Raw genomic sequence first — 47,097 nt, 5'->3', positions numbered from 1 at the left:
CCCCGCCCCGGCGTCCCCCGCCTCAGCGCCTCCCGCGCCCGCGCCCGCGCCTCCTGTGTCCCCCGCCCCCGAGGCCGCCGGGGGCCTGTCGTGACCCGCGTCGACATCGCCGAGCTCGTCGGCATCCGCACCCGGCACCCCGAGGCCGTCGCCGAGGCCGCCGCCCGCCGCCGCAGAAGGTCCCGGCTCGTCGGCGAGAGCGGACGGCTGATGATCGTCGCCGCCGATCACCCCGCCCGTGGCGCGCTCTCCGTCGGTCAGAGCCCGCTCGCCATGGCCAACCGGCTCGACCTGCTGGAACGGCTCTGCCTCGCGCTCTCCCGCCCCGGGGTCGACGGCGTCCTCGCCACCGCCGACATCCTTGATGACCTGCTGCTGCTCGGCGCGCTCGACGACAAGATCGTCATGGGGTCGATGAACCGAGGCGGCCTCGCGGGCGCCTCCTTCGAGCTGGACGACCGCTTCACCGGGCACCGCGCCCAGGATCTGGACCGGCTCGGCTTCGACGCGGGCAAACTGCTGCTCCGCATCGACTACCAGGACCCCGGCTCCGTGGACACCCTGCACACCACCGCCCGCGTGGTGGACGAGATGGCCGAACGCCGGCTGCCCGTCTTCATCGAGCCGTTCATCTGCCACCGGACCGACGGCCGCCTCCGCACCGATCTCAGCGCCGAAGCGGTCACCCGGTCGATCGCCATCGCCTCCGGACTGGCCGGGACCTCCGCGTACACCTGGCTGAAGGTCCCCGTCACCGAGAACCCCGACGACATGGCGGCGGTGATGGAGACCTCCACCCTCCCCGCGGTCATCCTCGGCGGTGAGATCGGCCGCGACCAGGACGGGGCGTACGAGAAGTGGCGCACCGCGCTGCGGCTGCCGACCGTGCAGGGCCTGGCGGTGGGGCGCTCGCTGCTCTACCCGGTGGACGGCGATGTGGCGGGCGCGGTCGACACGGCCGTAGGGCTGCTCTGACGAGCACGGTTGAACGGATACAGCCGGATACAGCGGTACCAGGGAGCACCGCGGGTATCACGGGTAATACGGGTATACGGGTATCACGGGGTATACGGAGAGGTCATGAGCACCGACGAAGCGCGCGAACCGGCCGGGCGCGACCGGTATGTACCGGCGGGCAGCGCGGCCCAGGGCCCGTACGCCCTCCGGATCGACCCCGAGCGGGCCGGCTGGGCCCACTCCGCCCTGCGGATACTGGAACTGACGCCCGGCCAGTCGCACACACTGGACACCGGGGAGAGCGAGTGGATCGTGCTGCCGCTCAGCGGCGGCTGCACCGTGACGACGGAGGGCGCGTCCTTCGAACTCCTGGGCAGAGCGAGTGTATTCGGCGGGGTCACGGACTTCGCCTATCTGCCGCGCGATGCCCGGGCCCAGATCACCTCCGGCGCGGGAGGCCGCTTCGCCCTGGCAGGAGCGAAGTGCGAGCGACGACTCCCCGCTCGCTACGGCCCCGCGCCGGAGGTACCGGTCGAGCTGCGCGGCGCGGGCGGCTGCTCGCGCCAGGTCAACAACTTCGCCGCGGCCGGCGTCTTCGAGTGCGACCGGCTGATCGCGGTCGAAGTGCTCACCCCCGGCGGCAACTGGTCCTCCTATCCGCCGCACAAACACGACGAACACCGGCCGGGCGTCGAATCCGAGCTGGAGGAGATCTACTACTTCGAGATCGACCAGGGCGGCCTCGGCTACCACCGGGTCTCCCCGTCCCGCCCGGGCGGCACCGACGTCCTCGCCGAGGTGCGCACCGGGGACGCGGTGCTCATCCCGGACGGCTGGCACGGCCCGTCCATCGCCTCCCCCGGCCGCGCCATGTACTACCTCAATGTGATGGCGGGACCGGGCCCGGACCGTGAGTGGCTGATCTGCGATCACCCGGACCACGGCTGGGTCCGTGACACCTGGTCCGCCCAGCCCGTCGACCCGCGGCTGCCGCTGTACCCGGCGGCAGAGGAAGGTGCCTGATGACCACGCCGACTCCGCCGACTCCGCCGACTCCGCAGGCCACGCCGACTCCGCAGGCCACGCGGACCACGCGCCGGCTCACCGTCGCCCAGGCCCTCGTCACCTTCCTCAGCCGCCAGTACAGCGAGCGCGACGGCCGCCGGCACCGGCTGATCGGCGCGACCTGGGGCATCTTCGGCCACGGCAATGTGGCCGGGATCGGCCAGGCGCTGCTGGAGTCCGGGACCGGCCCCGACGCCCCGATGCCGTACTACCAGGGCCGTAACGAACAGGCCATGGTGCACGCCGCCGTGGGGTACGCCCGGCAGTCCCGCAGGCTCTCCGCGCACGCGGTCACCACCTCCATCGGCCCCGGCGCGACCAATCTGGTCACCGGCGCGGCGCTCGCCACCGTCAACCGGCTGCCGGTGCTGCTGCTGCCCGGGGACGTGTTCGCCACCCGGCCCGCCGATCCCGTGCTCCAGCAGCTCGAAGTGTTCGGCGCGGGAGACGTCTCGGTCAACGACGCCCTGCGGCCGGTCTCCCGCTACTTCGACCGGATCACCCGCCCCGAGGCGCTGATCCCGGCGGCGCTCCAGGCGATGCGGGTGCTCTCCGACCCCGCCGAGACGGGCGCGGTGACCCTGGCGCTGCCGCAGGACGTGCAGGCCGAGGCGTATGACTGGCCGGAGGAGTTCTTCGCCGAGCGGGTCTGGCGGGTGGCCCGCCCCCGGCCGGACGCCGACGCGCTCGCCGAGGCCCGGCGGGCGCTGGCGGCGGCGTGCCGTCCGCTGATCGTGGCGGGCGGCGGCGTCCACCACAGCGAGGCCGAGGACGCGCTGCGCGCCTTCGCCGACGCGACCGGTATCCCGGTCGCCGCCACCCAGGCGGGCAAGGGCTCGCTGCCCCATGACCACCCCTGCGATGTGGGCGCGATCGGTCACACGGGCACCGCGACCGCCGATGAACTGGCCCGCACCGCGGATCTGGTGCTCGGCGTGGGCACCCGCTGGACGGATTTCACCACGGCGTCGTCGACGCTCTTCCAGAATCCGGCCGTCCGCTTCCTGAACGTCAACATCGCGTCGTTCGACGCCCACAAGATGGCCGGGCTCGCTCTGGTCGCCGATGCCCGCGCGGCTCTCGGCGAGCTCGGCGGGGACCCCGGCGGACCGGCCGGGGGCTTTTGTGTGGAGTCGTCGTACCAGGCGGAGTACCGCGCGGCGAAGGAGCGCTGGGAGAGCCGGGTGACCGCCGCCTACGCGGCGGACGACCCCTCCGCCCGCCCCACCCAGACCCAGGTCCTCGGCGCTCTGGACGCCCTGGTCACCGGCGACGACATCCTGATCAACGCGGCGGGCTCCCTCCCCGGGGACCTCCATAAGCTCTGGCGGGCCCGCTCGGCCGATCAGTACCACGTCGAGTACGGATACTCCTGTATGGGATACGAGATCCCCGCGGCCATCGGCGTCGGGATGGCGGCCCCGGACCGCCCCGTATGGGCGCTCGTCGGCGACGGCACCTATCTGATGAACCCCACCGAGATCGTCACCGCCGTCCAGGAGAACATCCCCGTGAAGGTGGTGATCCTCCAGAACCACGGCTACGCCTCGATCGGCGGCCTCTCCGAGTCGGTCGGCTCGGAGCGGTTCGGCACGGCCTACCGTCACCGCGCCCCGGACGGCACCTACACCGGCGATCCGCTGCCCGTGGACCTGGCCGCCAACGCCGCCTCGCTCGGACTGCGGGTCATCCGCGCGAAGACCATCGGTGACCTGCGGGAAGCCCTCGCCGAGGCGCGCGCGGCCACGGTCCCGACAGGTGTCTATGTGGAGACCGAAACGGCAGACACTGTGTCGGGCCCGCCCCCCGCACAGGCGTGGTGGGATGTTCCGGTGGCCGAGACCGCGACCCGCGCGTCCGCGGCCCGGGCCCGGCGGGAGTACGAGCGGCACATCGCAGCCCGGCGCCGCCATCTGTGAGCACACTGGGCCTATGGCATCTGTGAAGGAGCCTTCCGTCATGACGAAGACCGTCAACCACTGGATCGGCGGAAAGACCGCCGAGGGCGCGTCCGGCAACTGGGGCCCGGTCACCGACCCCGCGACCGGTGCGGTCACCACCCGGGTCGCGCTGGCCTCGGCCGACGAGGTCGCCTCCGCCGTCGCCGCCGCGAAGGAGGCGTACGTCTCCTGGGGCCAGTCCTCGCTGGCCCAGCGCACCGCCGTCCTCTTCCGCTACCGCGCCCTGCTGGACGCCCGCCGGGACGACATCGCGGCGCTGATCACCGCCGAGCACGGCAAGGTGCACTCCGACGCGCTCGGCGAGGTCGCGCGCGGTCTGGAGATCGTGGAGCTGGCCTGCGGGATCACCAGCCAGCTCAAGGGCGAGCTCTCCACCCAGGTCTCCAGCCGGGTCGACGTCGCCTCGATCCGCCAGCCGCTCGGGGTGGTCGCGGGCATCACCCCGTTCAACTTCCCGGCGCTGGTGCCGATGTGGATGTTCCCGCTGGCGATCGCCTGTGGGAACACCTTCGTCCTCAAGCCCAGCGAGAAGGACCCCTCGGCGGCGAATCTCCTCGCCGAGCTGGCCGCCGAGGCGGGGCTGCCCGACGGTGTGCTCAATGTGGTCCACGGCGACAAGGTCGCGGTGGACGCGCTGCTGGCGCACCCGGACGTGGCGGCGGTCTCCTTCGTCGGCTCGACCCCCATCGCCCGCTATATCCACACCACCGCCACCGCCCACGGCAAGCGGGTCCAGGCGCTCGGCGGGGCCAAGAACCATATGCTCGTCCTCCCCGACGCGGACCTGGACGCGGCGGCGGACGCCGCGGTCTCGGCCGCGTACGGCTCGGCGGGCGAGCGCTGTATGGCGATCTCCGCGGTCGTGGCGCTGGACTCCATCGCCGACGAGCTGGTGGCGAAGATCCGCGAGCGCGCCGAGAAGATCAGGATCGGCCCCGGCGACGACCCGTCCTCCGAGATGGGCCCGCTGATCACCAGGGCGCACCGGGACAAGGTGGCCTCCTATGTGACGGGAGCGGCGGCCCAGGGCGCTCAGGTGGTGCTCGACGGCACCGGCTATACGGTCGAGGGGTACGAGGAAGGCCACTGGATCGGCCTCTCGCTGCTCGACCGGGTGTCCACCGACTCCGACGCCTACCGCGACGAGATCTTCGGCCCGGTGCTCTGTGTGCTGCGGGCGGCGACCTACGAGGAGGGCCTGGCGCTGATCAACGCCTCGCCGTTCGGCAACGGCACCGCCGTCTTCACCCGCGACGGCGGCGCGGCGCGGCGCTTCCAGCTGGAGGTCGAGGCGGGCATGGTCGGGGTGAACGTCCCGATCCCGGTCCCGGTCGGCTACCACTCCTTCGGCGGCTGGAAGGACTCGCTCTTCGGCGACCACCACGTCTACGGCAACGACGGGGTGCACTTCTACACCCGCGGCAAGGTCGTCACCACCCGCTGGCCGGACCCCTCCGAGCCCCACACGGGCGTGGACCTGGGCTTCCCCCGCAACCACTAGAACGGAAGCTCCCGGGGCCCCGGGGGCGACTGCTGCCAGGGCCCGAGCACGGGACGATCACGACCGGCCGGACGCCACGGCCGGGGAGCCGGGCGGAAAAACGATTGGCCCGGACTCCCCGGCGGCGCGCACCCTGGAGCGCATGGACGAACCCCTGCGCCGTATCCGTGCGCTCCACACCGACACGACCATCACCGTCTACCAGGCGTACAGCCCCGCGATCGGCGTCCCGGCGGCGCGGGACGGGCGGTTTCCCGCGGTCTGGAAGCGGGACCGGATGACCTGGATCAAGCCGTCGTTCCTGTGGATGATGTACCGCTGCGGCTGGGGGCTGAAGCAGGATCAGGAGACCGTACTGGCCGTCGAGATCAGCCGCGAGGGCTTCGACTGGGCGCTGCGCAACTCCTGCCTCTCCCACTACTCCGGCGAGCTCCACGGCGACCGGGCCTCCTGGAAGCGCGAGCTGCGGCGCTCGCCCGCGCGGGTGCAGTGGGATCCCGAGCGCGATATCCGGCTGCTGCCGCTGCCCCATCGCTCGCTTCAGCTGGGGCTCGCGGGGGAGGCGTCCCGGCGGTACGCGGACGAGTGGACGGTCTCGGTCACCGATGTGACGCCGCTGGCGCACCGGATCCACGCGTTGGTGCGGGAGGGCGAGATCGAACGGGCCACGGCGATGCTCCCCGACGAGCGGCCCTACAGCCCCGAGGACACCCCCGCGGACACCCTCGCGGAGACGGGAAAGACCCCCGGACGCGGCGGTGCCGGCCACGTCCGGGGGCATTCGGAGGCTGATCGTCCGTTCGGATCGGAAGCCCGATCGGAAGTCGGTTCGGACTTCCGATCAGAAGTCGGATCAGAAGTCGGATCAGAAGATCGAGTGGAGCAGCTTGTTCGGTGAACCGGTGCGCGGGTCGGTGACCTTGTTGTTGGTCGCGTTGTTCACGATCGCGTCCCGGATCTGGGCCGGGGTCGCGGCCGGGTTCGCCGCCAGATGGAGGGCGGCGACGCCCGCCACATGCGGGGCGGCCATCGAGGTGCCCGAGATGGTGTTGGTGGCGGTGTTGTTGGTGCCCCAGGCGGAGGTGATGCTCACCCCGGGGGCGAAGAGGTCCAGGCAGGTGCCGAAGTTCGAGAAGGAGGCCCTGCGGTCGGTACGGTCCGTCGCGCCCACGGTGATCGCCTGGGGGACCCGGGCGGGGGAGTAGTTGCAGGCGTTCTGCGGGGTGCCGAAGATGTCTCCGTTGCCCGCGGCGACGGCGTAGCTGATACCGGCGGCGATGGAGCGCTGCACGGCGCTGTCCAGGGTGGCGTTCGCGCCGCCGCCCAGGCTCATATTCGCCACGGCGGGCTTGCGGGCGTTGGCGGTCACCCAGTCGACGCCCGCGATCACGCCCGCGTTCGTACCGGAGCCCTGGCAGTTCAGCACCCGTACGGCGATCAGATTGACGTTCTTGGCCACACCCCAGGTGGTTCCGCCGACCGTGCCGGCGACATGGGTGCCGTGGCCGTTGCAGTCCTGGCCGTTCTGGCCGCCGCCCACCGTGTCGGTGCCGACGCTCGCACGTCCGCCGAGGTCGGTGTGGGCGGTGCGGATGCCGGTGTCGATGATGTACGCGTTCACGCCCGCGCCGGTCGCGTTATAGGTGTACGTCGTCGACAGCGGCAGATCGCGCTGGTCGATGCGGTCGATGCCCCAGGTCGCGTTCGTCTGGGTGGCGCTGAGGCTGACCCTGGAGTCCTGCTCGACGTAGGAGACGCGCGGGTCGGCTGCGAGCTTCGCGGCCTTCGCGGCGGACATCTTCGCGGAGAAGCCCTTGAGGGCGCTGCGGTAGGTGTACTTCGGCGTGACGCCCAGGTCGGCGGCGCGCGTCGAGCCGTCCTTGAGGACGACGATCCAGCTGTCGGGTAGGGCGGTTGCCGTGGGGGCGAGACGCAGATCGCCGCCGGGCGCGGTGGTGCTGTGCGCGCTGGGCGATACGGCGAACTGGAGACCGGCGGCGAGGACTACCGCGGGGAGCAGTGTGCCTAACCGGAGGGCCGTGGTTCTCATCTCGTGCACCTGACCTTTCGTTGACCGGATCACGGGCAAGTACGGGTGTGCTGGGTGCCTGGAGGTGCGGACGTGCCGGGATAGCTTGTCGTGTCATGTGACATGACACAAGAGCCTTGTCGCGGGATTCCCTCGCCGGATTGGGCGGGCCGGCGGGCGCGCTCGGGCGCAGGGCCCGCGCCATGGAACAGGCCCCCGCACGCCCGGCACCCCTTGAGGCGCAGGCCCCCCGCATGCGTTGGCGTACCGCGTTGGCGTACCGCGTTGGCGTGGGGCAGGGCCGTACCGCGTTCGCCGTACGGCCCTGCCCCGGTCTACTCCTCAGGGAGGCCCCCATCTCCCCCTGACGGCAGCCGATCCTCACAGCCGCGCCGTTTAAGGTTTCCAGCATGCAGATCCGACTCCCCCGGCCACGCCGGCGCGGCCGATGGCTCGCCGGCGCCGCCGCCCTCGCGGTCCTCGCCGGCGCGGGCACCTGGACCGCGGTCGCCGATGACAGCGCCCCGCCCGTGCACCGCGAGGACCGGGTGCGGAGCATGCCGGGGGCGGAGATCGACACGTCGTACTTCACCGCGGGCGAAGCGGACCGCCGCCGGCCGGCGGTCCTGCTCGGCCATGGCTTCGGCGGCAGCAAGGACGATGTACGCGCCCAGGCCGAGCGGCTGGCCCGCGACGGCTACGCGGTGCTGACCTGGTCCGCCCGCGGCTTCGGCGCCTCCACCGGACAGATCGGCCTCAACGATCCCGACGCCGAGGTCAAGGACGTCTCCCGGCTGATCGACTGGCTGGCCGAGCGCCCCGAGGTCCAGCTCGACTCCGCGGGCGACCCCCGCGTCGGCGTCGCCGGATCCTCCTACGGCGGCGCGGTCTCCCTGCTGGCGGCCGGATACGACCAGCGCGTGGACGCCATCGCCCCCGCCCTCACCTACTGGAACCTCGACGACGCCCTGTTCCCCGAAGGCGTCTTCAAAAAGCTGTGGGCGGGCGTCTTCTTCACCACCGGCGCGACCACCGCGCCCGGCAGCGTCCCCTCCCGCGACGCCCCCTCCCGCGACGCCCCCGCCCAGAACCGCCCGGACGGCCCGCCGTCCCGTGGCGCCGAAGGCCGGGCCGCGGCGGGCCCCGCCAACCCGCAGGGGTGCGGACGGTTCCAGCCCGAGCTCTGCGCCATGTACGAACGCGTCGCCGTCGCCGGGCGGCCCGACGCCGCGGCCCGCGACCTCCTCGAAAGCCGCAGCCCCTCCGCCGTGGGCGACCGCATCAAGGTCCCCGCCCTGATCATCCAGGGCCAGTCCGACTCGCTCTTCCCGCTCTCGCACGCCGACGCCATGGCCGAGCGGATCGCCGCCAACGGGGCGCCCGTCGCCGTCGACTGGATCTCCGGCGGCCACGACGGCGGCGACCTGGAGGCCGGCCGCGTCGAGAGCCGGGTCACGGCCTGGTTCGACCGGTACCTCAAGCAGGACGAGGGCGCGGAGACCGGCCCCGCCTTCCGGGTCAGCCGCACCGGCGGAGTCGACTCCACCGACGGCCAGGCCACCCTGCGCGGCGCCCACGGCAGCCGCTACCCGGGCCTGCGGGGCGAGAGCCGGAACATCCCCCTCACCGTCGGCGAGCAGAGCTTCGCCAACCCGGCCGGAGCCGCCCCGCCCGCCATCTCCGCCGTCCCCGGCCTCAGTGGCGGGCTCGGACAGTTCTCCTCCCTCGGCGTCGGCCTCTCCCTCGACTTCCCCGGCCAGCACGCCCGCTTCGAATCCCGCCCGCTGGAACGCCCGTTGCGGATCACCGGCTCGCCGACCGTCCGCCTCAAGGTCGCCTCCACCACCGGAGCGGCGGTCCTCTTCGGCAAGGTGTACGACGTGGGCCCCGACGGCCGCCGGCAGGTGCTGCCCTCCCAGCTCGTCGCCCCCATCCGGGTCGACGACGCCCGCCAGGGCAAGGAGGTCACCCTCACCCTGCCCGCCGTGGACTACGAGGTCGTCGCCGGGCACCGGCTGCGGCTGGTGCTCTCCGCGACCGACCTCGGCTACGCCTCACCGGCCGCCCCCGCCCGCTACACCGTCGCCGTCACCGGCTCCGGCGAGCTCACCGTGCCCACCGCGCCCGGGGTGCGGACCCAGGCCGCCGGACTGCCCTGGTGGACCTGGGCGCTCCCGGTCGCGGGCGCGGCCGTCGCCGCCCTGCTGCTGGTGACCGCCCGCAGAAGGACCAAGGCCCCCGCCCCCGATCCGGCGCTCGCGGACGTCCCCCTGGAGATCACCGGCCTCACCAAGCGGTACGCCGGGTCCGCCGACCGCTACGCCGTCCAGCAGCTCTCCTTCCGCGTCGACAAGGGCCAGGTCCTCGGACTGCTCGGCCCCAACGGCGCGGGCAAGACCACCACCCTGCGGATGCTGATGGGCCTGATCCGGCCCGACGAGGGCGAGATCCGCGTCTTCGGCCATGCGATCCGCCCCGGCACGCCCGTGCTCTCCCGGGTCGGCGCGTTCGTCGAGGGCGCCGGATTCCTGCCCCATCTCTCGGGCCGCGACAATCTGGAGCTGTACTGGCGGGCCACCGGACGCCCCGCCGCCGACGCCCATATCGACGAGGCCCTGGAGATCGCCGGACTCGGCGACGCCCTCGCCCGCGCGGTGCGCACGTACTCGCAGGGCATGCGCCAGCGGCTCGCCATCGCCCAGGCCATGCTCGGCATGCCGGATCTGCTGATCCTCGATGAGCCGACCAACGGCCTCGACCCGCCGCAGATCCGCGAGATGCGGGACGTGATGATCCGGTACGCGGCCGGCGGCCGTACCGTCATCGTCTCCAGCCACCTCCTCTCCGAGGTCGAGCAGTCCTGCACCCATCTGGTGGTCATGGACCGGGGCCGGCTGGTGCAGGCAGGCCCGGTCGCGGAGATCACCGGCGGGAGCGACACCCTGCTCGTCACCACCGCCGCCGAGCTCTCCGATCCGCTGGTGGAGAAGATCGCCGCACTGCCGGGGATCGGATCGGCCGTACGGACGGAGGAAGGGCTGCTGGTACGGCTCGACGGGGCGAGCTCCACCGAGCTGATCGGCGAACTCGTCCGGCTGGACGTGCCGCTGACCGGGGCCGGACCGCACCGCCGCCTCGAAGACGCCTTCCTCACCCTGATCGGAGGGTCCGCGTGAGCACGCTGACCGACTCGGCCCCCGGCTACCGCGCCCGGCGCACCCTGCCGCTGCGCGTGGAGGCCGTACGGCAGCTGAAGCGCCGCCGGACCATGGTGATGGCCGGAATCCTGGCGGCGCTGCCCCTGGTGCTGCTGGTCGCCTTCGCCATCGGCGGCTCCCCCGGCGGCGACGGGCCGGACGACCGCATCACCCTGATGGACACGGCCACTGCCTCGGGCGTCAACTTCGCCGCCACCTGTCTGTTCGCCTCGGCGGGCTTTCTGCTGGTGATCCCGGTGGCCCTGTTCCACGGGGACACGGTCGCCTCGGAGGCCAGCTGGTCCTCGCTGCGCTATCTGCTGGCGGCGCCCGTCCCGCGCGCCCGGCTGCTCTGGTCCAAGCTGGCGGTGGCGCTCGGCTTCAGCGCGGCGGCGATGGCGCTGCTGCCGCTGATCGCTCTGGCGGTGGGCACGGCCGCCTACGGCTGGGGGCCGCTGGAGCTGCCCACGGGCGGCTCCCTCGCCGCCGGCCGGACGCTGGCGAGGCTGGCGCTGGCGGCGGCTTTCATCTTCGTCTCCCAACTGGTCACCGCGGGGCTGGCGTTCTGGCTCTCCACCAAGACCGACGCACCGCTGGGCGCGGTCGGCGGGGCGGTCGGACTGACGATCGTGGGCAATGTGCTGGACGCGGTCACCGCCCTCGGCGGCTGGCGCGAGGCGCTCCCCGCCCACTGGCAGTTCGCCTGGATCGACGCGCTCCAGCCGCAGCTGGAGTGGGGCGGCATGATCAAGGGCGCGGCGGTCTCCGTCACCTATGCGCTGGTGCTCTTCGCACTCGCCTTCAGGAACTTCGCCCGCAAGGACATCGTGTCCTGAGGGATCCTGAGGCGGCGAGCAGCTCGCAGACCCGGTGGCTGTGGGTACGCGCGGACATGCCGGGCTCGGCGACGATGATGCGGAACCGCGGTCAGGCGGTGATGCCGAGTTCGGTGCGGGTGCGGTGGATGAAGTCGCGGGCGGCCGGCTCACGTCGCCAGGGGACCAGGGCGGCGTTGAACTCGCGTACGTAGTCCTTGGCCCGGGAGGACTGGACGCGGGCGAGGATGTCGACGGACCGGTTTCCGAAGTCGAGGCCCTGGTCGAGGTCGCGGGCCTGGAGATGGGCGGTTCCCACGATCGCCAGCCGCATGCCGACCGATCGGGTGAACAACCCCGGGGGCATCGCGACGGCCTGCTGGTTCCAGGCCAGGGCTGCCTTGGGCTTCTTCAGATCCCGGAAGACCTCGGCGGCGTCCGCGGACAGGCGGGCATGGTGATAGAAGTCGATCCAGGCGGGCTCCAGGCCGCTGTCGGCGTCGGCCTGGCCGAGGAGATCTTCGGAGGCGGCCAGGGCTCGTGAGGCGGCCTTCGCGTCCCGCTCACGGGCGTGCGCGCGGGCCTCGATCAGCTTGGTGAAGGCCAGCACTCTCGGGGCGGCCTGCCCCTTGGCCCGCTCGAAGGCGGCCTGGGCCATGTCGACGGCCTCGGAGGAGAAGCCCCGCAGGAGCGACTGCATCGCCATCGTGGTCAGCACATAGCAGCCCAGCTGGACATCCCCGCCGGCCCGGGCGAGGCGGAGGGCCTGGATGAAGTGCCGTTGGGCGACGTCGTGCTGGCCGACGTCGAACGCGGTCCACCCCGCCAGTCGCGACAGCTCGGAGGTCACGGAGAACAGGTCACGGCCGACCGCGTCGGTGAAGGATCCCCGCAGCAGCGGGGCGGCCCTCTCCTGGAGACAGACGGTGACGGAGTTGGCCTTCCAGCTCCCGCCGCCGTATTTGGAGTCCCAGCGGCGGGCGTCGTCGGCCGCGTCGCGGAGTTCGTCCAGATCGCTCCGGCCGACCTGTTTGCCGCCCCGGTGGTCGGCGGCCTCGTCGGCGGGGGTGACCAGCCAGCGGGTCACGGGGGTGGTGAACGCGGATGCGGCGAAGCCGGATCCGGTCAGGAAGTCGCGGCGGTTCACGAAACTCCAGAATGAAGTGGCCACTCGGACCGCGTCACCACGGTCCCGCGGGAAATCCAACCCCACATCCGCGTCCGGTGTCTGCGCGTCGCCCATTCCGATGTCGGCGAGCGTCAACGGCCGTCCCAGCCGTTCTCCGATCGCCTGCACGAGGAACGTCGGCACCGGCCATTTGGGAATCATGCCCCGCCGGCACCAGTTCGCGATGGAGGTATGCGAGTAGTCCGTTTCGACCCCGGCCTGCTGGGCGAGCTGGTTGACCCGCAGGGCCAGAGACTTGTGGCTCGCTCCGCAGGCCTCGATGAGACGGGCCAGGGCCGCGTTGGGCGGACGCTTCCGACGACTGGTCGACGCCATCCGAACCCCCTCTTCCACCAGGCCGGCAACCGGGGGCCGCCGATGAGGAACCGCCGCGGGGCCGGTCCGCGTCGGCTGGGTGCTTTCAGCCGCCCGCGTTCCGGCTGGGCACGGAGAGCCGCACGCCTCCCCGCGTCTTCAGCCACCGAGGGTATTGCCCCGCAGGCCCCGGCGAACCCGTTTCGCGAGTGGTGAGCCCCCCTGCGAGCCCTCCCGGGCACCGGGCGCCGGCCGGTCTGATGGGCTCACAGGCCGTCGCCGGGACGCCCATGGGCTCCGGCGGTGGCCACCGCCAAGGCTCCACGACTTCACGCTCGGGGGTGAACCAGATGTGCGGAATCGCAGGACTGGCCGGAGGCGACGCCGTCCGGCACCAGAAGACCGTCGCGGCGATGGGCGACTCGCAGCACTACCGCGGCCCGGACGGCACCATGCACATCACCGGCCGGGACGGGCGGGCGGTGCTGGCCATGAACACCCTGCTGATCGTCGACCCGCAGGCCGTGACCGGCCCTTACCTGGACCGGGACACGGGGCTGCTGCTGGCCTTCAACGGCGAGATCTACAACTGGCGGTCCCAGGCGAGGGCCTGGGGCATCGAGATCGGCGAACGGGAGTCGGACGCCCACTTCGTGCTGCGGGCCTGGGCCAGGATCGGTCCGTCCTGCCTGGACGGGCTGGACGGCATGTTCGCCCTGGCCGTCTATGACCCGCGGGCCGCCACACTGTTCCTCGCCCGGGACCGGCTCGGGGAGAAGCCGCTCTACTGGCGGCTGGACGGCGGCCGGCTCGCGTTCGCCTCCGAGGTCAGCACGCTGACCGGCTACGGGTCCGCGCCGCTGGTCCTGCGGCCGGAGGTCACCGCGATCGAGACCCCGGCCGGGGTGGACACCCCGTTCCAGGGCATCCAGCTGCTGGCCCCGGCCACCCTGCTGTCCTTCGATGTCACCACCGGCTCGATCGACCAGATGACCTGGTGGCACCTGGAGGACCGGGCGCCGTTCACCGGCGCCTACACCGAAGCCCTCGCCGGGTTCTCCACGATCCTGGCCGAGCAGATCCCGCTTCGGGCGCCGTCCTGCGACTTCGCCCTCCTCCTCTCCGGCGGGCTGGACTCGGCGGTGCTGGCCTACCTGATGCGCCCGCCGGTCTGCGTCACCGTCCGCTACCGGGGTCAGGATCGCCTGGACGAGTCCTCCACCGCAGCTGTGATCGCCAGGGACATCAAGTCCGAGCTGGTCGTGGTCGAGCCGGACCATGCCGACTTCACCACGGCCCTGCCGCACATGATGCGAGCCCTGGACTACCCCATGGGCAACGCGTCCACGTTCTCCGAGCACATGGCCTACCGGAAGATCTCCGACCTCGGTCTCCGCGTTGTGGTCGGTGGGCTCGGCCCGGACGAGTTCCTGATGGGATACGTCCGCCAGGCCCTGGTCCTCTTCGGCCCCGACGCCGTCCTGAACGCGGGGCTGGAGGCCTACCGGCCGCTGGCCGTCAAACTCCTGCACACCGCAGGCGAGACCCTTGACCCTGCCGAGGCGGTCACCCGGCTGATCCTGCGCGGCCCCGACCCCGACGGCCGCGTCCGTGACCTGGTCGCCGACGCGATGGCCAGGGCCGGCGGGGACCTTGCCCGTGGTCTGACGCTGGCGGACCTGGCGACGGCCTGGAGGCCGCTGGTGATGACGAGCGACAAGCTCGCCTCCGCCTACGCCCTCGAACGCCGGTCCCCCTACCTCGCCCGGGATCTGGTCGAGTTCTCCTACCGGCTCCCCGTCGAGCACAAGATCACCGACCCCGCTCAGGGCAAACGGGTCCTTCGGGACGCCGCGAAGGCCCTCGGCCTGCCCCGGGAGATCTGGGCCGGCCGGGACAAGCTCGGCTTCGCGTCGCCGGTCCCCGCCTGGCTCAACGGCCGGCTCGCGGCCTGGACGGATGCCCAGATCAATACCGCCCTCGCCGACGCCCCGGCCTCCTTCCGGCCCCTCCTCGAAGGGGGTCTGGCCCGCGGCGGGCGGTTCGACCGCACTCGCATGCAGGCCCTCATGGCAGCCGCCTGGCTTTCGGGCCAGGCGGTCAGGGTCGCCGCATGATCCTCAGCTCCCCTCCCAGCGTGTCGGAACGCATCCCGACACCACCGCAAGCCCGGGGCCGTCCGCCGCCCGGGGAGCCGTCGTGATCAAGCTCCAGCTCTTCGCGCCCGAGCACCTCGACATTCTCACGATCCCGCCGTTCATCCGGCACGGAATCGACCGCCATCTGGCCGCCGGGCCCTCCTGATCACCCCGCCCTTCGCCGGGCGGGGCACGGGTGGGGCCGCCGACGGCGGCCCCACCCGAAGGGACACCCCGCTCATGAAGATGACCGTCATCGGTTGCGGCTACCTCGGTGCCACCCATGCAGCCTGCATGGCCGAACTCGGCCACGAGGTCCTCGGCATGGACGTGGACATCGACAAGGTCCACACCCTGAACACCGGCAAGGCCCCGTTCTTCGAGCGGGACCTGGACGGACTCCTCGCCAAGCACACCGCGTCGGGCCGGCTGAAGTTCACCGCCTCCTACCAGGAGGCCGCCGACTTCGCCGACCTGCACTTCATGGGAGTCGGCACCCCGCAGCAGCCCGGCACCGACGCCTATGACCTCAGCCACCTGTTCGACGCCGTCACCAAGCTGGCCCCCGGCCTGAACCGCCCAGCCGTGATCGCGGTCAAATCGACCGTCCCCGTCGGCACCGCCCCCCGCGTCGCCGAACTCCTCCACGGCATCGCCCCGGCGGGGAGCCTCGTCGAGGTCGCCTGGAACCCCGAGTTCCTCCGCGAGTCGTTCGCCATCGAGGACACCCTCCGTCCCGACCGGCTCGTTCTCGGCTTCCAGACGGAACACTCCTGGGCCGAGGCCCTGCTGCGGCAGGCGTTCGGAAAGATCATCGAATCGGGGACCCCGACGATCGTCACCGACTGGGCCACCGCCGAGCTCGCCAAGGGCGCCGCGAACTCCTTCCTCGCCGCCAAGATCTCCTTCATCAACGCGATGGCCGAGGTCTGCGAGAAGTCCGGCGCGAACGTCGCCGAGCTCGCCGACATCCTCGGCCACGACATCCGCATCGGCCGCCGCGGGATGCGGCCCGGCCTCGGGTTCGGCGGCGGCTGCCTGCCCAAGGACCTCCGCGGCTTCATCACCCGCGCCGATGAGCTCGATGCCGGGGACGCCGTCGGCATCCTCCGCGAAGCCGGCACCGTCAACACCCGCCGTCGCCAGCGCGTCGTCGACCTCGCCCGCGAGGAACTCGGCACCGACCTGCGGGGCAAGCGCATCACCGTCTGGGGCGCCGCCTTCAAGCCCGAGACCGACGATATCCGCGACTCACCCGCGCTGGCCGTCGCCCAGACCCTTCACCACCTCGGCGCGATCATCACCGTCACCGACCCCAAGGCCCTCGACAACGCCCGCAAACTGCACCCCGAACTCGACTATGTCGAGGACCCGATCGCCGCTGTCGAGGACTGCGACCTTCTGATTCACCTCACCGAATGGCCCCAGTTCACCCGCATCGACCCCGAATGCCTCGCCACTCGCGCCCGCGCTCCCAAGGTCATCGACGCCCGCGGCACCCTCAACGCCGACCAGTGGCGCCATGCCGGCTGGATGGTCCGAGTTCTCGGGCGCCGCTGATCCGAACCACCCGCCGTCCACAGGGACGGTAAGGGACAGTGCCTCAGGGGATCAGGGGATCAGGGGATCAGGGGATCAAGGGATCAGCGGTCGGACCTCGTCGGCCGCGAAGCGGATGAATCCCTCCGGGTCGGGTTCATCGGCCGTGGGCTGGAGGACCACGGTGTCCGCTCCCGCCTCCGTGAGCCGCTGGACGGCCCGGGCGACGGCTTTCGCGTCGCCGGCGATGCCCGGACGGGGGGAAGCCGGGTCACGGGGGCCGAGTTCGGCGCTGAGGCGGGCGGCTGCGTCGGGGCCGGTCGCGGTGTGGAGGTAGACGACCATCCGGTGCGGGCCGTCCGGTGCGCGGCCCGCCTCCGCGCGGCCCTCCGCGATGAGCAGCCGGGCCGCGCGCACATCGTCGGGGGTCGCCCGCGCGTCCAGGATCGTGCCGTCGGCGGCCTCCCCGGTGAGCCGGAGCGAGCGGGGGCCGATCGCCCCGGCGAGGACCTCGGGCGCGGTGGCGGGCGGCCAGTCGAGGGCGACGCCGTCGAGCGTCACACAGCGGCCCGCCATGGTGACCCGCTCCCCGCGCAGCAGCGCCCGCACCGCCGTCAGATGCTCGCGCAGCAGGGTGACCGGCGAGGCCGCGCGCGCCCCGACCTGGCCCATCCAGTCCTGCACTCCATGGCCCAGCCCGAGCACGAACCGCCCCGGGAAGAGCCGTTCCAGGGTCGCGGCCTCCATGGCGGTCAGCGCCGCGTTCCGCAGCGGCACCGGCAGCAGCCCGATGCCGACCCGCAGCCGCTCGGTCCAGGCGAGGGCGGCCGAGGCGCTCGCGATACCGCTCTCCAGGAAGCAGTCCTCCCAGAGCCACAGCTCTTCGAGCCCCGAAGCGTCGGCGGCACGGGCCATCGCGCGGAGCCGCTCGGGGGGCAATTGGGGGCGGAACACCACGCCGAGAGCAGTCATGGGCCCTTCCTACCCGTACTTCCCCCACGAGAACAACGGACTTACGGCCCCCGCCGGGGGCAGCCCCAGGCGAATACCCCCCGGCCCGTACCACGGTGTGCGCACCCACCGCGCATATGTGACTACCCTGAGTGCTTCGATCGGTGAGGGGCGGCCCGGAACGGGGGAGCGGTGCGGAGTACGGGGAGGGACCCGGGGCGGCATGTCCGGGTGGCGGTCGTCGGCGCGGGGTTCAGCGGGCTCGGGGCCGCCGTCCGGCTCGGTCGCGCGGGGCTGCGGGACTTCGTCGTCCTGGAGCGGGCCCCGGGCGTCGGCGGGACCTGGCGGGACAACACCTATCCGGGCTGCGCCTGCGATGTGCCGTCGCTGCTCTACTCGTACTCCTTCGCGCCGCACGCGGGCCGCTGGCCGAGGACGTTCTCCGGACAGCGGGACATCCGCGCCTATCTGGAGGCGGTGGCCGACGCCGAGGGGATCGGGCCCCATCTCCGCTTCGGCTGTGAGGTCCTGGAGATGCGATGGGACTCCGCCCGGCTCCACTGGGAGATCACCACCTCCCGCGAGAGGTGGACGGCGGATGTGGCGGTGTGCGCCGCCGGACCGCTGTCGGAGCCCGTCATCCCGCCGGTCGCGGGCCTGGACTCCTTCCCCGGGCCGGTGTTCCACTCCGCGCGCTGGGACCATACGGCCGAGCTGCGCGGCAAGCGGGTGGCGGTGATCGGGACCGGGGCGTCCGCCGTGCAGCTCGTACCGGCCCTGGCGGCGACGGCCGCCGGGGTGCGGCTCTTCCAGCGCACCCCGCCCTGGGTGCTGCCGCGCCCGGACCGCCGCGTACCGGCCGCCGAACGGCTGCTGTACGAACGCCTCCCGGCCACGGCCGCCGCGCGGCGGGCTCTGCTGTGGGGCGTACGGGAGCTGGTCACCCGGGCGTTCACCCGGCTGCCGAACGCCCTGGCCGGGTACGAGGCCCTGGCGCGGGCGCATCTGCGGTGGGCGGTCAGGGACCCCGGGCTGCGTTCGCGGCTGACCCCGGACTACCGCATCGGCTGCAAACGGATCCTGCTCTCCAGCGCCTACTACCCGGCGCTCGTCCAGCCCCATGTGGAGACGATCGCCGCGTCGCTGGCCGAGGTGCGCGGACGGCGGCTCATCGCCGGGGACGGCACCACGACCGAGGCCGACGTGATCGTCTTCGCGACCGGCTTCCGTGCGACGGAACCGCCGATCGCCCACCGGGTGACGGGTTCCGACGGGCTGACCCTCGCCGAGACCTGGCGGGACGGCGGCATGCGGGCCCTGCGCGGGACCTCGGTCGCCGGGTTCCCGAATCTGCTGATGCTGTTGGGCCCGAACACCGGACTCGGCAACACCTCGCTGGTGCTGATGATCGAGTCCCAGCTCGACTATCTCCTGGACTATCTGCGGCTGCTGGAGGAGTACGGGGCGGCGGGGAGCGTCGCGCTCACCCCGCGTCCCGCCGCCGTACGGTCCTGGAACGCCCGGCTGGACGCCCGGCTCGGGCGCACCGTGTGGAACACCGGCGGATGCGACAGCTGGTACCGGGACGCCGAGGGGCGCAATACGACCCTGTGGCCGGGATCGACCCGGGAGTTCCGCCGCGCGGTGCGCCGGGTGGACCCGGGGGAGTACGCGCGGCTCACCCCGGCGGAGGCGGACGGCGGTCCGGACCCGGTGGCCCCGCCCGTGTGAACGGCCCGGCGGGCGGTGGAGCGGGCGCCCTCGCTCACAGGTGCCCAAGGCTCCTTCGCTCACAGGCGGATCGGACGCCCCCGCTCACAGCAGCCCCGCCGCCCGCCACAGCCCACGGCTCCGGCGGTCGAAGGCCCCGACCTCTTCGAGGAAGCCGGTGAGCCGGCCGGCCCCGGTGCGCAGCACCTCCCGGCGGTGCTCGCTGGCCCGGGTCTGCCGCAGGGCGGTGTGCCGGTCGAGCCCCGAGTCCGGGTACACCATCGGGTTGACGAAGGAGCGGACGAAGAGACGGCCGAGCTCCCCGGTGACGGCCCGGGTCAGCCCCAGCTCCAGCCGGCCGGCGCCCGCCAGCTGCCGGCGCAGCTCCTCCTTCGCGTACCGCACATGGCGGGCCTCCTCGATGACATGGATACGGGTGACCCCGCGCACCAGGGTCTGGACGCGGTCATCGGGGAAGGTCAGCCGCTGCATCCAGTCGATCACTTCCTCGCAGAGCAGGGTGAAGATCAGTGAACAGGCGGTGTTGGAAGTGGATTTGAACAGCCGGGTGAGATTGTGGGTGAAGGGTGAGACGGGGTAGACCGGGGTCCCCGACTTGGCGAGAAAGCGGGCGAACATCATCGAGTGCCGGCACTCGTCCGCCACCTCGGTCAGGGCGTAGCGCACATGGTTGCTGGCGACGGGCTTGTCATAGATATGGCGCAGCAGCAGTTGCATCACCACGATCTCGAACCAGATGCCGATCGAGGCGAGTGCCGCGCTCTCGATCCGGGCGAGCCGGTGGCGCTGCTCCTCGCTCATCCTCCGCCACAGGGGTGTGTCGTAGAGGGAGACCAGCTCCGGCGGCCAGAACCATTTGCCCGGCTCGAAGGGGGCGTCCCAGTCCAGTTCCCGGTCCGGGTCGTACGAGTGCCTGGCGCTGGCCCGCAGCAGTCGCTCGGCCACTTTCTCGCGGTCCTTGAGTGACGCGTGTCCAGTCGTGGATTCCGGTGTCTTCACAGTTTCAACGGTCCTTCGATTAAGTCATACAAACCGACCTGATGACGGGCGGATGGGGGTGAACCGCCATCGGGCAACGGTCTTTATATCGTCGTTGGAAGACCGTTTCGCTCGCTCCGTCCCACGGCCGGGTGTTCTCTCGGGGATAACGCCCCCTCATCACCCGCATGAGCGATACCTTCGGCGGTGACCAGGACACTCCAAGATCGTTGAGAGGGCCGTGTTCACCCCCGCCGACACCCCAGCCTATGCCCGTGCCGACATCGCGACCGGCGTCGCCGACCCAGCGCCGCCCGCCCGCCGTGAACTGAGCGCCGTACTGTTCAAGGACGGCCCCGCCGACGCCCATGGGCGCTGGCGGAAAATTGTTTCGACAGAGCCCTTCCGTTTCCGTCCTGAATTGCGGACCGAAGACCGCTGGGAGTTGTCCTATGCGCGCCTGCGTGTGTTCAATGAGGAAATCGAATCACCTGAAGATCTGGCTCACGACCCTCGTGCGCTCGCCGCTATGCACGAATGGGCGGCGGTCGTCGACGGAGCGCTCGCCACGGTCGCCGGGATTCATTACAACCTCTTTCTCGGCAGCCTGGTCGATGACGATTCAACGGAGCGGGACCTCCGATCCTTTGTCACACTCGTACGAACAGGAACGTTCCTCTGCACCGAGCGCGGGCATGGAAACGACGCCGCGGCCCTGGAGACGACGGCGACATACGACCGCCGCGCGAATGCCTTCGTCCTCCACACCCCGCATGAGGGCGCGCAGAAATACATGCCCAACACCAGTGCGGCCGGCGGCCCCAAGTCGGCCGTGGTCGCGGCCCGGCTCCTCGTGGACGGACGGGACCTGGGCGTCTTTCTCTTTCTTACCCCCCTGACCGATGAGCACGGCCCGCTCCCCGGGATCACCGTCGAGCGGCTCCCGGAGCGGATCGGCAGCCCGGTCGACCACTGTGTGACCGCCTTCGACCGGGTGCGGCTGCCGCGTAACGCGCTGGTCCAGGGGCCGCACGGCCGGCTGCTGCCCGACGGCGTCCTGCGCAGCGCGGTCGGCAGCCCGCGTAAACGTTTCCTGCGGGCCATCGGCCGGGTCACCGCGGGCAAGCTCTGTATGAGCGCCAGCACGCTCGGCGGCTGCCGGGCGGCGCTCGCCATCGCCGTCCGCTACGCCCACACCCGGCGGATCTCCGGCCCCACGGCGGGCAGCCGGGTCCCGCTGGCCGCCCACCGCAGCCATCACGCACGGCTGCTGAAGTCCCTGGCGACCGCGTACGCCATGACCTTTCTGCACCGTGCCGTCACCGACGCCTGGATCCGCCACGATCCGGCGGAACGCGACCGGGCCGAACGGCTGGTGGCCGTCGCCAAGGGCTGGATCACCTGGCGGGCCCGGGAGATCACCATCGAGGCGCGCGAACGGTGCGGCGCGCGGGCCCTGTTCCCCGTCAACGGCCTGGCCGAATACCCCGCCAACGCCGATGGGGCCATCACCGCCGAGGGCGACAACCTCGCCATCTGGTGCAAGGCGGGGGCCGAAATGATCTTCGGTCATACGCCCAGTGAGCCATCCGGCCACCCGGCCGCCGGCGGGGCGGAGGACCCGTCCGCCCTGCGCGACCCCGCCTTCCTGCGGGATCTGCTCGCCGTCGTGGAGCGACGCTGGCACCACCGGGCCCGGCTCAACCTCAGATCGGGGCCCTCGGGGGACTCGCTCGGCCGCTGGAACAACGCGTCCGGGGCAGCCCTCGAACTCGTCGCCGCACACGCCGCCCTCCAGGCCGCCGACGCCTTCATCGCCGCCATCGCCACGGTCCCGCACCCCGCGACCCGCGCCGTGCTCAGCGATCTCTGCGCCCTGTTCCTGCTGGACGCCGTCGCCCCCCGCGCCGGGGAGCTGCTCGCCGACGGATATCTCTCCGCCGCGCAGGTGCGCGCCCTGCCGGACGAGACCGAGGGGCTGACGGCCCGGCTCGCACCGCATCTCGCGGTGCTCGCCGACGCCTTCGCGGTACCGGAGGAGCATCTCGGGGATCTGCCGATGCTGACCGCTCCCTGACGCTCCCCGGCAGTTTCCCGGCCGTTCCCGGATCGTTCCCCGACCGGTCCCTGACCGCCGGGGAACGATCCGGTCCCGCGGGCCCGTGCCGGCCTTCGCGCCGTTCGGGCCCGCTGCCACGGTCTGCCCCTGGTCCACCGTGTGCTCCCGAAGCCCTGCCCTTGAACCACCGCATGGCCCCGAAGCCCTGCCTCTGATCCACTGAGTGTGCGCAGCCCGATTCCGTATCAAGGAGGAAACCTTATGAAGGCCGTCCAGTTCCGGGCCCATGGCCGGGGACCCGAGCTCGTCACCCTCCCCGACCCCGTGCCGGGGCCGGGTCAGGTGCTGCTCAAGGTCACCGCGGCGGGCATCTGCCACTCCGATCTGTCCCTCATGGCGGCGGAGCCGGGAACCCTGTCCTTCGCACCGCCCGTCACCCTCGGGCACGAGGCGGCCGGGGTCGTCGAAGAGCTCGGACCCGGGGCCGCCGGGGTCGCGGTGGGCGACGCGGTCGCCGTCTACGGGCCCTGGGGCTGCGGGGTCTGCCGGGCCTGCGCGGCGGGCCGGGAGAACTACTGCCCGCACGCCGCGGCCCTCGGCATCCGCCCGCCCGGCCTCGGCAGCCCCGGAGCGCTGGCCGAGTATCTGATCGTCGACCGCCCCCGGCATCTGGCGCCCCTCGACGGACTCGACCCCGTCCAGGCCGTGCCCCTCACCGACGCGGGACTCACCCCGTACCACGCCGTCGCGGAGAGCAGGCACCGGCTGCCGCCCGGCAGCACGGCGGTCGTCATCGGCGTCGGGGGCCTCGGGCATCTGGCGGTCCAGATCCTGCGCGCGCTGACCCCGGCCAGGGTCATCGCCCTCGACGTCACCGAGGAGCGGCTCTCGCTCGCCCGCTCCTCCGGCGCTCATGAAGCCCTGCTGAGCGACGACGCCGCCCCCGCCGCGCTGAGCGGCCTCACCGGCGGCATGGGCGCCGCCGCCGTCTACGACTTCGTCGCCTCGCCGGCCACCACGGCGCTGGCCGCCGGAGCGGTCGCGGCGGACGGCCATCTCGCCGTCCTCGGCATCGGCCGGGGGAGCGTGCCCGTCGCCTTCGGCTCCCTGCGCCCGGGGGTGACCGTGACGGTCCCCTACTGGGGCACCCGGCAGGATCTGCTGGACGTGCTCGCCCTGGCGCGCGCCGGACGGCTCAGCACCCGTACGGAGACCTTCTCGCTGGACCAGGCGCCGGAGGCGTACCGGCGGCTCAGCGAGGGCGGCATCGTGGGGCGGGCGGTGGTGGTGCCCTGACACCGCACCGCCCTGACACCGCCCCGACGCCGCCCGGTCAGGGCTTGCGGGCCACCGCCCCGTACATCGACCCGCCGAGGCCGTAGTCGTACACCCGTGCGGAGTGGGCGCGGCCGGTGTCGATCCGGCCCACTCCGCCCCTGTCGTGCCCCATGCCGCAGCTCCCTTTCACCACATGTGAGTCGGGAGTCCGGGCTCACTCCGCCGCGGCGGCGTCCGAGGTCCAGGTGCCCAGGGACATCTCGGCGGTGATGCCGGGTCCGAAGCCGGCCATCATGCCGCGGTGGCCGTCGAGGGCCGACGCCTCGTCGAACAGCCGGGCAAGGGCGTCGAGCACCACCGCGCTGGCTATGTTGCCGTACTCGGTGAGCGTGGCCCGGCTGAAGCGGAACGCCTCGGGCGGCACGTCGAGAAATCGGCTCAGGTCGTCCAGGATGCGCGGACCGCCCGCGTGGATGATGTAGAAGTCCAGCTTGCTGGCGTTCCACTGGTGCGCTTCCGCGAGATCGCTCAGGGCCGGAGCGAGGGGCTCCATGGTCCCGGGCACCCGCTTGTCGAGCTGGAAGTGGAAGCCGGTGGAACGGACCGCGTAGGAGATCCAGTCCTCGGTCTCCGGGATGATGTACGAGCTGTTGCGCTCCAGGCGCATTCCGGTGCCGCCGTCGCCCCGCATCACGGCGGCGGCTATCCCGTCGCCGAACAGGCCGTTGGAGAGCAGGGACCCCACGCCGAGATCGGTGGGCTGGTAGCACAGCGAGCAGAACTCGCAGGCGACGACCAGCACATTGGCGTCGGGGTACGCCGTGCAGAAGTCATGGGCCCGGTTCACCGCCGCGCCTCCCGCGGCACAGCCGAGCTGGGCGATCGGCATCTGCCGTGTCTCCGGCCGGAAGCCCATCGCGCCGATCAGCCACGCGGTCGGGGGAGGCATCATGAAGCCGGTGCAGGAGACATAGACGATCAGGTCTATCTGACGCGGTTCGATCTCCGCCTGGTCGAGCGCCTGGCGTACGACGGCCGGCACCCGGTCCTTGGTCTGCTCCTCGTAGACGACACTGCGGGCGTCGAATCCCGGGTGTCGCAGCACCTGGTCGATGGGCTGGATCAGATGTCGTTTCAGTACTCCGGTGTGTTCGATCAGCCGAAGAATCAGTTCGAGTTGCGGATGGTCGCCGTGCAACTGCTCTGCGAGTGCGAGGGTTTCCTCGTTGGTGATGACGTACTCGGGAACAGCGATCGCCGGTTTGCAGAGAACCGCCATGAATGGATCTCCTCCTGCGGATATGCTCCGCACGGCCGCGCTCCGACCGGATACGGGGCGTACCCCGGCTGACGGCGGCCACCGAGGCGCCGTCCGCGCGAGGTCGCGCGGAGGCAGCCGGTGGACCGCGGCGCCGGATTTCGCCGCCCCTGGACTGGGCCCCGGACGGGCCGACCGTCGAAGACTGAGGTCGCGCCGTACAGCGGATGATTCTCCGCTTACAACGTGGTTGGCCCTCGCTCATCACGCTACGACAGCCATTTGGGTGACGCATGTCGTGCGGCGGGCGGGCGGGGCCCCGGCTGCTCCGGGTTGCCGGACCCCGGGGGCGGACGCATCATCGGTCTGAGGTCCGAGCGCTGTCTCAGAGGCTTCCGCTCATACCGTTCATAGGGCCGTCCGTCACCAGGTGACGGGCAGCGCGAGCGGATAGCGCCAGATCGACGTCTTGTTCCACTGCACCTCTTCGGGCGGCTGCGCGAGCTTCAGATCGGGGAATCGCTTCAGGAGGGTTCCGAGCGCGACTTCCAGCTCCGTGGCGGCGAGCGGGGCGCCGAGACAGTGGTGGCCGCCCCAGCCGAAGGTCATATGGGACGGACCCGTGCGTTCCAGATCCAGCTCGTCGGGGCGGTCGAATTTCCGGCCGTCCCGGTTGGCCGTCAGATAGGAGACATGCACGATGTCCCCCGCCTGGATTCTCACCCCGCTCAGCTCCGTGTCCTCGGTGGCGACCCGGGGGATGCCGACGCCCTTGCGGAAGGGGATGAAGCGCAGCAGCTCCTCGATGGCCTGCGGGAGCATCTCGGGGCGCTCGCGCAGCATGGCCAGCTCCCGGGGCCGGGTGAGCAGGGTGTAGGAGATGTTCCCGATCTGATACGTGGTGGTGTCCTGGCCGGTGATCATCAGGACCATGGCCATCACGGCGAGCTCCTGGTCGTTGAGGAGCTCGTCCCCGTCGCGGGCGGCGGCCAGCGCGCTGATCAGGTCGTCGCCCGGATGCGCGCGCCGCTCGGCCGTCAGGGTCGCGAAGTAGGCGCGCATATCGGCCTTGGCCCGTACCGCGTTCTCCCGGTTGGCGACGGTGGTGTCCATCATGGTCCGGGCGTAGGAGCGCAACCGGACGCGGTCGTCCTCCGGGATGTCGAGGACCTCGCAGATGGTGGTCAGGGGCAGCGGCGCCGCCAGATGCTCGAAGAGGTCGGCGGGGGAGCCGTGCTCCGCCATCCGGTCCAGCAGCTCGTCCACGACGAGCTGGGTGCGGACGCGCATGCGTTCGATATGGCGCGGCGCGAACCCTTTGGAGATCAGGCTGCGCAGCCGGCTGCTGCCCGGCGGGTCCATGACATTGATCGCCTCGTCCTGAACGATCGGCTCAGGGGTCATCCGCGGGAAGTTCTTGCCGATGATGGCCCTGCGGCTGAAACGCCGGTCGGTGGTCACCGTGCGCACATCGTCGTAGCCGGTGACGAGCCAGGCGGCCCCCTCGCCGTGGGGCAGCCGGATGCGGGAGACCGGCGCCTCGGTCTGGAGCTGTCTGAGCAGCGGGTCGAATTCGAGCGCTTCGGCATAGTCGAATGGGCAGTCCTTCGGGGTGGGTTCCATGGGGAGCTCCGAGCCATTCAGAAACCAGTGGGATGGACGGGGCATGGGTACCCGATCGCCCGGGGGGAAATGCCCCGCTCCCGGGCAATTGGTCCATCCGAGGGGGCGGCGTACCGGCCCATGACGGGCGGACGACGCTCCTTCGAAGACCCTGGCTAGCCGAGCGGCACCACGTCGGTGGCGTCCACCGCGCGGCGCAGGGTCCGGGCGAGCTCGACGGCGTCTCCCACGGCCCAGAAGTGGACGAAGAACAGCCGGGGGCTCTCCGTCAGATGGTGGTGGTGCAGTTCGACGAGCTCGATACCGCCGCTCCGCAGGGCTTTCAGGACGTGCTGGACCTCCTGGGCGGTCATGGCGCAGTCGCCGTTGAGCGCGGCCCGGCCGCCGCCGGTCGGCTGGAAGATGAAGGCGCTGGTCGAGCCCAGGCCGGGGGGCAGCACCAGATGGCCGTCGGCGATGGTCTCGCGACGGACGAAGAGGCACTTGAAGACGCTTTCCTCGGTGGAGCCCCGCACGCCCAGCGCGGCCTCGATCCCGGCCGTGTCCAGATCGAGGGGGACCTCCGGGGGCGGGGGCTTCGGGGGCGGGGTCGCGGTGCGGTCGAGTCCGGCGCGCAGACCGCGGGCCATGGCCGCCGCGTCATGGCCGTGTGCGTGGACATGGGTCCACCAGATGGCGGGGTACTGGGAGAGCAGATGCTTGTGCAGCGCGGTCTGCTCGATGCCGTGCTCGTGCCAGGCGTCGCTCACCTGCTGAAGCTCGTCCTCGGTGACCACCACATCGCCCATGAGCATCGTGCTGCCGTCGGCGTAACGGACGAAGGCCACATGCGTGCCGAGCGAGAGCCCCGGGGTGACGACGACGCCGTCGGAGACGACATGCAGATCCCGGCGGGGGAAACCCGTGTGGTAGGTCGATTCGCGCAGCATGTTGCCGCCGCGGCCCAGCGCGTCCGCCACGTCCGCCCAGTCCGATTCGCTGGTGGCGGCCGGCCTGATCAGGTGGCCCGCCGTCCCGGCGGGGTCGGCTGCCCCGGCGGCGTGGGCCGGCTCGTCGGAGTGGGCCGGCTCAGCGGCGCCGGTCGGCTCGGCGGGACCGTTCTCCCCGGCGGGCAGGGTACGAGCGGCGGCCGGCGCCGCTCCGGCCAGCAGCGGCACCATGGCGGCTGCGGCCAGCACGCGCCTCCGCGACGCGGCCCCCGACGCGTATCCGTCCTGCGGTCGGTCTTCAGCCATCATCTGATCGCCTCCAGGGCGAGATGCCAACCATGAGGGTCTGAAGAAGGTTGGACATTTCGCAATGAAGGTAAACCTTATTGAGCAAATGTGACGCTACCGGCCCATCTCCCAGAGCGGTTGCCGGAACGGCGGCCCCACCGGTCTCCGCCGCGCCTCAGCCGCGCTCAGCCGGCCTGGCGCGGCCGTACCCGCAGCCGGGGGGAGTGCAGGGCCGGATGGCCCGCGGGGGTGGTGGTCACCGGCCGGGAGCCGCGGGCGCCGGGGGCCGCCGGGGGAGCGGCGGGCGGAAGGGACGCCCGGCCCGTGGCGGTCGGACCGGCGGGGGCCGCCGGACCGCCGGACGGGCTCAACGCGTCCGGCGCCGCGAAGGAGGCCGGCGGGGACTGGGCCAGGCTCAGCGCCGGGGCCTGCGACAGGATCGCGTACTCCAGCTGCTGGAGGTCGCGGGTCGGGTCGATGCCCAGCTCCTCCGAGAGATGGCGGCGGGTGCGCTGATAGACCGCCAGCGCGTCGGCCTGCCGGCCCGCGCGGTAGAGCGCCGTCATCAGCTGCGCGCAGACGCTCTCGCGCAGCGGGTCGCTCTGATGGGTGTCCTGGAGTTCGCCCAGGATCGCCAGATGTCGGCCCTGCCGCAGTTCGGCGTCGAAGAGATACTCCACGGCCTGCTTGCGGTACTCCTCGTAACGGGTCGCGGCACAGGCGCACTTGGGGCCGCCGGGCAGCCCCCCGAAGGCCGGCCCGCGCCAGAGGTCCAGCGCCTTGCGGAGGGAGGCCGCCGCCAACTCGGGTGAGTGGTCCCGCAGTTCCGCCGCCTCCGTCACCCGGGCGACGAAGTCCTTGGCGTCCAGGAGCGCTCCGTCCAGCAGCAGCTGATAGCCGTGGGGGTGGCTGACCAGACGCGGTTCCGGGCGGTCCGGCTCGATCGCCCGCAGCCATTTGCGCAATCTGCTCACATGGGCCTGGAGCGCGTTGACCACCCCGTTCGGAAGGTGCTCGCCCCACAGCTCCTCCATCAGCAGCTCGGTGGGCGCGACGCGTTCCTCGGCAATGAGCAGCGACTGGAGCAGGACCCGCTGGAACTGGCCCCGGACAGCGTGCTCGCCGTCCGGCGACAGCACCCGTAGCCCGCCGAGGATCTCGAATGCGATCACTGTGCCCTCCCCCGTTGGAGATATCTGCGTGGTTGCAGAACCTTTCAGCGTGCAGACGGACATGACGGTCCTCCTGTGGGCCAGTCTGGGGCCGGGCGGGACATCCGACCTCACCGCCGCGATCACTTCGTCACCTTCCCGCGCGCCCCGGTCCCGGCGGTCCGCGGAAATCCGCACCGCCGTCGCGGTTCTGGCTGGTGTGGCGGGTGCTGTGCCCCTTGGGGGGAGAAGGTGTGAATAGTCGTACGTGACAAACTCGCGGCGAACCTGGTGCTCCCGGGTGCTCGGCCTGCCTACCGTCTGGCGGCTGCCCACGTGGGCCGATGTGCCTTACGCGTCATGCGTGCCTCACACGATCGGAGCGCCGACAGATGAGCGTCGTGAACGAGAAACCCGTCGTGCCGGATCCGGTGTCGCCCCCCGTGCCCGGCCTTGCGCCGCCGGCCACCGGGTATGGACCCGCGTCCGCCACGATGAACGCCGGAGCGAGCACGATCGCACCGGCCCTGCCCGGGGGCACGGCCCTCACCGCCCCGCCGGGGACCGCGCCCGGCCGCCTGATACCAGGTTTCGTCCCGGCCCGGACACCCGTGCCGGACCCGGCCGCCGCCCCGCCCGACGCCCCCGCGACCGCCCCGGCCGCGGGGGCGTCGCGCACCTCCCCCGCCGCCGCCCCGCCGCCCCGGCCCCCCGGGACCCGGTCCCGCGCCGAGGAGCTGGCGGCGATCCGGGAACGGGCCCGCCAGGGGCCCAGCCCCGACGCCACCGAGCGCCAGCACGCCCGGGGCAAGCTGACCGCCCGGGAGCGTATCGAACTGCTCCTCGACGAAGGGTCGTTCAGCGAGATCGAACCGCTGCGCAGACATCGGGCCGACGGCTTCGGAATGGCCAGACGCCGCCCGTACTCCGATGGCGTGCTCACCGGCTGGGGCGCCGTGGACGGCCGGACCGTCTTCGTCTACGCCCATGACTTCCGGATCTTCGGAGGCTCGCTCGGCGAGGCCCACGCCGCCAAGATCCACAAGGTGATGGATCTGGCCGAGGCCGCCGGAGCCCCGCTGGTCAGCCTCAACGACGGCGCGGGCGCGCGGATCCAGGAAGGCGTCACCGCCCTCGCCGGATACGGCGGGATCTTCCGCCGCAACGCCCGCGCGTCCGGAGTCATCCCCCAGATCAGCGTGATGCTGGGACCCTGCGCGGGCGGCGCGGCCTACTCTCCCGCGCTCACCGACTTCGTCTTCATGGTCCAGGACATCGCCCAGATGTTCATCACCGGACCCGATGTGGTCCAGGCGGTCACCGGCGAGTCGATCGGCATCGACGCCCTCGGCGGCGCCCGGGTGCACAGCACGACCTCGGGGGTGGCCGGATTCAGCTATCCGGACGAGGAGTCCTGCCTCGCCGATGTGCGCTATCTGCTCTCGCTGCTGCCGTCGAACAACCGTGAGCTCCCGCCGTCCCAGCCCTGCGAGGACCCCGCGGACCGGCGCTGCGAGGCCCTCTTCGACCTGGTGCCCGAGGACCCGAGCCGCCCCTACGACATGCTCTCGGTGATCAGTGAGATCGTGGACGACGGCGAGGTGTTCGAGGTCCACGCCACCTGGGCCCGCAGCGTCATCTGCGCCTTCGCCAGGCTCGGCGGCGACGTCGTCGGCATCGTCGCCAATCAGCCCCTGTCCCAGGCCGGGGTGCTGGACATCCAGTCCTCGGAGAAGGCCGCCCGGTTCGTCTCCGGATGCGACGCCTTCAACATCCCGCTGCTCACCCTGGTGGACGTGCCCGGATTCCTGCCGGGCGTCGCCCAGGAGCACGACGGCATCATCCGGCACGGCGCGAAGCTGCTCTACTCCTACTGCAACGCCACCGTGCCGAGGGTGCAGCTGATCCTGCGCAAGGCGTACGGCGGCGCGTACATCGTCATGGACTCCCGGTCCATCGGCGCGGATCTCTCCTACGCCTGGCCGACGAACGAGATCGCGGTGATGGGCGCGGAGGGCGCGGCCAATGTGATCTTCCGCCGGGAGATCGCCTCCGCCGACGATCCGGAGGAGGCCCGCCGCCGCCATGTCGAGGAGTACCGCTCGGAGCTGATGCATCCGTACTACGCCGCCGAACGCGGCCTGGTCGACGATGTGATCGACCCCGCCGCCACCCGCGAGACGCTGATCCGCGCCTTCCGGATGCTCCGCTCCAAGCACGCGGATCTCCCGTCCCGCAAGCACGGCAACCCGCCCGCCTGATCAAGCACGGCAACCCGCCGCCTGATCCGGACGCGGCCCAGGCCCCCGCCGCCGTCAGCGATCGGTCAGCGGGCGGCGGCATCGTACAACCCACGGAAGCCGGAACCGGAAGCCGGCGACCGGAGCCGACGGCGGGTACGGCCGCTCCCCGCGAGGGGAGGGCCGCACCCGCCGACGGCGCCAGGAGAGGTACCCGAAGCGGCCCAACGGGGTCCGGGCACCTGTGGTCCGGCCGGGGCGCTCTTCGAGCGGCCCGCGCAGGTTCGAATCCTGCCCTCTCCGCAAGGGAGTGTCGTCGAAGTCCCGCCAGGCAGTCGGGGCTTCGGCGACACGCCCCGGAGCCGGTTCCCGCTCACCGCCGCACACGGTGACGGGAACCGGCCCTGACGGCGTTCTGCCCGGGTCCAACGGCTTCCGTGGACTCCCGCGGCCCGGCAGAGCCGGCTCCGGCGGGCCCCCGCGGCTCACGTCACCGACCGACCGGCGTCCGCCAGGTCCCCGTGGCCGTGGCGCGCCCCCACCTCTGGAGTGCCGATACCGTGATCTCAGACGCCAGCACACCGTCGCCGCGCCGCATTCTGGTCATCACCAACCCCGCGTCCGGCAGTTACAGCCCCCGGCTGATCGAGGAGATCGCCGAAGCCTGTGCCGGAGACGGCCGTGAGGTGACCGTCCACCGCACCACCGCCCCCGGGGACGCCACCACCGCGGTCCGCCGGGCGGTACGGGGGCCGTTCACCGGGCCCGGCGCGGCCGGGCCGCCCGATCTGGTGCTCGCGGTCGGCGGCGACGGCACCGCCCGGGAGGCGGTCCAGGGACTGAGCGCCTCGGGCGAAGGCCCGGTGGAGCCGGGAGCGGGCTCCACTCCGCTGCTGGTGCTCCCGGGCGGCACCGGCAACTCCGGCTACCGCATGATCTGGGGCGACCGCCCGTGGCGTGCCGCGCTGGACGCCGTGCTCTCCCCGGACGGTTACGCGGCTCCGCGCCGGCTCGATCTGGCGCTGTTCGAGGAGACCGGCCGGCTGGTCTTCCTGGGGGCGTGCACCGGGGTGATCGCGCAGGCGCTGGTCACCGCGCGCACCACGCCCGGACAGGGACGGCCCCGGTACGCCCGCGCCTTCGCCGACACCGCCGCGGTCTTCGAGCCGTATCCGGGCCGGGTGACCGTCGACGGGCGGGTGGTGCACGAGGGCCCGACCGTGCTGGCCAATGTCGGCGGGGGCCGCTACCGCGGCGGGCAGTATCTGCTGCTGCCGTACTCGGAGCCGGACGACGGGTTCCTCGACGTGTGCGCCATCGGCGGGGACGTGGCCCCCGCCGAGGTGCCGGATCTGACGCTGGGCTCCAACCGGGCGCTGGATCTGCCCGGGTGCGGCTACGGCCGTGGCCGCAGGATCACCCTGGAGCGCACCGACGGCCGCCCGCTGGTGATCGAGCACGATGGGGAGTACCAGGAGTACGAGGCGAGTTCGGCGACTCTGAGCGTGCTGCCGGGCGCGCTGACGCTCTGGGGGCCGACCGCTCTGGCGCGGCGGCGGCCGGGGGCGGCCATGGCGTCCGCCGCGGAGTCCTCCGACGCGGCCTGAGCCGCCCGCCTCCGTCCCCGTACCGTCTCCGTCCCCGTACCGTCCCCGTACCGCCTCCGCACCGCCCCCGTACCGCCTCCGGTCCGCCGCAAGCGCCACGCGGCGGACCGGAGACGTGTTCCGCGCCTGCGGTCCGGGCCCCCGGCCCCGGGCACGCCGAAGGGGCGTATCGCGAGTCCCCTTCGCGATACGCCCCTTCACCGTGCCCGTCGGTCAGGACCCCGGAACCAGGTCCAGGAAGCCGTAGACGCCCTTCAGCCGGCCGTCGTCGTCGGTGACGGCCACATCGAAGCCGATGGCGACGGGCTCGCCGCCGCTCTCGGGGACCAGGCCCCAGCGGAAGCGGGCGACGTTGTGGTGCGAGTCCGGATCACCGAGCAGCTTGAAGCGGAAGCCGGGGAACTGGTCCCTGGCCGCGCTGATCACCGCGGCGACCCCGTCGTGTCCCTCGACGGCGGCCAGCGGGTCGATGTACGGCGCGTCGGCCGCCCACAGCTCCTCGATCTCCGCGCGGCGCTTCTCCGCGTCCGGCTCGTTCCATGTGGCGAGGTAGCGGGTGACGAGTTCATTGATATCGCTCACGGCGACTCCTGTAAGGGTCCATTGGGTGTCGACCTACCGAGTGTTTCTCCGCCGCTCACGCCCCGGCAACGCGAGCGCCGCGACTCCGTCAGTGCGATGCCCCCCGGACCGCCAATCACCGTCCCGACCTGACGTAGTGCGGGGCGGGTCCGTGCCGTGCCGCCCCCGGCTCTCGTACGGTGGTCGGGTGCTCCACCATCGGACGTCCGTCCGGTGCCGGCGGCACGGGCAGGGCACCAGCGGACCGGCGGCGTCGGAGGGACAGGGGCCATGGGGAACGACCAGAGCACCGTCCACACCGGCCGTCCGGTGTTCCAGGTGGACCGGGGCAGCCCCGGCCCCGCCGAGCTGGCCGCCCTGACGGTGGCCCTGATGGCGTTCTTCCGGGACCCCGGGGAGCCGGACGGCGGCGCCCGTCCTGAGTCGGCGGGCTGGCGGCTGCCCGGCGCGGCACGGGGCGATCCGGGCCGGTCCTGGCGGACCGGCGGCCGGGGCGGCGGCTGGCGGGACTGACCGCCGCCGGGCCCGGGAGGAAGGCCCGGCCCGGCGGGGCGCAGTCAACGGCGTCCGGTCAGCCGGCGCTCGCCCGGGAGGCACGGCGCTGAGCGCCGTGGTGATCGGGGGCCGGCGGCTCGGGCTCCTGGTCGGCGCCCGGGAATCCGGCGCCGAGCAGCGCCAGCAGGGGGGCGGCTTTGACGACCGTCTCGGCGAACTCCTCCTGCGGGTCCGACAGTGCCACGATCGCTCCGCCCGTCCCGTACCGGATCCGGCCGGGAGTGACGACGACGGTGCGGATGACGATGCTCAGATCGGCCGCGCCGGAGAGGGAGAAGTAGCCGATCGCGCCCGAGTAGACACCGCGCGCCTCGCCTTCGAGGCGGTCGATGATCTGCATGGTGCGTATCTTCGGGGCCCCGGTCATGGAGCCGCCCGGGAAGGCGGCGCGCACACAGTCCACCGCGGACGCGTCCGGGCGCAGCCGTGCCCGTACCGTGCTCACCAGCTGGTGGACGGTGGCGTACGACTCGACGCGGAAGAGGTCGTCCACGGTGACCGAGCCCAGTTCGGCGCAGCGGCCCAGATCGTTGCGGACCAGGTCGACGATCATCAGATTCTCGCTGCGGTCCTTCTCGTCCTTCAGCAGCTCGTCCCTCAGCGCCCGGTCCTCCTCGGGGGTTCCGCCGCGCGGGCGGGTGCCCTTGATGGGGCGGGACTCGGCCCAGCGGTCCGCGCCGACGCGCAGAAAGCGTTCGGGGGACGTGCTGAGCACGGTCTGCCGGCCGAACTGGAGCAGGGCGCCGAAGGGCACCGGGCTGCGCCGCCGCAGAAAGCGGTACGCCTGCCAGGAGTCGAGTTCACCGGCGGCGGTCAGCGCGTTGGTCAGACAGACCTCGTATGTCTCGCCCGCGGATATCTCCTCCTGGCACTCCCGTACGGCGCTCAGATATGTCTCCCGCTCGTCGCGGGGGCGCAGCCGCCAGGTGCCCGGGCTCGCGGGGCGCACGGGAGCGGAGGCGGTGTCCGCGAGCCGGGAGAGCCGGCCGGCGGTGGCGCCGAGCCAGTCGAGGGCGGCCGTCTCGTCCGCGCCGGGGGGCGCGTCGCGGTCCGACAGGGCCAGCAGATGGGTGCGGCCCTCCAGATGGTCGAAGACGACCGCCCGGTCGGCGAAGACGAGTTCGGCGTCCGGCTCGGTGGTGCGATGAGCCGCGTCGCCGCCGGTCTGGGCCTTGAGCTCGTAGCCGAGATAGCCGACCCAGCCGAGCGCGAAGTCGCCGGGCAGCTCGGGCAGCTGGACGTCCAGGGAGCGCAGATCGCGGTCGAGCCACTCCAGGAACGGGATCGTCTCGGCGGCGTCGTCCAGGGCGGCGGGGTTCCCGCCGCCCTCGGGGCTGACGGTGACGGTGCCCGTGTGCACATCGGCGCGGGCGACCCGGGCCAGGGGGCCGGTCGCGTCGCCCATCACCGAGAACCGTCCGGTGCCCGGTCCCCGGCCGCTGCTGTCCAGCCAGTAGGCGTACGGCCGGTCCCGGAAGAGCTGGTCGAAGACGGACTCGTCCGCCCAGCGGGTGGTCAGCGCCCTGGTGTGCACCCGCAGCCGGCGTGGTGCGCGAGCGGGCGAAAGCGCCCGGTCCGCCGTTCCGTCGGTCGACCGGGGTCCCTGGGGCGTGGACGGCTGAGGGGTGTCCACGCCGGGGGTGCGGTGGGCGGTGGGACGGCCGCCGCCCACCGGCGCCGGCAGGACGGCGCGGGTCGCGCGGCGGGCGCGGTCGTGTCCGGCCGCCATATCGACGAAGTTCGCCAGCAGCTCCCGGCCGTACTCCGTGCAGATCGACTCGGGGTGGAACTGCATGCCCCACTGCGGCCGTCGGCGGTGCCGCAGCCCCATGAGCACTCCGTCCGGGGTCCAGGCGGTGGGCTCCAGCTCGGCGGGGAGGGAGGTCGCCGTCAGCGAGTGGTACCGCACGGCCTGGAACGGCGAGGGCAGCCCGGCGAAGAGTCCGGTCCCGTCGTGTTCGACGGGGGAGAGCCGCCCATGGCGGGGCTCGGGGGCCCGCTCCACGGTTCCGCCGTGCCACAGCGCGAGTCCCTGATGGCCGAGGCAGATGCCCAGCAGCGGCAGCGAGGAGTTCTCCACCAGTGAGCGGCAGAGCCCGACGTCGCTCTCCCGGGCGGGAGTTCCGGGCCCGGGGGAGAGCACCACGGCGTCGAATCCGGCGGTGGGGTCCGCCGGGAGCCTGTCGTCGTTGCGGACCACCACCGGTTCCGTGCCCGCCACATCGGCGAGCAGATGGAACAGGTTGTAGGTGAACGAGTCGTAATTGTCGACCAGGAGAATACGCATGGGAACCTCGCGGCGTTCGTCGAAACACTGACAACGGGGCGGGGGGCTGAGGTGCATAGCCGGGCAAATAGGGCCCCATGTAGCGGGGTGTGACCGGGTGCCCGGCGAAGAAGGGGGAGGGCCGGCGGGGGGACCGGCGGACGTGCGCGTGCGGTGTTGCGGAGTGCGGATGTGCGCGTGCTGCGTGCTGTGTGCGGAGCCGTCAGTCGCCGACGGCGGTGATCTCGATCAGCTGGTGCTCGATGTCCAGCGTCCGCTCGGGGACGCGGATCCGCCGGACGACCCGCAGCCTGCTGCCGGTCTCCTCGGCGATACGGTGCAGCGCGTCCAGATCGCCGCGGCTGCTGAAGTGGAGCAGGGCCCTGCCGCCGGGCGCGAGCCGCCGCGGGGCCTCGGCGATATAGCGGCGGTGGACGGCGTAGCCCGCGTCCACATACGCCCGCTCGTGCATGGTGCGGTAGCGGAAGCCCACGGGCGCCTGCACATAGTTGGAGCTGAAGAAGATCTGGCCGAAGCGCTTCCCGGGGGGCAGCGCGGTGAAGAGATCGCTCTGCATCACATGCACCCGGTCCTCGACATCGGCGTGCACGGCGTTGCGCCAGGTGTTCTCCACCGCCGCGGGGTTGATGTCACAGGAGTACACCTGACCGGCTCCGGAGAGCGCGGCGAGCACCGAGATCACCCCGGCGCCGCAGCCCATCTCCAGGAACGGGCCCGTGCAGGGCGGCTGCCAGTCGGCCCCGATCCCGAGCAGCTCAAGGGCCACGCCCGTCGAGGGGGAGTCGGTGGGGGCGAAGACATCCGCCATCAGCTCCCAGCGACGGCCGCGGAAGGAGAAGTCACTGGGCCGGTCGGCGCAGGTGCGCGACTTGGCGGCGCGCTCCAGCGAACGCCGGTAGTCCCGGGCCTCGTGCGCGGCGGTGGGGCACGGGGGCGCCCCGGCCACGGCGGTTCGTCTGCGGGCGGCGACATGCGGTGCGATGGTGAGTGTGTCGGTGCTGGTCTCCTTGATCATGGCTGTTCCCATCGAAGTCGAGACGAGGCGGACTCGTCTGGCGGGCGTGCTGATCGTGCCGTGGAGCGGGCGCAGTACCGGTGGGGACCGGTGCAGTTCCGGTGGGGACCGGGCAGGCTTCGGCGACCACACCGCCGGGGCCGCGGAAGGAGCGGATTTTCCGGCGTTGCTTCCGTGCCGTTGCGCTTGAGTCCTACCTTGTCCTCCCCACCCGCCCCCATCACAGGTAATCGCACAACCGAAGCTGAGCGCGTTACGGTGACTTGGTCACACAACGGCGGGAGCGCTCACATCCGTCTCATCGAAGCCTCGCTCCTTGCCGTGAGGCTGACCTGGCGCACTAACAAGGGGGTTGTTGTTGCCCAGACGTGAGAGAACCGGCCATTCCTCTGTCAGCGCAGACACCCGGCTCGACGGTGCCAGTGCTCCGGGCGGCGTCCTGCCGCCGGACACCCGGCCCGGCTACCCGGGTGATCCGCTGGCCGAAGCGCTCTCGCTCCTCGCGGGCGGCGCCCAGGGACCGGCCGTCGACGAACTGATACGCACCGTCTCCGGCGCCGGGAACCTCACCGAGGTCCAGGCGCGGGCGCTGGAGCACGCCCGGGCGCTCGCCCGTACGCACTACGAGGGAGCGAGCCGCCGCAAACAGCGGGAGGCGGGCCTCGCCGCCCTGGTGGACACCGCCCGGGACCTGACACTCTCCGACGACCTCGACGAACTGCTGGCGGTGATAGCCCGGCGTGCCCGATTACTCCTCAACGTCGACATGTCCTACATCAACTTCTACGACCATCCTTCCGGCGAGGCGTATGTCAGGGTCGCCGACGGCCACGCGACAGCGCTCACCGTCGGATTCCGGGTCCCCGCCGAGCACGGCCTCGGCGGCGACGCCTGGGTCAGCAAGGCTCCCTTCGCCACCTCGGACTATCTGACGGACTCCCGGATACGCCACCACCCGATCATCGACGAGGTGGTGCGCGAGGAGGGGCTGCGCGGTGTCATGGCGATACCGCTCGCCCACGCGGACACGTTCTTCGGCGTGCTGTACGTCGCCGACCGCGGGATACGCCACTTCGAACCGGAGGAGACCGCGCTGATGCGCTCGCTCGCGGACCTCGCGACCGTCGCCATCGAGAAGGCCGATCTGCTCCGCCAGGCCCGCGATCAGATAGCCGAACTGGAGAACGACCAGAGCCACGCCAGAACCGATCTCCTGGCCCAGCTGGGTCTGAGCGACTCCCACAGCCGCATGATGGAAGCGGTGCTCGCAGGGCGGGATCTCGACGCGCTGACCTCGCTCGCCGCCGAGCTGCTCGGCGGTCCGGTGCTGATCATGAGCCCGGCCAACCGGCCGCTCGCGGCCCATGGCGACATCCCCGGTCTGGATGAGACCGCCGTCGTCAGGGCGTCCCTGGACGCCCACGCCACCCGCGAACCGCTGCTGCTGGACTGCGGCGCGCGGGTGCTGGCCCTGTCCCAGGGGCAGGAGCACCTCGGCACCGTGGTGGTGGGCGGCGACGGTGCCGGCGAACCGGAGCTCCGGCTGATGCGGCTGATCTCCCAGACCCTCTCCATGGCCCTGGTGCTGCGCAGACAGACCGCGGTCGCCGAGAGCCAGGTCCGCGAGGAGTTCTTCGGGGATCTGCTCACCGACGTACAGCGTCCGCCCGGCCAGCTGCGGGAGAAGGCCCGCAGACTCGCGCTGGACCTGGATCAGCCGCATGTCGTGGTGGTCGCCAGACCCAGCGGGGGATCCACCAACCGGGTCGCCGTCTGGGCGTCGTCGTACGCCTACCGGATGAACGGGCTCAAGAGCCTTCAGGGCGACTCCATCGCCCTGCTGCTGCCCGGCACCGACCCCAGCCGGATCGCACGGGACACCCTGGCCGAACTCGTGCCGATACTGGGCCATCCCGTCACGGTCGGCGGAGCGGGACCCATCACCCGCCCCGAGGGGATCGCGCGCGCTCACCGGGAGGCCGTCCGCTGTGTGCGCGCCCTGATGGCACTGGGGCATACGGGAGCCAGTGCCTGCGTCTCCGATCTGGGCTTCCTCGGCATGCTGCTCGCCGACGACCAGGACGCCGAGGATTTCATCCAACGCACCCTGGGGCCCGTGCTGGAGTACGACCGCCAGCGCTCCGCGGATCTGATCCGCACCCTGGAGGCGTACTTCGCCTCCGGCGGCAGCCCCACATACGCCGCCGAGACCCTGCATGTCCACCCCAACACGGTCTCCCGCAGGCTGGAGCGCATCACCGAGCTCATCGGCGCCGAATGGCAGAAACCGGGCCGGGCGCTCGACCTCCAGCTGGCGCTGCGGCTCCAGCGGATCAGCCGCACGCTGGAGCGTGACCCGGACGGCTTCTGAGCCCCGGCCGGCCGTGCGTTCCGTCGATGGGCGGGACGGCGTGCGGCCACAGGGCAATCCGGGCGGCGGGCGGTGGTTGGGGGCAGCCGCCCCGGCGGGGCGGCCGCCGGGGGCGCCGGCTCCTCGGGTTCGCACACCGATGGGCCGGGCATCTGCGGGGCGGTGGAACGGGGCATCGAAGTCCGCGCCCTACGATCCGTACGCCGAGGTGAAATCCTGGGAGAGCAGTCCATGGGTCTCGGTGAGCCGCGCGGTGTGCGCGACCGACGCCAGCGTCGTATGGCGGTGCCAGCCCTGGAACGAGCGGCCCTCGAAGTCGCGGATGCCCACCCGGTCGCTGATGGCCGCGAATCCGTGGTCGACCTGCCGCACCAGCTTGGTCATCCGCAGCAGCGCGGGGGCGTGCAGCCCCACCAGATCCGTGATCCAGCAGGCCGCGGGGCCAGGACGGTCCGCGGGCCACTCGGCCAGCAGCGTGGCGGGACGCGCCGCGGCCCGGTGACCCGTCCCCGAGGGGCGGGGCGGCAGGGAGAGCACCGGCACGGCGGCGACCAGGCTGGTGCGGACGATGCCGCTCGCCGGGTCGAACCAGTCCACCGGGCGCTGTAGGGTACGGGCCGCCTCCGCCACCCGGCGGGCCGACGCCGGTCCGTCGGCGTACCCGGTCAGCAGCGCGCTCTCGGCGATCACCGGCATATCGCCGCGGATCCTGGCCAGGGCGGGCAGCCCCGCCGCCTGGACCCTGCGGTACGCCTCGCCGGTGCCCGGCTCGCCCAGATCGAGGACGACGGGGCGGCGGCGCAGCCCCGGGAAGCGCGCCAGGTCCGCCACCGCGTCGCCGGCGCACTGCTCGGGGGTGGTCGCGGTCAGCCCCTCGGGGATGTCCGCGCGCCGCCGCCGCTCCCCGTCCTCCAGCCAGCGGGCGGAGATCTGGAGCCGCCAGGCGGCCGGGCTGCTGGCGTCGGGGGCCGCGAGCCACACCCCGTACGCCTGCTGGCTGTTGACGAGCTGCCCCAGCCGGGGCACATAGCGCGGCTCCACCCCCACCGAGTGCCGGCCCGCCTTGGGGATCGTCATGGGGCGCACCACCCAGGCCACCGGGCGGATGAGCTGTTCCAGATGCCGGGCGTGCGCGGCGCGCACCGGGGCCCACTCCCAGGTGGAGCAGCTGATGAAGTGCTGGAGGCTCTGTTCGGCGTTGCGGTCGCCGGTCCGGGCGGCGATGTTCCGCATCGATTTGCGGCCCGGCGCGCAGAGCAGTCCGCGGAGATAGACCTCGGCCTTGCGCCGCTGGTCCCGCCGGGTCAGGGAGTCGAAGACGCTGTCGCACAGCTCACGGACGGTCGAGTCCCGGATACCCGCGCCGCGGCCGGCCGGCCAGGACTGCACGGGCCGCGCGGCGGGTGCGCCGTGGGGGCGGTTCAGGGTCGGGTACCGGGGCGTCGTCGTCATCGGCCCTCCAATTCGTCGGCCGGCTCTCCCCGTTGCGCATTCGGGCGCGGCGGGACCACTGCCTCATGGAGGCGATTTCCGGCGGTGATCCCACGATGCCTCTGCGGCGTACCCCCCGGGGAGGTGGTCCGGCCACACACTCCCCTGTCGACCGCGCTGCCCGGACCACCACCACCTGCGCCTTTCCGGAAACGGGGTCGGTGGGGCGGGTGGGGAGGCGGTGGTGGGACCACCATGGGGGCGTTCTGGCGGGGGGTATACCCGGGCGTCGCGGTGCCCTGTGGGGAAAGGCCGTGGCCAGAGCGGCTCTCCGTAAACACGTTCTGTTCTGTCCGGGGCGGGGGCCGGGAGAGGCGAGCCGATGCGACCGGGGGCGCGGCGTGAGCGCCGCCGCCCCCGGTCGCAGCCCCGGAACGGCGCGCGCCCGCCTCCTCGCGGAGACGGGCGCGCGCTGTGCCGGGCGGGGAGGTCATCCGGCGGTGGGCTGTAGCCCCACATACCGGCCCATGGCGTCGGCCGCGTGGTCGCAGAACGCCACGGGGTCGTCGCCGAAGGCCGCGATATGGCCGAATACCGAGAAGCTGACCATGCCGAAGAGCTGGGTCCAGGCGATCAGCGTGCGGGCGATCACATCGTCGGGCAGCCCGGCCATCATGCCCTCGGACAGCCCGCGCACGGCCGTCTGCACCGGGGCGGGCGGCGGAGCGTCGTCGGGCCGGGAGACCAGCGCGCCCTCCGACTGCGCCTGGTGGAGCACGGAGAGCAGGGCGACGGCGGTACGGGCCCCGGCGATCATGGTCTCGGGGGGCGCGTCGTAACCGGGGATGGTGGTGCCGTAGATCAGCTCGTACTGATGGGGGTTGGCCACGCTCCAGCCGCGGACGCCGCGGGCCACCGCGATCCAGCGCTGAAGCGGTTCCAGACCGCTCTCCACGGCCTCGGCGAGCGCGCGTTCGGCGCTGTCGCCCATGGCGTCGTACGCCTCGACGATCAGCGCGGTCAGCAGGTCGTGGCGGCCGGGGAAGAGCCGGTCCAGCTCGGCCGGGTCCACGGCGAGCGCGTCGGCGACGCCCGTCTGGTCGAGGCCGAGCGCCCCCCGCTCCACGAGCTGTCGCCGGCCCTCGGCGAGCGCGCGGGCGCGCAGCTCTTCGGACACCGGGGCGTCGGCGGTCCGGTCGGTCATGTGATGCCTCTCTGTCGGTCGTGCGGCGCGGTCGCCGGGTGCGGCGCGGCCGGTCGTACGGCTCGGTCGGGCCGTCGGGTGGGCTCCGGGCGTCCGGGGCACGGGCTCCGGTGAGTACTGATCAGTAGTGGTCCAGAGCTCTGCCCGTGGTGCGGTCGCCCAGGGCGAGGACGGTCAGGACGAGCAGGGCCATGCTCCCGGCGATCACGGTGAACAGCCAACCCGGACCGTGCGAATCCAGCACGGGCAGCAGGGCGAACGGCAGTACGGCGGCGCTGAGTTTGGAGAGCGAGTACGCCGCCCCGGACGCCGTCGCCCGGATCCGGGTGGGGTACTGCTCGGCCAGATAGACATGGGAGACGGTGGAGAAGACATTGCTGATCAGGGTGAACCCGAAGCCGAAGCAGACCACCAGGGCCGCCGAGTCGGCCACCGCGAATCCGATCCCGGCCAGGGACATCGCGGCGGCGGATCCGGCGATCAGCAGTTTCCGCTCCACCCGGTCCATCACCGGCACGGACAGCAGCGATCCGATGGGGTAGCCGAGGAAGGAGAGCGCGGTGTAGCCGAGCCCGGACACCAGGTCGTAGCCCTTGGCGGCGAGGATCTGCGGGGCCAGCACGCCGAAGCCGTAGTAGCCGACGACGGAGAGCGAGCAGAACACCCAGAGCATGATCGTGCGGCGCCGGAAGCGCTCGCCGAACAGATCGCGCATCCGGGCCCTGGGCATCGGCGCGGGCTCGGGGGCGGGCGGTTCGAGCACTGCTCCCTCGGCGCGGGCCTCGGCCTCCAGCTTCGACACCAGCGCCTCGGCCTCTTCCTCGCGGCCGACCTCGGCGAGCCACCGGGGCGACTCCACCAGCCTCCGGCGCAGCAGCCACACCACCGCGGAGCCGAGCGAGCCGACGATGAACAGCCAGCGCCAGCCGTCGATGCCGAGCGGGCTCATGGGCACCAGCAGCAGCGCGGCGAAGCCCACCGCGGGCACCCCGCAGAAGGCGATGGTGTACGCCCAGGCGATATAGCGGCCCCGGCGGCGGGCGGGCAGCACATCGGAGAGATAGCAGTCCGAGAGCGCCTGTTCGGCGCCGATGCCCACCCCGGCGAAGAACCGGGTCACGATCAGCCAGGCGGCGTTCGGGGAGAACGCGCCGAGCAGCGAGAAGACCGAGTACATCGCCAGGTTGATCATGAAGGCGCGGCGTCGTCCGAAGCGGTCGGCGATCCGGCCGAGCAGCAGTGATCCGAAGAACTGGCCGATGAACACGGAGGCCAGCATCAGCTTCAGGCTGGTGCCGTTCAGCGCGAAGTCCGCCTGGAGCACCTGGGAGACGGTGCCGGACAGATTGTTCTCGAAGGTGTCGAAGAGCAGACCGATGCCCACGACCCCGGTGAGCTTGCGGTGCGTGGGGGTGATCGGCAGCCGGTCCATCCGGGCGCCCACGGACGGGGGCGGGGCCGTGGCGGCCGAGGCTGTGGACGGCTCGGCGGGCGGCACCGCCACCGACTTGTGGTAGAGCATGACGGGAACCTTTCCTGAGCGTCAGACGACGCTGCCCTGCCGGATCGGCGCGGAGACGGCGTGGAGATGTGCGGCCACCTCGCGGTAGGAGCGCCAGAAGCCCACCTCGTGGTAGCGGATGCCGCGCTCGGCGCAGTACTCGCGGGTCAGCTCACGGGCGCGGCGGAGGCTGCGCTGCGGCATGGCCGGAAAGAGATGGTGCTCCACCTGGTAGTTGAGACCGCCGTAGACGAAGTCCATCACCAGCGAGGGGCGGATGTTGCGCGAGGTGAGCACCTGGCGCTCCAGCCAGTCGAGGGTCTCCTCCTCGCCGTCGCGCAGCTCCATGCCCTTGTGGTTGGGCGCGAAGATCATCCCGAAGTAGACGCCCTGGACGGCCTGCTGCACCAGGATGAAGGCGACCGCCTGAACCGGGGTGAGCAGCCAGAACACCAGCCCGACATAGATGATCGCGCGGGCCGCGATCACCACCGCCTCCAGCACCGGCTGCCGGGTCTCGCCGCCGGTGATGGCGCGGATCGCGGTCCGCTGCATCTTGAACAGCTCCTGCACCAGCAGCACGAAGAACAGGACGCTCTGGTAGCGGACGACGAACTTCTGCGAGCCCCGGCGGGACGCGTACTGCTTGGTGTCGAAGATGACGGTGCGCCGCCCGATGTCCGGGTCCATGTCCAGGTGGTTGGGGTGCGAGTGATGGCGGTTGTGGTGGTTGACCCACCAGCCGTAGCTGATCCCGTTGACGAAGTTGCCGTGGAAGTAGCCCACGGCGTCGGCGAGCTTGCGGGAGCGGAACATCGACTTATGGCCCGCGTCATGCCACATGAACGACGACTGTCCACCGCAGAAGCCCATCCATACGGCCACCAGCAGCTGCCACCAGCTCTGGCCGAGCGCGAAGAACGCCACGAGGCCGGCGAGTATCAGCGAGGTGTTGAGGGCGAGCTTGCCGGCGTAGTAGCGGGGCTGGAGTTCGAGAAGTCCCTCGGCCTTGACCCGCTTGAGCAGTTCGGCGAATGTGGCGGACTGCCCGGGGGGAGCGCCGCCCGTGCCGCCCGCCGCCACGGACGCGGTGGTGGTGATTCCGTCCGGCGTCCGCACAGCGGACCTCGTGAGCGGATCGTGTGCTCGTGACATGGATGAACCCCTTGGATCCTGGAGCGGAATGGGATTCGCGCCATCTTTCGTACAAGGGCTGATATCGGGCTGACGGGGTTCTGACGGCGTGCGGGTTGCCGGCTGCCGCCGGGCGTACGCGACCCGGGGCGCGGGCGTACGCGGGCGGGGGAGCGCCCGGGGGCGTGCGGGGCCTCGGGGGCCGGCCCCGACGACGGCCCGCACTAACTGCGTCAGAACTGAATGTTGGCCATCTTGGCCAGCCGGGTCAGCCTGGGGTTGCTTCGCTTGTGTCGACTGGTCAGAACGCGCAACAGTTCTTGAGACGTCGGGTGAACCTTGGCCAATTGGGGGCCCACTGCCCACGCGCTCTCCAGGTGCTCCAGCGCTCTGTCGCGATTCCCCAGAGCGAGTTCTGAACGAGCGATGTTCATGTGAAGTGGTCCGACTCGCGTAGCGGGAAGCGTGATCCCGCCTTTCCTTCCGGTCAGATCCGCCATAATGGAAATTGCATCTTCATGCCTATTGAGGTCGCCAGACGTGGCAATCACATGGGTGGCGGTATTCTCCGGGCCGAAGTGGATTCCCTGGTGATTCAATTCAAGGTCGAAATCTTCGGCAAGGGCCCATGCGCGCTCGATATGCTGGTCTGCTGTTCGCCGTTCCTTGGCCCGCCCTGCAAGCGTTAGGCCCCGCAGGTGGAGAATCCCAAGTGCATAGGCCCGCTCGTGGCCGCGAGTGGCCCCTTCGACCTGCACAATTGCGCGATCTACCACCGCCAAGCCGTCCAAGAAATCACCGTGATTCAGGTGAACCCCCGCTTCGTCGCGGGCGGCAATGGCACGGCTCATAGAGTCTGCCTGCTGAGCTGCGATCTTCTGCTTCGTCACTGCAAGGTCAGCAAGGGTCATCCAGCGGTGACGGGCGGCGAGCCAATATACGGTCGAATACGCCTCAGACACCATGGACCAAGACTCCGGCCTGCCGGATGAATGGGCGTGGGTCTGCGCCTTGGAAACCAGATCAGGCAAATTGGCGAGCACCGCAGCCAAATCCGCATCGCCCCGGAGTGCCATCATTTCCCGGAGTGAAGAATGCAACTCGCTTTCGCTCGCCTGTTGCGTACCTGGAAGGTCGAACCGTCGTACTGCTGCCCGAAGGGCCTTGAGGGATTCCTCGGCATTCTGTGGCACGGGGGCAGTCCCTAGCACCTCCTCCAAAGGTAGACCGAAAGCGCGCGCAATGGACGCGGCCACACCCTGAGTAAGAGTCCGTTGTCCTCGCTCGACCTTTCCAAGCTGGGACTTGGACACCCCGGACGCTGCCGCTAGCCGGTCTTGCCCCCACCCCCGCTCTTTGCGGAGTCGAGACACGTTCGCACCCGGTCCCGGGACATCAATGATGGTTCCCACCCTGTCCGCACCTCCCTGATCGGTACCTACGGACCCATGTTCACAAGGTACGGGTACCCCCGTACCCCGCTTGTGCACTTCTTGTGTGCTTTCACCCTGCCAATCAGTCGTTGACTTGTTACAGATAGCTACTAGGTCAGCGGTGAAGAGGCGGTGTCAACGCGTGATCCACAACCCGCAGGCGGTTTCCGGTCTGGTCGCTCGCTTACGGACCGACGACCGCTCGGAGGACGAACGGCTGGTGTGGGTCTCCGTGGCCCCGGTCGACGGGTGGTCGCCCCGGTCGCGAGACCTGTTGAACGGGCTGGTCGCCGGGCTGTCCGAGCTGCGGAACAGGGTGCCCGACAGTCACGGTGAGCCACAGAACCGAGGAGGCGACGCGACCAACGGTCTCCACGTCGGGGACATCGCGTACGACACCCGTACGAAACGTGTGGGGGAGGTCATGGAGGAGTACGGGACGCGGTACATGCTCCGGCCGGTCCATGGGGGTGCGAGTGGGACGTCTTGCGGGAGAACGTTCGCCCCGCCACTACGGCCGACCGGCTTTCGGCGGCGCTCGCCGAGCGGAACGCCAACAGCAGTCAAGGAGGCGCGGCATGGGGATGATCCACTTTTTCAGCTGATGCCGGCCCGGTTACAGCTCTGAAGATGTCCGCCCCCTGAACACCCGGCCACCAGATCAGCGGGTTCATCATGCGGGGCGGCGAAAGGGTCCGTCCGGCCGGCAGGGCGTCACGCATTCGGGCCCAGCCGGACGGACCACCGCATGAACCCCCCTGACCGGTGTCACGTCCCGGCAGGGGAAGAAGGGGGCGCACCGAGCC

At 71.7% G+C, this 47,097-nt stretch carries 32 protein-coding genes, 1 tRNA gene and 1 pseudogene; 17 read left to right on the top strand and 17 right to left on the bottom strand.

Annotation, left to right across the window (positions count from 1 at the left end; genetic code table 11):
• Positions 1-90: 90 nt before the first annotated feature.
• The 5 genes and pseudogenes from FF041_RS19300 to FF041_RS19280 all read left to right on the top strand — a co-directional run.
• Positions 91-975: a Cgl0159 family (beta/alpha)8-fold protein gene (locus FF041_RS19300; protein ID WP_323392161.1), complete on the top strand. Its 885-nt coding sequence runs from the start codon at positions 91-93 to the stop codon at positions 973-975.
• A 105-nt stretch (positions 976-1,080) separates the two neighbouring features.
• The gene (gene iolB / locus FF041_RS19295) at positions 1,081-1,980 is read left to right on the top strand and encodes a 5-deoxy-glucuronate isomerase (protein WP_153523953.1); all 900 of its coding nucleotides are present in this window, start codon (positions 1,081-1,083) and stop codon (positions 1,978-1,980) included.
• A complete protein-coding gene (gene iolD, locus FF041_RS19290; protein ID WP_153523952.1) occupies positions 1,980-3,941 on the top strand; it encodes a 3D-(3,5/4)-trihydroxycyclohexane-1,2-dione acylhydrolase (decyclizing) in 1,962 nt (653 codons plus the stop codon). The genes iolB and iolD overlap by 1 nt, the downstream gene beginning before the upstream one ends.
• A 40-nt stretch (positions 3,942-3,981) precedes the next feature.
• A complete protein-coding gene (mmsA, locus tag FF041_RS19285; RefSeq protein ID WP_153523951.1) occupies positions 3,982-5,484 on the top strand; it encodes a CoA-acylating methylmalonate-semialdehyde dehydrogenase in 1,503 nt (500 codons plus the stop codon).
• A 142-nt stretch (positions 5,485-5,626) separates the two neighbouring features.
• Positions 5,627-6,199: pseudogene (locus tag FF041_RS19280) on the top strand (DUF4291 domain-containing protein); the annotation flags it as partial.
• Between the two features lie 150 nt (positions 6,200-6,349).
• On the opposite strand, the gene FF041_RS19275 reads toward FF041_RS19280, so the two are convergent.
• Positions 6,350-7,543 (bottom strand): S8 family peptidase, encoded by a 1,194-nt coding sequence (locus FF041_RS19275; protein WP_407698171.1) that lies wholly within the window; start codon positions 7,541-7,543, stop codon positions 6,350-6,352.
• A 380-nt stretch (positions 7,544-7,923) separates the two neighbouring features.
• On the opposite strand from FF041_RS19275, the gene FF041_RS19270 reads away from it, so the two are divergent.
• Together FF041_RS19270 and FF041_RS19265 are read left to right on the top strand one after the other, a co-directional pair.
• Positions 7,924-10,689, top strand: coding sequence for an alpha/beta fold hydrolase (locus tag FF041_RS19270; RefSeq protein ID WP_153523948.1), 2,766 nt, complete (start codon positions 7,924-7,926; stop codon positions 10,687-10,689).
• On the top strand, positions 10,686-11,546 hold the full coding sequence (locus FF041_RS19265) for an ABC transporter permease (protein WP_323392156.1): 861 nt from the start codon (positions 10,686-10,688) through the stop codon (positions 11,544-11,546). Before FF041_RS19270 ends, FF041_RS19265 begins: the two co-directional genes overlap by 4 nt.
• A gap of 91 nt (positions 11,547-11,637) precedes the next feature.
• Here FF041_RS19265 and FF041_RS19260 read toward each other — a convergent pair whose 3' ends face one another.
• Entirely contained in the window at positions 11,638-13,029 is a 1,392-nt protein-coding gene (locus tag FF041_RS19260) for a sporulation protein (protein WP_153523947.1), read from the bottom strand.
• A 329-nt stretch (positions 13,030-13,358) separates the two neighbouring features.
• Here FF041_RS19260 and FF041_RS19255 point away from each other — a divergent pair, with 329 nt between their 5' ends.
• Positions 13,359-15,125: an asparagine synthetase B family protein gene (locus FF041_RS19255; RefSeq protein WP_194292090.1), complete on the top strand. Its 1,767-nt coding sequence runs from the start codon at positions 13,359-13,361 to the stop codon at positions 15,123-15,125.
• Positions 15,126-15,386: 261 nt separating this feature from the next.
• Positions 15,387-16,706, top strand: a complete 1,320-nt coding sequence (locus FF041_RS19245) for a UDP-glucose dehydrogenase family protein (protein ID WP_153523945.1) — start codon at positions 15,387-15,389, stop codon at positions 16,704-16,706.
• A gap of 75 nt (positions 16,707-16,781) precedes the next feature.
• On the opposite strand, the gene FF041_RS19240 is transcribed toward FF041_RS19245, so the two are convergent.
• Positions 16,782-17,657 carry an LLM class flavin-dependent oxidoreductase gene (locus FF041_RS19240; RefSeq protein WP_153523944.1) on the bottom strand — a complete coding sequence of 292 codons (876 nt, stop codon included), beginning with the start codon at positions 17,655-17,657 and terminating at the stop codon, positions 16,782-16,784.
• Between the two features lie 171 nt (positions 17,658-17,828).
• Between FF041_RS19240 and FF041_RS19235 the strand changes: the two genes are divergently transcribed.
• The gene (locus FF041_RS19235; protein WP_323392154.1) at positions 17,829-19,367 is read left to right on the top strand and encodes a flavin-containing monooxygenase; all 1,539 of its coding nucleotides are present in this window, start codon (positions 17,829-17,831) and stop codon (positions 19,365-19,367) included.
• A gap of 84 nt (positions 19,368-19,451) precedes the next feature.
• Here the strand turns inward: FF041_RS19235 and FF041_RS19230 are convergent, their stop codons facing one another.
• Positions 19,452-20,366: an AurF N-oxygenase family protein gene (locus FF041_RS19230; RefSeq protein ID WP_323392152.1), complete on the bottom strand. Its 915-nt coding sequence runs from the start codon at positions 20,364-20,366 to the stop codon at positions 19,452-19,454.
• Between the two features lie 220 nt (positions 20,367-20,586).
• On the opposite strand from FF041_RS19230, the gene FF041_RS19225 reads away from it, so the two are divergent.
• Positions 20,587-22,422, top strand: coding sequence for an acyl-CoA dehydrogenase family protein (locus tag FF041_RS19225; RefSeq protein ID WP_323392150.1), 1,836 nt, complete (start codon positions 20,587-20,589; stop codon positions 22,420-22,422).
• Between the two features lie 243 nt (positions 22,423-22,665).
• The gene (locus FF041_RS19220) at positions 22,666-23,700 is read left to right on the top strand and encodes an NAD(P)-dependent alcohol dehydrogenase (RefSeq protein ID WP_153523943.1); all 1,035 of its coding nucleotides are present in this window, start codon (positions 22,666-22,668) and stop codon (positions 23,698-23,700) included.
• A 37-nt stretch (positions 23,701-23,737) separates the two neighbouring features.
• On the opposite strand, the gene FF041_RS19215 is transcribed toward FF041_RS19220, so the two are convergent.
• From FF041_RS19215 to FF041_RS19195, 5 genes are all read right to left on the bottom strand, one after another.
• The gene (locus tag FF041_RS19215) at positions 23,738-23,854 is read right to left on the bottom strand and encodes an SAM-dependent methyltransferase (protein WP_153480466.1); all 117 of its coding nucleotides are present in this window, start codon (positions 23,852-23,854) and stop codon (positions 23,738-23,740) included.
• A 42-nt stretch (positions 23,855-23,896) separates the two neighbouring features.
• On the bottom strand, positions 23,897-24,961 hold the full coding sequence (locus FF041_RS19210; RefSeq protein ID WP_153523942.1) for a type III polyketide synthase: 1,065 nt from the start codon (positions 24,959-24,961) through the stop codon (positions 23,897-23,899).
• A 402-nt stretch (positions 24,962-25,363) separates the two neighbouring features.
• A complete protein-coding gene (locus tag FF041_RS19205; protein WP_153523941.1) occupies positions 25,364-26,563 on the bottom strand; it encodes a cytochrome P450 in 1,200 nt (399 codons plus the stop codon).
• Between the two features lie 155 nt (positions 26,564-26,718).
• A complete protein-coding gene (locus FF041_RS19200) occupies positions 26,719-27,801 on the bottom strand; it encodes a DUF1259 domain-containing protein (RefSeq protein ID WP_153523940.1) in 1,083 nt (360 codons plus the stop codon).
• A gap of 164 nt (positions 27,802-27,965) precedes the next feature.
• Complete coding sequence (locus tag FF041_RS19195; RefSeq protein WP_323392148.1) at positions 27,966-28,952, bottom strand: AfsR/SARP family transcriptional regulator; 987 nt, start codon at positions 28,950-28,952, stop codon at positions 27,966-27,968.
• A gap of 371 nt (positions 28,953-29,323) precedes the next feature.
• On the opposite strand from FF041_RS19195, the gene FF041_RS19190 reads away from it, so the two are divergent.
• The 3 genes from FF041_RS19190 (at position 29,324) to FF041_RS19180 (ending at position 32,778) form a co-directional block, all read left to right on the top strand.
• The gene (locus tag FF041_RS19190) at positions 29,324-31,192 is read left to right on the top strand and encodes an acyl-CoA carboxylase subunit beta (protein ID WP_228388378.1); all 1,869 of its coding nucleotides are present in this window, start codon (positions 29,324-29,326) and stop codon (positions 31,190-31,192) included.
• A 183-nt stretch (positions 31,193-31,375) separates the two neighbouring features.
• Positions 31,376-31,474, top strand: a tRNA-OTHER gene (locus FF041_RS19185).
• Positions 31,475-31,731: 257 nt separating this feature from the next.
• Positions 31,732-32,778: a diacylglycerol/lipid kinase family protein gene (locus FF041_RS19180; RefSeq protein ID WP_323392146.1), complete on the top strand. Its 1,047-nt coding sequence runs from the start codon at positions 31,732-31,734 to the stop codon at positions 32,776-32,778.
• Between the two features lie 213 nt (positions 32,779-32,991).
• On the opposite strand, the gene FF041_RS19175 is transcribed toward FF041_RS19180, so the two are convergent.
• Positions 32,992-33,360: a nuclear transport factor 2 family protein gene (locus FF041_RS19175; protein WP_323371864.1), complete on the bottom strand. Its 369-nt coding sequence runs from the start codon at positions 33,358-33,360 to the stop codon at positions 32,992-32,994.
• 270 nt (positions 33,361-33,630) lie between these two features.
• Here FF041_RS19175 and FF041_RS19170 point away from each other — a divergent pair, with 270 nt between their 5' ends.
• Complete coding sequence (locus FF041_RS19170) at positions 33,631-33,873, top strand: acyl-CoA carboxylase subunit epsilon (RefSeq protein WP_153523939.1); 243 nt, start codon at positions 33,631-33,633, stop codon at positions 33,871-33,873.
• Between the two features lie 58 nt (positions 33,874-33,931).
• Here the strand turns inward: FF041_RS19170 and pabB are convergent, their stop codons facing one another.
• Together pabB and FF041_RS19160 are read right to left on the bottom strand one after the other, a co-directional pair.
• Positions 33,932-36,202 (bottom strand): aminodeoxychorismate synthase component I, encoded by a 2,271-nt coding sequence (gene pabB / locus FF041_RS19165; RefSeq protein ID WP_153523938.1) that lies wholly within the window; start codon positions 36,200-36,202, stop codon positions 33,932-33,934.
• Between the two features lie 202 nt (positions 36,203-36,404).
• A complete protein-coding gene (locus tag FF041_RS19160) occupies positions 36,405-37,217 on the bottom strand; it encodes a methyltransferase (protein ID WP_153523937.1) in 813 nt (270 codons plus the stop codon).
• Positions 37,218-37,575: 358 nt separating this feature from the next.
• On the opposite strand from FF041_RS19160, the gene FF041_RS19155 reads away from it, so the two are divergent.
• Positions 37,576-39,588 (top strand): helix-turn-helix domain-containing protein, encoded by a 2,013-nt coding sequence (locus tag FF041_RS19155; RefSeq protein ID WP_194292089.1) that lies wholly within the window; start codon positions 37,576-37,578, stop codon positions 39,586-39,588.
• Positions 39,589-39,777: 189 nt separating this feature from the next.
• On the opposite strand, the gene FF041_RS19150 is transcribed toward FF041_RS19155, so the two are convergent.
• The 5 genes from FF041_RS19150 to FF041_RS19130 form a co-directional block, all read right to left on the bottom strand.
• Entirely contained in the window at positions 39,778-41,040 is a 1,263-nt protein-coding gene (locus FF041_RS19150; protein WP_153523935.1) for an IS701 family transposase, read from the bottom strand.
• A 469-nt stretch (positions 41,041-41,509) separates the two neighbouring features.
• A complete protein-coding gene (locus FF041_RS19145) occupies positions 41,510-42,223 on the bottom strand; it encodes a TetR-like C-terminal domain-containing protein (protein WP_194292088.1) in 714 nt (237 codons plus the stop codon).
• 121 nt (positions 42,224-42,344) lie between these two features.
• A complete protein-coding gene (locus tag FF041_RS19140) occupies positions 42,345-43,655 on the bottom strand; it encodes an MFS transporter (protein WP_228388392.1) in 1,311 nt (436 codons plus the stop codon).
• Between the two features lie 111 nt (positions 43,656-43,766).
• Positions 43,767-44,879: a fatty acid desaturase family protein gene (locus FF041_RS19135; RefSeq protein ID WP_153523933.1), complete on the bottom strand. Its 1,113-nt coding sequence runs from the start codon at positions 44,877-44,879 to the stop codon at positions 43,767-43,769.
• A 212-nt stretch (positions 44,880-45,091) separates the two neighbouring features.
• Positions 45,092-46,231 carry a helix-turn-helix domain-containing protein gene (locus FF041_RS19130; protein ID WP_323392159.1) on the bottom strand — a complete coding sequence of 380 codons (1,140 nt, stop codon included), beginning with the start codon at positions 46,229-46,231 and terminating at the stop codon, positions 45,092-45,094.
• Positions 46,232-47,097 lie beyond the last annotated feature (866 nt).

Origin of the sequence: Streptomyces jumonjinensis (assembly GCF_009600885.1) — a bacterium.
Lineage (GTDB): Bacteria > Actinomycetota > Actinomycetes > Streptomycetales > Streptomycetaceae > Streptomyces > Streptomyces jumonjinensis.
This window is presented reverse-complemented; position numbering and strand designations above follow the sequence as displayed.

What these genes read in the sequence shown, in the direction of transcription:
- FF041_RS19270 (WP_153523948.1), top strand. Translation starts at nt 7,924, where the DNA reads ATGCAGATCCGACTCCCCCGGCCACGCCGGCGCGGCCGATGGCTCGCC.
- FF041_RS19140 (WP_228388392.1), bottom strand. Translation starts at nt 43,655, where the DNA reads ATGGACCGGCTGCCGATCACCCCCACGCACCGCAAGCTCACCGGGGTC.
- FF041_RS19145 (WP_194292088.1), bottom strand. Translation starts at nt 42,223, where the DNA reads ATGACCGACCGGACCGCCGACGCCCCGGTGTCCGAAGAGCTGCGCGCC.
- FF041_RS19170 (WP_153523939.1), top strand. Translation starts at nt 33,631, where the DNA reads ATGGGGAACGACCAGAGCACCGTCCACACCGGCCGTCCGGTGTTCCAG.
- iolB (WP_153523953.1), top strand. Translation starts at nt 1,081, where the DNA reads ATGAGCACCGACGAAGCGCGCGAACCGGCCGGGCGCGACCGGTATGTA.
- FF041_RS19220 (WP_153523943.1), top strand. Translation starts at nt 22,666, where the DNA reads ATGAAGGCCGTCCAGTTCCGGGCCCATGGCCGGGGACCCGAGCTCGTC.
- iolD (WP_153523952.1), top strand. Translation starts at nt 1,980, where the DNA reads ATGACCACGCCGACTCCGCCGACTCCGCCGACTCCGCAGGCCACGCCG.
- pabB (WP_153523938.1), bottom strand. Translation starts at nt 36,202, where the DNA reads ATGCGTATTCTCCTGGTCGACAATTACGACTCGTTCACCTACAACCTG.
- FF041_RS19135 (WP_153523933.1), bottom strand. Translation starts at nt 44,879, where the DNA reads ATGTCACGAGCACACGATCCGCTCACGAGGTCCGCTGTGCGGACGCCG.
- FF041_RS19210 (WP_153523942.1), bottom strand. Translation starts at nt 24,961, where the DNA reads ATGGCGGTTCTCTGCAAACCGGCGATCGCTGTTCCCGAGTACGTCATC.
- FF041_RS19255 (WP_194292090.1), top strand. Translation starts at nt 13,359, where the DNA reads ATGTGCGGAATCGCAGGACTGGCCGGAGGCGACGCCGTCCGGCACCAG.
- FF041_RS19200 (WP_153523940.1), bottom strand. Translation starts at nt 27,801, where the DNA reads ATGATGGCTGAAGACCGACCGCAGGACGGATACGCGTCGGGGGCCGCG.
- FF041_RS19245 (WP_153523945.1), top strand. Translation starts at nt 15,387, where the DNA reads ATGAAGATGACCGTCATCGGTTGCGGCTACCTCGGTGCCACCCATGCA.
- FF041_RS19205 (WP_153523941.1), bottom strand. Translation starts at nt 26,563, where the DNA reads ATGGAACCCACCCCGAAGGACTGCCCATTCGACTATGCCGAAGCGCTC.
- FF041_RS19150 (WP_153523935.1), bottom strand. Translation starts at nt 41,040, where the DNA reads ATGACGACGACGCCCCGGTACCCGACCCTGAACCGCCCCCACGGCGCA.
- FF041_RS19190 (WP_228388378.1), top strand. Translation starts at nt 29,324, where the DNA reads ATGAGCGTCGTGAACGAGAAACCCGTCGTGCCGGATCCGGTGTCGCCC.
- FF041_RS19160 (WP_153523937.1), bottom strand. Translation starts at nt 37,217, where the DNA reads ATGATCAAGGAGACCAGCACCGACACACTCACCATCGCACCGCATGTC.
- FF041_RS19260 (WP_153523947.1), bottom strand. Translation starts at nt 13,029, where the DNA reads ATGGCGTCGACCAGTCGTCGGAAGCGTCCGCCCAACGCGGCCCTGGCC.
- FF041_RS19215 (WP_153480466.1), bottom strand. Translation starts at nt 23,854, where the DNA reads ATGGGGCACGACAGGGGCGGAGTGGGCCGGATCGACACCGGCCGCGCC.
- FF041_RS19240 (WP_153523944.1), bottom strand. Translation starts at nt 17,657, where the DNA reads ATGACTGCTCTCGGCGTGGTGTTCCGCCCCCAATTGCCCCCCGAGCGG.
- mmsA (WP_153523951.1), top strand. Translation starts at nt 3,982, where the DNA reads ATGACGAAGACCGTCAACCACTGGATCGGCGGAAAGACCGCCGAGGGC.